The sequence below is a fragment of the Microbulbifer aestuariivivens genome, from assembly GCF_039545115.1.
Lineage (GTDB): Bacteria > Pseudomonadota > Gammaproteobacteria > Pseudomonadales > Cellvibrionaceae > Microbulbifer > Microbulbifer aestuariivivens.
Genome location: NZ_BAABRT010000006.1, coordinates 115,344 through 173,014 on the forward strand (window position 1 = coordinate 115,344; position 57,671 = coordinate 173,014).

At 61.1% G+C, this 57,671-nt stretch carries 47 protein-coding genes (2 of these 47 cut by a window edge); 20 read left to right on the forward strand and 27 right to left on the reverse strand.

Features of this window, described 5'->3' with window-relative positions; genetic code table 11:
- Positions 1 to 1,396, forward strand: the 3' portion of a protein-coding gene (locus ABEA58_RS05285; RefSeq protein ID WP_345549514.1) for an alanine/glycine:cation symporter family protein. It extends 83 nt beyond the left edge of the window; the window shows 1,396 of its 1,479 coding nt (coding positions 84–1,479); its start codon lies off the left edge, out of view; it ends in the stop codon at positions 1,394 to 1,396.
- A gap of 359 nt (positions 1,397 to 1,755) precedes the next feature.
- Here the strand turns inward: ABEA58_RS05285 and ABEA58_RS05290 are convergent, their stop codons facing one another.
- From ABEA58_RS05290 to ABEA58_RS05315, 6 genes are all read right to left on the reverse strand, one after another.
- Positions 1,756 to 2,919, reverse strand: coding sequence for an acyl-CoA dehydrogenase family protein (locus tag ABEA58_RS05290; protein ID WP_345549516.1), 1,164 nt, complete (start codon positions 2,917 to 2,919; stop codon positions 1,756 to 1,758).
- A 3-nt stretch (positions 2,920 to 2,922) separates the two neighbouring features.
- Positions 2,923 to 4,974 (reverse strand): acetyl/propionyl/methylcrotonyl-CoA carboxylase subunit alpha, encoded by a 2,052-nt coding sequence (locus ABEA58_RS05295; protein ID WP_345549517.1) that lies wholly within the window; start codon positions 4,972 to 4,974, stop codon positions 2,923 to 2,925.
- Entirely contained in the window at positions 4,974 to 5,777 is an 804-nt protein-coding gene (locus tag ABEA58_RS05300; protein ID WP_345549519.1) for an enoyl-CoA hydratase/isomerase family protein, read from the reverse strand. Before ABEA58_RS05300 ends, ABEA58_RS05295 begins: the two co-directional genes overlap by 1 nt.
- Before the next feature lie 62 nt (positions 5,778 to 5,839).
- Positions 5,840 to 7,045, reverse strand: a complete 1,206-nt coding sequence (locus tag ABEA58_RS05305; protein WP_345549521.1) for an acyl-CoA dehydrogenase family protein — start codon at positions 7,043 to 7,045, stop codon at positions 5,840 to 5,842.
- Between the two features lie 57 nt (positions 7,046 to 7,102).
- Complete coding sequence (locus ABEA58_RS05310) at positions 7,103 to 8,716, reverse strand: acyl-CoA carboxylase subunit beta (RefSeq protein WP_345549523.1); 1,614 nt, start codon at positions 8,714 to 8,716, stop codon at positions 7,103 to 7,105.
- The gene (locus ABEA58_RS05315) at positions 8,716 to 9,609 is read right to left on the reverse strand and encodes an SDR family oxidoreductase (protein WP_345549525.1); all 894 of its coding nucleotides are present in this window, start codon (positions 9,607 to 9,609) and stop codon (positions 8,716 to 8,718) included. The genes ABEA58_RS05310 and ABEA58_RS05315 overlap by 1 nt, the downstream gene beginning before the upstream one ends.
- Positions 9,610 to 9,755: 146 nt before the next feature.
- Here ABEA58_RS05315 and ABEA58_RS05320 point away from each other — a divergent pair, with 146 nt between their 5' ends.
- Both ABEA58_RS05320 and ABEA58_RS05325 read left to right on the forward strand, forming a co-directional pair.
- Entirely contained in the window at positions 9,756 to 10,469 is a 714-nt protein-coding gene (locus ABEA58_RS05320) for a TetR/AcrR family transcriptional regulator (protein WP_345549527.1), read from the forward strand.
- A gap of 292 nt (positions 10,470 to 10,761) precedes the next feature.
- Positions 10,762 to 13,299, forward strand: a complete 2,538-nt coding sequence (locus tag ABEA58_RS05325) for a M48 family metalloprotease (protein ID WP_345549528.1) — start codon at positions 10,762 to 10,764, stop codon at positions 13,297 to 13,299.
- Between the two features lies 1 nt (position 13,300).
- Here the strand turns inward: ABEA58_RS05325 and yciH are convergent, their stop codons facing one another.
- Positions 13,301 to 13,645, reverse strand: a complete 345-nt coding sequence (gene yciH, locus ABEA58_RS05330) for a stress response translation initiation inhibitor YciH (RefSeq protein WP_345549530.1) — start codon at positions 13,643 to 13,645, stop codon at positions 13,301 to 13,303.
- Positions 13,646 to 13,842: 197 nt separating this feature from the next.
- On the opposite strand from yciH, the gene ABEA58_RS05335 reads away from it, so the two are divergent.
- On the forward strand, positions 13,843 to 14,694 hold the full coding sequence (locus tag ABEA58_RS05335; RefSeq protein WP_345549532.1) for an ion transporter: 852 nt from the start codon (positions 13,843 to 13,845) through the stop codon (positions 14,692 to 14,694).
- Between the two features lie 33 nt (positions 14,695 to 14,727).
- On the opposite strand, the gene ABEA58_RS05340 is transcribed toward ABEA58_RS05335, so the two are convergent.
- Positions 14,728 to 15,192 carry a PaaI family thioesterase gene (locus ABEA58_RS05340; RefSeq protein WP_345549534.1) on the reverse strand — a complete coding sequence of 155 codons (465 nt, stop codon included), beginning with the start codon at positions 15,190 to 15,192 and terminating at the stop codon, positions 14,728 to 14,730.
- 97 nt (positions 15,193 to 15,289) lie between these two features.
- Between ABEA58_RS05340 and ABEA58_RS05345 the strand changes: the two genes are divergently transcribed.
- From ABEA58_RS05345 to ABEA58_RS05360, 4 genes are all read left to right on the forward strand, one after another.
- Entirely contained in the window at positions 15,290 to 16,435 is a 1,146-nt protein-coding gene (locus tag ABEA58_RS05345; RefSeq protein ID WP_345549536.1) for a serine hydrolase domain-containing protein, read from the forward strand.
- Positions 16,436 to 16,663, forward strand: a complete 228-nt coding sequence (locus ABEA58_RS05350) for a SlyX family protein (protein WP_345549538.1) — start codon at positions 16,436 to 16,438, stop codon at positions 16,661 to 16,663.
- A 667-nt stretch (positions 16,664 to 17,330) separates the two neighbouring features.
- On the forward strand, positions 17,331 to 17,981 hold the full coding sequence (locus tag ABEA58_RS05355; RefSeq protein WP_345549540.1) for a YiaD family glycine zipper/OmpA-like lipoprotein: 651 nt from the start codon (positions 17,331 to 17,333) through the stop codon (positions 17,979 to 17,981).
- 354 nt (positions 17,982 to 18,335) lie between these two features.
- Positions 18,336 to 18,758, forward strand: coding sequence for a hypothetical protein (locus ABEA58_RS05360; protein WP_345549542.1), 423 nt, complete (start codon positions 18,336 to 18,338; stop codon positions 18,756 to 18,758).
- A 172-nt stretch (positions 18,759 to 18,930) separates the two neighbouring features.
- Here ABEA58_RS05360 and ABEA58_RS05365 read toward each other — a convergent pair whose 3' ends face one another.
- Positions 18,931 to 19,113: a hypothetical protein gene (locus tag ABEA58_RS05365; RefSeq protein ID WP_345549543.1), complete on the reverse strand. Its 183-nt coding sequence runs from the start codon at positions 19,111 to 19,113 to the stop codon at positions 18,931 to 18,933.
- Between the two features lie 29 nt (positions 19,114 to 19,142).
- On the opposite strand from ABEA58_RS05365, the gene ABEA58_RS05370 reads away from it, so the two are divergent.
- From ABEA58_RS05370 to ABEA58_RS05380, 3 genes are all read left to right on the forward strand, one after another.
- Positions 19,143 to 19,589: a hypothetical protein gene (locus tag ABEA58_RS05370; RefSeq protein WP_345549545.1), complete on the forward strand. Its 447-nt coding sequence runs from the start codon at positions 19,143 to 19,145 to the stop codon at positions 19,587 to 19,589.
- A 97-nt stretch (positions 19,590 to 19,686) separates the two neighbouring features.
- Complete coding sequence (locus ABEA58_RS05375; RefSeq protein ID WP_345549547.1) at positions 19,687 to 20,055, forward strand: SpoIIAA family protein; 369 nt, start codon at positions 19,687 to 19,689, stop codon at positions 20,053 to 20,055.
- A gap of 37 nt (positions 20,056 to 20,092) precedes the next feature.
- Entirely contained in the window at positions 20,093 to 20,953 is an 861-nt protein-coding gene (locus tag ABEA58_RS05380; RefSeq protein WP_345549549.1) for a class I SAM-dependent methyltransferase, read from the forward strand.
- A gap of 140 nt (positions 20,954 to 21,093) precedes the next feature.
- On the opposite strand, the gene ABEA58_RS05385 is transcribed toward ABEA58_RS05380, so the two are convergent.
- From ABEA58_RS05385 to ABEA58_RS05400, 4 genes are all read right to left on the reverse strand, one after another.
- Positions 21,094 to 22,479 carry an L-serine ammonia-lyase gene (locus tag ABEA58_RS05385; protein ID WP_345549551.1) on the reverse strand — a complete coding sequence of 462 codons (1,386 nt, stop codon included), beginning with the start codon at positions 22,477 to 22,479 and terminating at the stop codon, positions 21,094 to 21,096.
- A gap of 237 nt (positions 22,480 to 22,716) precedes the next feature.
- Positions 22,717 to 23,694 (reverse strand): tRNA 5-methoxyuridine(34)/uridine 5-oxyacetic acid(34) synthase CmoB, encoded by a 978-nt coding sequence (gene cmoB / locus ABEA58_RS05390; RefSeq protein ID WP_345549553.1) that lies wholly within the window; start codon positions 23,692 to 23,694, stop codon positions 22,717 to 22,719.
- A 32-nt stretch (positions 23,695 to 23,726) separates the two neighbouring features.
- Positions 23,727 to 24,470: a carboxy-S-adenosyl-L-methionine synthase CmoA gene (gene cmoA / locus ABEA58_RS05395; protein WP_345549555.1), complete on the reverse strand. Its 744-nt coding sequence runs from the start codon at positions 24,468 to 24,470 to the stop codon at positions 23,727 to 23,729.
- 22 nt (positions 24,471 to 24,492) lie between these two features.
- Entirely contained in the window at positions 24,493 to 27,405 is a 2,913-nt protein-coding gene (locus ABEA58_RS05400; RefSeq protein WP_345549556.1) for an insulinase family protein, read from the reverse strand.
- A gap of 225 nt (positions 27,406 to 27,630) precedes the next feature.
- On the opposite strand from ABEA58_RS05400, the gene ABEA58_RS05405 reads away from it, so the two are divergent.
- Entirely contained in the window at positions 27,631 to 28,344 is a 714-nt protein-coding gene (locus ABEA58_RS05405; protein ID WP_345549557.1) for a DUF599 domain-containing protein, read from the forward strand.
- 150 nt (positions 28,345 to 28,494) lie between these two features.
- Positions 28,495 to 29,271, forward strand: coding sequence for a methyltransferase (locus tag ABEA58_RS05410; protein WP_345549559.1), 777 nt, complete (start codon positions 28,495 to 28,497; stop codon positions 29,269 to 29,271).
- 105 nt (positions 29,272 to 29,376) lie between these two features.
- Here the strand turns inward: ABEA58_RS05410 and ABEA58_RS05415 are convergent, their stop codons facing one another.
- On the reverse strand, positions 29,377 to 29,907 hold the full coding sequence (locus ABEA58_RS05415; protein ID WP_345549561.1) for a J domain-containing protein: 531 nt from the start codon (positions 29,905 to 29,907) through the stop codon (positions 29,377 to 29,379).
- Positions 29,908 to 30,238: 331 nt separating this feature from the next.
- Between ABEA58_RS05415 and ABEA58_RS05420 the strand changes: the two genes are divergently transcribed.
- Both ABEA58_RS05420 and msrA read left to right on the forward strand, forming a co-directional pair.
- Complete coding sequence (locus ABEA58_RS05420) at positions 30,239 to 30,868, forward strand: class I SAM-dependent methyltransferase (RefSeq protein ID WP_345549563.1); 630 nt, start codon at positions 30,239 to 30,241, stop codon at positions 30,866 to 30,868.
- Positions 30,869 to 30,871: 3 nt separating this feature from the next.
- Complete coding sequence (gene msrA, locus ABEA58_RS05425; RefSeq protein WP_345549564.1) at positions 30,872 to 31,504, forward strand: peptide-methionine (S)-S-oxide reductase MsrA; 633 nt, start codon at positions 30,872 to 30,874, stop codon at positions 31,502 to 31,504.
- A 237-nt stretch (positions 31,505 to 31,741) separates the two neighbouring features.
- Here msrA and ABEA58_RS05430 read toward each other — a convergent pair whose 3' ends face one another.
- From ABEA58_RS05430 to ABEA58_RS05440, 3 genes are all read right to left on the reverse strand, one after another.
- Positions 31,742 to 33,484, reverse strand: a complete 1,743-nt coding sequence (locus tag ABEA58_RS05430) for an alpha/beta fold hydrolase (protein ID WP_345549566.1) — start codon at positions 33,482 to 33,484, stop codon at positions 31,742 to 31,744.
- Between the two features lie 35 nt (positions 33,485 to 33,519).
- Complete coding sequence (locus ABEA58_RS05435) at positions 33,520 to 34,140, reverse strand: trimeric intracellular cation channel family protein (RefSeq protein ID WP_345549568.1); 621 nt, start codon at positions 34,138 to 34,140, stop codon at positions 33,520 to 33,522.
- Positions 34,141 to 34,244: 104 nt separating this feature from the next.
- On the reverse strand, positions 34,245 to 35,429 hold the full coding sequence (locus ABEA58_RS05440; RefSeq protein WP_345549570.1) for an acyl-CoA dehydrogenase: 1,185 nt from the start codon (positions 35,427 to 35,429) through the stop codon (positions 34,245 to 34,247).
- 331 nt (positions 35,430 to 35,760) lie between these two features.
- On the opposite strand from ABEA58_RS05440, the gene ABEA58_RS05445 reads away from it, so the two are divergent.
- Genes ABEA58_RS05445 through ABEA58_RS05455 form a run of 3 tightly spaced genes read left to right on the forward strand, consistent with a single transcriptional unit; the run spans position 35,761 to position 41,647 of the window.
- Entirely contained in the window at positions 35,761 to 37,203 is a 1,443-nt protein-coding gene (locus tag ABEA58_RS05445) for an efflux transporter outer membrane subunit (RefSeq protein ID WP_345549571.1), read from the forward strand.
- A complete protein-coding gene (locus tag ABEA58_RS05450) occupies positions 37,203 to 38,504 on the forward strand; it encodes an efflux RND transporter periplasmic adaptor subunit (protein ID WP_345549573.1) in 1,302 nt (433 codons plus the stop codon). Before ABEA58_RS05445 ends, ABEA58_RS05450 begins: the two co-directional genes overlap by 1 nt.
- Positions 38,501 to 41,647: an efflux RND transporter permease subunit gene (locus ABEA58_RS05455; RefSeq protein ID WP_345549574.1), complete on the forward strand. Its 3,147-nt coding sequence runs from the start codon at positions 38,501 to 38,503 to the stop codon at positions 41,645 to 41,647. Before ABEA58_RS05450 ends, ABEA58_RS05455 begins: the two co-directional genes overlap by 4 nt.
- 13 nt (positions 41,648 to 41,660) lie before the next feature.
- Here the strand turns inward: ABEA58_RS05455 and ABEA58_RS05460 are convergent, their stop codons facing one another.
- The 4 genes from ABEA58_RS05460 to phhA form a co-directional block, all read right to left on the reverse strand.
- Positions 41,661 to 42,830, reverse strand: coding sequence for a cation:proton antiporter domain-containing protein (locus ABEA58_RS05460; protein ID WP_345549577.1), 1,170 nt, complete (start codon positions 42,828 to 42,830; stop codon positions 41,661 to 41,663).
- A gap of 148 nt (positions 42,831 to 42,978) precedes the next feature.
- Positions 42,979 to 44,634, reverse strand: coding sequence for an aminotransferase class V-fold PLP-dependent enzyme (locus ABEA58_RS05465; RefSeq protein WP_345549579.1), 1,656 nt, complete (start codon positions 44,632 to 44,634; stop codon positions 42,979 to 42,981).
- 375 nt (positions 44,635 to 45,009) lie between these two features.
- Positions 45,010 to 45,504, reverse strand: a complete 495-nt coding sequence (locus ABEA58_RS05470; protein WP_345549581.1) for an Lrp/AsnC family transcriptional regulator — start codon at positions 45,502 to 45,504, stop codon at positions 45,010 to 45,012.
- A 493-nt stretch (positions 45,505 to 45,997) separates the two neighbouring features.
- On the reverse strand, positions 45,998 to 46,882 hold the full coding sequence (gene phhA, locus ABEA58_RS05475) for a phenylalanine 4-monooxygenase (protein WP_345549583.1): 885 nt from the start codon (positions 46,880 to 46,882) through the stop codon (positions 45,998 to 46,000).
- A gap of 186 nt (positions 46,883 to 47,068) precedes the next feature.
- Here phhA and ABEA58_RS05480 point away from each other — a divergent pair, with 186 nt between their 5' ends.
- A complete protein-coding gene (locus ABEA58_RS05480; RefSeq protein WP_345549585.1) occupies positions 47,069 to 48,724 on the forward strand; it encodes a TyrR/PhhR family helix-turn-helix DNA-binding protein in 1,656 nt (551 codons plus the stop codon).
- A gap of 53 nt (positions 48,725 to 48,777) precedes the next feature.
- On the opposite strand, the gene ABEA58_RS05485 is transcribed toward ABEA58_RS05480, so the two are convergent.
- Entirely contained in the window at positions 48,778 to 49,113 is a 336-nt protein-coding gene (locus ABEA58_RS05485; protein WP_345549587.1) for an Mpo1-like protein, read from the reverse strand.
- Between the two features lie 255 nt (positions 49,114 to 49,368).
- Between ABEA58_RS05485 and ABEA58_RS05490 the strand changes: the two genes are divergently transcribed.
- Positions 49,369 to 50,592, forward strand: a complete 1,224-nt coding sequence (locus tag ABEA58_RS05490; protein WP_345549589.1) for a CaiB/BaiF CoA transferase family protein — start codon at positions 49,369 to 49,371, stop codon at positions 50,590 to 50,592.
- Positions 50,593 to 50,763: 171 nt separating this feature from the next.
- On the opposite strand, the gene asnS is transcribed toward ABEA58_RS05490, so the two are convergent.
- The 5 genes from asnS to metH all read right to left on the reverse strand — a co-directional run.
- Complete coding sequence (asnS, locus tag ABEA58_RS05495) at positions 50,764 to 52,164, reverse strand: asparagine--tRNA ligase (protein WP_345549591.1); 1,401 nt, start codon at positions 52,162 to 52,164, stop codon at positions 50,764 to 50,766.
- Between the two features lie 337 nt (positions 52,165 to 52,501).
- The gene (locus ABEA58_RS05500) at positions 52,502 to 53,059 is read right to left on the reverse strand and encodes a DUF934 domain-containing protein (RefSeq protein ID WP_345549593.1); all 558 of its coding nucleotides are present in this window, start codon (positions 53,057 to 53,059) and stop codon (positions 52,502 to 52,504) included.
- On the reverse strand, positions 53,043 to 54,704 hold the full coding sequence (locus tag ABEA58_RS05505) for a nitrite/sulfite reductase (RefSeq protein ID WP_345549595.1): 1,662 nt from the start codon (positions 54,702 to 54,704) through the stop codon (positions 53,043 to 53,045). The genes ABEA58_RS05500 and ABEA58_RS05505 overlap by 17 nt, the downstream gene beginning before the upstream one ends.
- Positions 54,705 to 55,251: 547 nt before the next feature.
- On the reverse strand, positions 55,252 to 55,539 hold the full coding sequence (locus ABEA58_RS05510; protein ID WP_345549596.1) for a DUF2970 domain-containing protein: 288 nt from the start codon (positions 55,537 to 55,539) through the stop codon (positions 55,252 to 55,254).
- 127 nt (positions 55,540 to 55,666) lie between these two features.
- Positions 55,667 to 57,671, reverse strand: partial view of a methionine synthase gene (gene metH, locus ABEA58_RS05515; RefSeq protein ID WP_345549598.1) — the 3' portion only. 1,691 nt of this gene lie beyond the right edge of the window; only the last 2,005 of its 3,696 coding nucleotides appear in the window; its start codon lies off the right edge, out of view — the gene reads right to left on this strand; it ends in the stop codon at positions 55,667 to 55,669.

Consider the following 57,671-nt stretch of genomic DNA (forward strand, 5'->3'; position numbering starts at 1 on the left):
GTTGGGCATCCTGATTACCGCTCTGCTGCCAGCCGGTATCTATTTCACCTGGCACAGCCGCTTTATCCAGTTCCGGGGCTTCGGGCATATGCTGTGGGTGATGCGCCACAGTTTCCGCCACGAACACAGCGGCTCCGTCTCCTCCTTTGAAGCCTTTGCCACCAGTGCCGCCGCACGGGTGGGTACGGGAAATATCGCCGGTGTCGCGGTGGCAATTACCGTCGGTGGTCCGGGCGCGGTTTTCTGGATGTGGATGGTCGGGCTGCTTGGCATGGCCACCAGCTTTGTCGAGAACACCCTCGCCCAAGTCTACAAGGAGCGCGGCGACGAGCAGGGTACTTTTCGTGGCGGCCCCGCCTATTACATCGAGAAGGGGCTGGGCAGGGGCTGGCGCTGGCTGTCCATTCTCTTCTCAATCTTCCTGATTTTGAGCTTTGGCTTTTTCTTTAATGCCGTACAGGCCAATGCGATGGCGGCCGCTGTCAGTGGTGCCTGGGGTGTGAATCCGTTACTGGTCGGTGCCTGTGTCGCGCTGCTGGCGGGCGCCATTGTTTTTGGCGGCATTCACAGTATCGGTCGCTTTGCCAGTATCGTCGTGCCCTTTATGGCGATGGCCTACCTCGCCATCGCCATTGTCGTGATTGTGATGAATCTGGGTGAATTGCCACGGGTATTGGGACAGATTATCGGCAATGCCTTTGGATTGGAGGAGGCTGGCGCAGGTGCGCTCGGCGCTGTGATCGCCAACGGTATCAAGCGGGGGCTTTTTTCCAATGAGGCGGGCATGGGCTCCTCCCCCAACGTGGCGGCGGCGGCGGATGTGAAGCACCCGGCGGTGCAGGGTTATGTGCAGATGGCCTCGGTGTTTCTCGATACCCTGATGATCTGCACGGCCACCGCTGCCATCATTCTGCTCGCGGATGTGCACATGCTGGGGAGCATGGAGGGGATTACCCTGACCCAGGATGCGCTTGCCAGTGAGGTGGGTGCCTGGGGCGGCAGCTTTGTGGCGATTGCGCTGATCTTCTTTGCGTTTACCTCGATTATTGCCAATTACTACTACGCCGAAACCAATATTTTCTACCTGTGGCACAGCCGCACCTCGATTTTTATCTATCGGGCGCTGTATATCCTGTTCATCCTGTTTGGTGCCTGGGTCGCTTACAGCGGCAGCTCAGACAATTTCGCCCTGCTGTGGAACATGGCGGATATGTCCATGGGCTTTATGGCGACTGTCAACTTAATTGCCATTCTGCTGCTCTCCGGCGTGGCTTTTCGGGTGATGGCGGATTACGAATCGCAGCGAGCGAGGGGGGTGGTGGAACCGGTCTTTGATGCGCGCAAACACGATATTCCAGGGGTTGAGCACGATATCTGGGATGGCGATCGCAAGTAGCTTCAAATTCAACGGTACCCGGGGACTAGCTATCCGGGGAAAAGGAGCTCGGTGAAAGGGTACTCGGGAAAAGCTACTCGGGAAAAATGTAATCGGAAAAAATGTAATCGGGAAAAGGTTACTCGCCTAAAGGCTACCCGGTAAAAGTCACCCGAATATCACGGTATCCGGACTTAAACAGGTCGGGGGGTGAAAGGGACTGGAATTGAAACGAACGGGAGTTGAAAGGGGCGGGACATGAAAGGGGCGCGGATAAAAAATGCCGCAAATCAAATGCAGGGTTGCCTCAAAAGCAGGGCGGGGATCAGAGGCGCGCAGGCGCACTGGGGTGCAGACAAATCCGACACCCGCCTCCCAGGTCATATACCCATCTGGCGCGACGCCAGGTCTCTGAGGATTTCCTCTGAGCCGCCTCCAATCGCATTAACCCGCACCTCGCGGTAGATCCGCTCTACACGGCTTCCGCGAAAATAGCTGGCTCCCCCGATCACCTGCATGGCTTCGCGTGCGCAGAATTCCAGTGTCTCGGTCGCCTGAACCTTGAGAAGCGCCACATCGGCGATTTTCAATTGGCCTTGCTGTTCCGCCCAGGCGCACATGTCCATATAGGCCTGGGTCGCGTTAATACGCTGTAGCATCTGTGCAAACTTATGACGGATGACCTGGTGATTGGCCAGGCGCTTGCCGAAGGTCTGTCTCTCCTGTGCCCACTCGATCGCCTCCTGCAGGCAAACACGGCTGTATTCAATACAGGAAGCGGTAATTCCCAGGCGCTCCTGATTGAAGTTGTGCACGATGGGGAGAAAACCCTGATTTTCTGCACCGATCAGGTTGGCTGCGGGTACACGTACATCGTCGAAGAAGATACTGGCCGTATCAGAGCACCACCAACCCTGTTTTTTATCGAGGTGGGTGCGACTCACTCCCGCTGCGTCCGCCGGGATCAGAAGCAGGGAAATACCCCCAAACCCCTCTCCGCCAGTGCGAACCGCGGTGGTGAACCAGTTTGCCCGCATGCCGCCGGTGATAAATGTCTTCTCACCGTTGACGATGAATTCGTCACCGACTTTTCTGGCACTGCAGCTCAGGTTGGCCACATCGGAGCCACCGCCGGGTTCTGTCACCGCCAGTGAGATATGTTTCTCGCCGCGCAATACCGGCGGGATCACCGCGGCTTTGAGCTGGGCCGAGCCGTAATGTACCAGTGGGGGCAGGGCGATGCCGTGAACCAGCAGGCTCGCGTAGAGACCGCCGGCACCACAGCGCGCCAACTCCTCGGCGGCGACAATAATATGGAAGATATCCGCCGGTACACCGCCATATTCCTCCGGGAACCCCAGCTGCAGCAGGCCTATGTCCGCCGCCCGGGACCAAAGCGCGTCTGGCAGCGCTCCGGCCTCATCCCAATCATCAACATGAGGCATGATTTCGCGGGAGACAAAGCGGCGGAGCTGGCTCCGCCACTGCTGGTGTTCCTCGGTGAAAAATGGATTTGGCGAGCGCGTGCTGTCGATATCAAACACGGCCTAGGCCTCGGCGCTTTGCTCGGCGTCTGCGGTATCAGGCTCGATCTCGACCAATAGCTGGCCACCGCGCACCTGATCCCCCGGGCTGGTGCCAAGGCTCACCACGGTACCATCACAGGCCGCTTTGAGCGGATGTTCCATTTTCATGGCCTCCATCACTGCCAGCACCTGGCCTGCGGACACCTTGTCGCCTGCTTTGACGTTCACTTCGGTTACGCAGCCGTCCATCGGCGCCATAACATGGCCGGATCCGGCCGCGCTGTTTTTCTGGCTGGGCGCGTGGGTGATATCGGAAAACACCCACTGTCTGCCGTTATCCAGCAGGTAGAGGGTCTGTTGGTCACGCAGATACCCATAAGGCTTGCGCTGGCCGTCCAGGGTGACTTCACAGTGCTGAAGCTGGCTATCTGAATCAGCGTGATTTACCGAGACCGTCAAATGGCTTTCATCGCAACCGAAACGGTAGCTGCCGCCTTGCTGGGGTGACAGCTGACAGTCGAAAGTATCCTCGCCATTTTGCAGGCGGTAGCGCAGCGGTGTGGCGTCGCTGGCGCTGCGCCAGTTGCTGCGGCCCGCGCTGCGGTCCTGAGTGCGCACACGGCTCTCATGGAGCAGTACGGTGGCGGCGGCGAGGATCTCAGCTGAGGGCGCTGGGTTATCCAGAGACAGGCTGCTGTTGTCGAGGAAATCCGTGGTCACTTCCCCGGCGGCAAATGCCGGGTTCGCGGTGAGATCACAGAGGAAGGCAAAGTTATTGGTCGGGCCCGCAAAACTTGGGTTTTGCAGCGCGGTGAGAAGCCGCAGCCGGGCCTGCTCGCGATTCTCCCCCCAGGTGATCAACTTGCCCAGCATGGGATCATAGTAAGGGGTGATTTCCTGACCGCTGCGGATACCGGCATCCACGCGAACACCCTCGCCGGTAGGCGCTTGCCAGTAGAGAATACGTCCGCTCTGCGGCAGGAAGCCCTGGGCAGGGTCTTCCGCGTACAGACGCGCTTCGATGGAGTGCCCGCCTGTGCGCAGGCGTTCATCGATGATTTCCTGGGTGACTGGCAATGCTTCGCCGCCGGCAACGGCCAGCTGCCAGGCAACAAGGTCAAAGCCTGTCACCATTTCCGTTACCGGGTGCTCCACCTGCAGGCGGGTGTTCATCTCCAGGAAGTAGAAGTTGTTGTCGCGATCCAACAGGAACTCCACAGTGCCGGCGCCAACGTATTGGCAGGCGCGAACGATCGCTGTGGCCGCGGCACCCAGGCGGGCGCGAAGCTCTGGGTTCACCGCCGGTGACGGGCACTCTTCGATGATTTTCTGGTGCCGGCGTTGCAGGGAGCAATCCCTTTCGCCCAGATGCACCGCATTGCCGTGGGTATCGGCAAACACCTGCACTTCGATATGGCGACCACCGAAAATGGCTTTTTCCAGAATCAGTTCATCGCTGCCAAATGCCGCCTGCGCTTCAGTACGGGCGGACTGCAGCTGGCGGGGCAGGTTTTCGGCACTCTCGGCCAGACGCATACCACGGCCGCCGCCGCCATCTGCGGCCTTGACCATCACCGGGAAACCGATGTCACGGGCAGCGGCAAGCAGGGATTCATCGGTTTGACTGCCACTGTAGCCGGGGATACCCGACACTCCGGCTGCTTCCGCGACTTCCTTGGCCCGGCGCTTGTTGCCCATGAGCTCAATGCTCTCGGGAGTGGGGCCGATAAATTTGATCCCGCGCTCGCTACAGGCGTTGGCGAATTCACCATTTTCGGACAGGAATCCGTAGCCCGGGTGAACCAGGTCGGCGCCGCTGCGCTCGGCAGCCTCGATCAGTTTATCGATGACCAGATAGGATTCGGCTGGTGTTCGCCCGCCAATGCCAACTGCGGTATCCGCCAGTGCCACGTGGGGTGCGTCTTTATCAGCATCGCTGTAGATGGCGATGGTGCGGTAGCCCAGACTGCGAGCCGTACGGATAATCCGCACAGCAATTTCGCCGCGGTTGGCAATTAACACAGAAGGGCGTGTGCCGCTGATATTTTCCTGCTGGGTATTTTGCTTTTGCATTATTCCTGGGCCCAATACGGTTTGCGTTTTTCGATGAATGCCATCGCTCCCTCTTTGGCTTCTTCGCTCAATACTGCGGCGGAGAAGTCCTCAGCTGCCTCATCCAGAAGCGCGCCGAGCTCTTCGTCAGAAATTTCTCCCGAGCGGCGTACCAGTGTCTTGGTGGTGGCGAGTGCTCCGGGGGCACTGCGACGGATATTGTCGAGGATGCCATCGACACCGCGGCCAAGCTCCTCCGCACTCACTGCCAGTTGATGCACCAGGCCGATATGCTGAGCCTCTGCCGCATCGAGGATTTCACCTGCCAGAGCGAGGCGCCGGGTTTGTCCGGGGCCGATGCGGCTGTTGAGGAATGGTGCGATTTGTGCCGGGATGAGGCCGAGCCGGGTCTCCGGAAGCGAAAAGCGAGAACCCGGTGCGGCAATGGTGAAGTCACTGGCACACACAAGGCCGACGCCTCCACCCATGACGACACCTTCCACGGCGCAGATGATGACGAGGCGGCTGCGCTTCAGTGCCTGCAGCAGCCCGCCGTAGCGCCGGCTCAGTTCCGTAAAGGCGCGCTGGTTTCCGTCACTGTATGCCTGTTGCGCTTCGAGCATATCTGCGAGGTCGCCTCCCGCACAGAAATTGCCGCCAGCGCCGCGGATCACCAGCGCACGCAGCTGGGGGTTGTCCTCGGCTTCTCCCAATTTACGCTCAAGCTCATCAAGCGTGGCGCTGTTGAGGGCATTGCGCTGTTGCGGACGGTTTAAGGTCACGGTCAGGGCGCAGCCTGTCTGCTCTGTAATAAGCCCCTGCATGGCAGCTTTCTCCCGGCTGTTTGTAGGTTGTTGGTTAGCGTCGGTGATTACCTAAAGTGTCATCACTCGCCGACGGTGCTTGCCTCTTTGGCCGGCTTGTTCGCTGTATCCGTTTTTTTGCGGCTGGGCAGAATACCCATCAGCTTGCAGATGATACCCAGCATCACTTCGTCGGCGCCGCCGCCAATGGGTGTCAGACGGCAGTCACGGTAATAGCGGTTGATCAGGGTTTCTTCGATATAACCCATACCACCCCAGAACTGCAGGCACTTGTCGGGAATGCTGCGGCAGAGGCGGCCGGCCTTGAGCTTGGCCATGGAGGCGAGGGTGGTCACATCCTGTCCGGCGATATAGGCTTCGATCGCGCGCCAGGTCAGGGCGCGGAAGCACTCTACCTCGGTCTGCATTTCAGCCAGTGAATGGTGAATAGTCTGGTTGTCCAGCAGTGACGCGCCGAAAGCTTGGCGATCACGCACATAGTCGATGGTTTGACTGATGCAGTTTTCCAGGCCGCGAATGGTCAGTGCGGCACCAGCCAGGCGCTCTTCCTGGAATTGCAGCATTTGCAGCAGGAAACCGCTGCCCTCATCACCGATAAGGTTGCGCTTCGGCACACGCACGTCCTCGAACGCCACAGGCGCGGTCTCCGAGGAGCGCATGCCCATTTTATGCAGGCGTTTGCCGACGCTGACTCCGGGGGTGTCGGCGGGAATCACTATCAGGGATTTGTTCTGGTGTGGTTTGCCATCGCTGGTATTGACCAGTGTGCAGAAGAAGTCGGCGGAAGGTGCATTGGTAATCCACATTTTCTCGCCGTTGATGATGTAATCATCGCCGTCGCTGCGGGCGCGGGTTTTGATCGCGGCCACGTCCGATCCGGCGCCCGGCTCTGATACGGCGATGGAGGCTACCTTTTCACCGCTGATCGCCGGCGTCAGGAATTCTTCTTTCAGTTCGTCGCTGGCGAAGTTGGCCAGAGCTGGTGTTGCCATCGAGGTCTGAACGGCAATGGACAGTGGCACACCACCACAGTCAGCAGCGCCCAGCTCTTCCAGGAACACGGCTTCGTAACTGAAGTCCAGTCCGAGCCCGCCCCAGGCTTCCGGCTTGCTGATGCCCAGCAGGCCCAGCTTGCCCAGTTCGCGGAACAGTTCGTGGGTGGGAAAGCCGCCGGCCTTCTCCCATTCGTCCACGCGGGGGTTGATCTCCTGTTGCACAAAGCTGCGTACGGTGCGCTGTAATTGACGGTGTTCGTCGGTCAGGATCATGGTGTCTCTCCGAGTCCTTGGTATTTTTATTTGGGGCAGGGCAAACCCGCCCAGAAATTAAAAGCGCGCGACACCAAAGGTGTTGGACGCGCCGGGTTTGATCTCTGCTTCGCGGCAGGTTTCCAGCAGGAAGCCCAGCAAGCGCCTGGTGTCGCGGGGGTCGATAATGCCATCGTCCCAGAGGCGCGCACTGCAGGAAATTGCATCGGAACCGGCATCGAGGAACGCCGCGGTATCTGTTTCGATCTTGTCCAGCACTCCTGTGTCCACGCTGCCACCGCGCTCCATTTTCTGCTCAGTGACAATGCGCATTACTTTGCCGGCCTGCGCGGCACCCATGACCGCGGTGCGAGAATTTGGCCAGGCGAAAATAAATCGTGGGTCGAAGCCCCGGCCGCACATGGCATAGTTACCCGCTCCGTAGGAGCCGCCCACCACGATACTGATTTTCGGCACCCGGGTATTGGCTACCGCCTGAATCATTTTGGAACCGTGCTTGATGATGCCCTGCTGCTCCACCGCGGTACCGACCATGAATCCGGTGGTGTTGTGGAGGAACAAAAGTGGAATCCCGCTCTGGTCGCACAGCTGGATAAACTGGGCGGCTTTGTTGGCACCGTGGGGGGTAATTGGGCCGTTATTGCCAATAACGCCGACACTGTGTCCCTCAATGCGGATGTGGGTGCACACGGTCTGGTTATCGAATTCCGTTTTGAAATCCAGCAGAGCAGAGTCATCGGCAATGCGCGCAATTATCTCGCGGACGTCATAGGGCTTGCGGCTGTCGGCGGGAATAATGCCCAATAAGTCATCAATCGGGTATTGGGGCTCACGCCATTCCTTTTGCGCAGACTGCGCTTTAGGTTCTGGGTGGGGCAGGGTGGCAACAATTTCCCGAGCGATGCGGATGCCGTCGGCATCGTCTTCCGCCAGGTAATCGCCGCTGCCGGCTTCGTGACAGTGCATCTCGGCACCACCGAGGGTTTCCTCATCGGCGATCTCGCCGGTTGCGGCTTTAAGCAGGGGGGGGCCTGCCAGGTACATGCCGGTCTGGCCACGGATCATCACAACATAGTCAGACAGTCCCGGCTGGTAAGCGCCGCCCGCTGTGGCACCACCGTGTACCACGGTGACCTGCGGGATACCCGCAGCGGACATACGGGCCTGATTGGCAAAGCCGCGGCCACCGGGGGCAAAGGTCTCGGTAGCGTAGATCAGGTTGGCGCCGCCACTCTGGGCCAGAGTGACCACCGGCAGGTGGTTTTCCAGTGCAACCTGCTGCATACGCAGGGCTTTGTCCATGCCCGCCGGGGAAATGGTGCCGCCTTTGACCGCGTAATTGTCTACGCGCACCACGCAGCGTCGGCCGCTGACATAACCAATACCGCAGATGGCGCCGCCACCGGCTCCGGTACCATCGGTATCGTCGTAAAGCTTGTAGCCGGCCATGGGGCACAGCTCGACAAAAGGCGTGCCCGGGTCAAGTAACAGGTTGAGCCTCTCTCTGGGCAGCAGCCAGCCGCGGTCGTGGTAACGCTTGGCCCGGGCCTCTGCGGCCTCCTGTGGCAGGCGCTCGACGCTGCGGAATTGCTCGATAGCGGTTTCCATTGCATCGCGGTTGCGAGCAAAGTCCTCGGACCCTGTAGCGATTAATGATTTGAACGGTTGCATTAGAGTTTCCCCTCGGCTTCCAGATCCTCGACCACTTGAGGTCTGCGGCTGCGGTGAAAGCCGTTGTAGGCCTTACGATTTTTTGCGTTGGATGGACGCCACATTGGCGAGTGATGTTTGAGGCTGCTGCCGCCATCGATATGCAGCACATGGCCGGTGATATAGCGGGCAGCATCGGAAAGCAGGAAGCAGACACTGGCGCTGACCTCCGCCTCCTCGCCCAGGCGGTCGAGGGGGATATTCTCGCGGAAAGTCGGCAGAAATTGCCTTAGGAGTTCCGGGTCGTAGGTGTCAAAGCCACTGGAGAGGATGTACCCGGGGGCAACGGCATTGACCCGTACGCTGCTGGATGCCCACTCCACGGCTGCCGTCAGTGTCATGTTTTCCATACCGGCGCGGGCGGCACCGGAGTGGCCCATCATCGGCATGCCGCCGACGTTGTCGGCAGTGATGTTGACGATGCTGCCGCCGTGCTCGGACATGCTCTGGTTGTACACCTCCCTGGATACCAGGAAACCTCCCACCAGGTTGCTGCGCACAACCGCCTCAAAGCCTTTCTTTTTGATCTGCGATAGCAGCGCCGGAAACTGTCCGCCGGCATTATTCACCAGTCCGTGAATCTGGCCCCGTGCCTCGACGATCTGTTGGATGGTGCTGGTAACGGCATCCTCGTCCCGAATATCGACAGAGTAGTAACTGCAGCTACCGCCATCGGAAAGGATTTCATCGGCAACGGCCGCCAGCTTTTCTTCGGTGCGGCCCAACAGCACCACGTGTCCGGCGAGGCTGGCAATCTCGTGGGAGATGCAGCGACCGATGCCGCTACCGCCGCCGGTTACAATGATCGTCTGCCCACTGAAACTTTCGGGGTGTAACTGGCTCTGGTAGGGCATACATGTTCTCCTTTATGTCCACTGCTGTACTTGCATGGCCGCCCGTGTGGGCTGACAATGCAAGAAACTACCAAGCACTTGCTTGGTTGGCAATCACGGTTCGCACAGTTGGTAGAATTGGGCGCCAAAAAATGAGGAAAGTGAAAGTGGCCACGACTGCTGACAGGTCTTCACGCAAAAACTCCGCTGCCGCAGTGGGGGATGCCACCGGGGTGGAATCCAATGATTCGCCTGGGGCAGACAGCCCGGAGGCCTCCTCTGTTACCGATCCGGTCGCAGCACTGGTTGCCGATGGTCAACTTTCCGACCCGCAATCGACGCGGGCGAGGCTATTGGGCTGTGCGGCCAGGCTTTTTGAGGAGAAGGGATTTGCGCGGACAACGGTGCGGGATATCGCCGCGGAGGTGGGAATCCTCTCCGGCAGTATTTTTCATCACTTCTCCAGCAAAGAGGAGATTCTTCGCTGTGCGATGGAGGAGGTCACTCTGCATGCGCGGACGTTGATGATGGCTGAGGTCGCTGCGCGCGACACGCCAAGAGAGCAGCTGCGCGCCTGTATTCGCTGTGAACTCGAGGCGGTGCATGGTCTCTCGGTGCCGGGCTTCTCAATTCTGGTGATGGAGTGGCGCAGCCTGTCCCCCGACAGTCAGGCCAAGATTTTGGCGCTTCGTTATAGTTACGAGCAAATCTGGCGACAGGTCTTCAAAGCGCTGAACGGCCCCCTGGAGGATCCGGCTCTGTGCCGGCGCCTTATCCGCGGAACCATTGCGCATACCCATAACTGGTTCAAACCGGAGGGGCGGTCTCTCTCGCTTGAAGAGCTTACCGAGAGCATTCTGCAAGTCTTCGCTCCCGCTTAGTGAAGTTATCTCTCAAATTCCTTTACCCATTGCGATATTTATTTCGATATCCATCGATGAAGTGCCATTGACGCATAAATAGTAAATATTGGCGTCAGGTTATACCTCTATAGCCTATTATTGTGGCGTGCGTCACAAAAATATTGTTAACCTTCTCACCCTTCAGGTTGAGAAGTAGATTTCTCTTTTCAGTCGGCACTTTTCAGTGTTCTCAGCCTTCCTTATTTCGAATCTTCTGTCTAATTTAGCGCCATGTGAGTCAGTACCGTGGCCCAGGGGGCTGGAGTTATTAATGATTGGCAAGGAACTCTTCCAGATCGTATCCACTGGAACAACACTTCACGAAAAGCCGGCGGCGGAAGTTGTCGCCACGGCGGCCAAATTACTCAAAGTGCCCACTTCCCAGGCCCAGAGGTTACTGCTCAAAGGCTGGGTCATTAAGGACCAGTTGAGTCGCGCCAAGGTGGTGGAGTACCGCGCGCGCCTGGAGCAAATTGGTCTGAAAATCGCGGTTTATCCGGCGGGTAAGTTCGACAATCGCGCGCTGTTGGCAAGACTGAACGCTACAGGGCGGAAGTCTCCCCGGGGCAATGCTGGGCCGGCTGGGGAGTCCACCACGGAGGGCGCGGTAAAGCTGGCGCAGACCGTAAAGCTCGATCCACATTCCAATCTTCCCGGTGGGCAACAACAGCGGTCCACTAGTGAGCGCCAGGCACTTGAACAACTCCAGGCGCTGTTTGCGGATACTGAGCTGCCGGGTCAGTCCTTCGCGAGCAGTCTGAGAATTTTACCGGGCGCGATGGCCGCAGCCATTGTCCCCGGAGCCTTCCTGCTGCTCGCAATCTTGCTGTTTTCCTTGGTAATCAACATAGCCTGGGAGCTGTCAGCATCCCTGCTTGCATCGGGCGCTATTGCCGCTGGCAGCATTGGCGCTGCCGCTGTTGCGCTGTTGGCGATCGCGCTCGTTGCGGGGTTGACTGTCGTGCCTTTCTTCCGGGTAAAAAACTGTGTAAGCAGTGCCTCGGGGCAATCTACTGCCGAAGAAGCGAGGCGGCCGTTGAACAGGCAGGATGCACCACAACTTTTCCTGTTACTTGAGGCTCTGTCGAGCCGCGCATGTTTGCCAGAGGTGGATCGTATCCTGGTGAGCCGGGGGGCTGGTATCACCGGCTCGGCAGTTCTGGGCGATGTGTGGCGGCAGCGGACCACCTTGCTTGTCGGCCTCTCCGCGGTCAGGGCCTGCAGCGGTCGGGAGTTGATAGCGTTACTGGCGCGGGCGATGAGTTTTTATTCAGGCCGTGGCTGGGGGTTGGTCAGCTACTTGGTATTCGGCACAGCCCAGCGGCTGCGGGCACTGGAAAGTACTTTTGAGGGCGGCCGGGTACTGGATGTGGCCGATCGCTCGAGCCCGGTATTTGCCGGGCTGGATAAGCTCCTGGGCCACGGCGCCAAACCTCTGGCGGCGATGGTGAGCCGCATGCTGACACTTCACCGGCGCCTAGCAGCAGGTGCTGCTGATCTGTTGCAGAAACGTGCAGACCGCCAGATGGCGATCATCATCGGCAGCGATGGGTTTTCGCAATTCACCGAAAAGTGGTGGCAATTGGATCACTCGGCGCAGATTGCGGCCGAAGCCAACCGTGGGGCCTGCCTCGTGAACCAGCGCCTTGCCGATTTCCCTGCCGGTGTGGCGTGGCTTATGGGGCACCTCGACGCGCAAACCCGCGAGAGCCTTGAGCTGGCCATGACACACCGGGCTGACCCCTGGGCGCTATCCGCGCCGGCGGATATTAACCGAATCGCCGAAGTGGAATTCCTTTCTGTTAAACCCATGATGCGGGGTAATTTCTCCACTGAAAAACTCTTTCGCAACCTGTCCGCGCTCAGTGCCGAGCTGAGTAGTGGCGAGGGATTGGGTGCGCAGCCGGTGGGGCACCGGCAGTTGCTGGCCGCAACCCGAGAGATGGAGGAGGCCATGCCGGTTCTGCGGGAATACTTCAACCGCATCGTGCCATTGCGCATGCTTTCGATGGGGTCGCCGGTGAGTGGGTCGCTGGCGGCGCTGGACCTGCAGGGTTGCATTGACTGGCTGCGCGGGGAACTGCTGGAGCTGGGGGAAACTCAGGCTCGGCTTGCTGAGCTGGAAAACCGGGCTGCCAGGATGCAGTTGGGCAGAATGCTGCTCAAGGCCAAGTTGCCCGTGGATGCACAGGAATATCTTCTGAGCGGGGCTACCGTTTCCGCCGCAGATAAGACTCTACGGGATAACGAGGCGCGCCTCGACAACCTTCAGCAGCAGGTGCGCGCAGTTCACTCAGTATTCGCGCTGAGAATTAAGGCTGCTTGTAAATCAATGCCGCGGGATATGGCCACTGTGGTCAACAGGCACATAAAGACCTTGGGGGAGTTTGAGACTCTGGCTTCGCGTCTGGAGAACATCGATTCCTACGTGGCGCTTCTGGCGCAGGCTCGGCAGCGTCTGCCGGGTATCAGTCGCGCCGCGCACCCGGTAGCCGAGCGCTTAGTGGATCTGGCCCGGGGGGAGTGGATGGGGTTACTTGCAGACCTGAACCGGTGCCCGCGACTGGCGCAGGGAGGGGTGATCAATCAGCTGCAGAAGCGGGTAGGGTCTATTGCCGAGGGCAAACTGCCACGTGCTGCTAAAGCGCAGGAGGTGATGCTGAGGCAGTTGCAGACCCAGCTGAAGGTGGCCTCCGCAGAGTTTCTTGCGCAGTACCGGGTGGTGCTGGCGAAGGTGCTCGGGCCATGTCTGGAGGTTGAGAGGGCGAGGGGAGTTCGCCCGCTGAGGCTACTGGCTGTTTCGGCGTGACTCAGCCTCCGGCCAGCTTCACCTTCATCCCTTTGCCTTCAAGCAGGGCCTGAATTTCGCTGCGCTTGTCGCCCTGAATCTCGATGATTCCGTCTTTGAGTGTGCCGCCGCATCCACAGCGTTTCTTCAGTTCCGCCAGTAACAGTTTGAGTTCTGTGTCACTTCCGGGCAGCCCGCGCACACAGGTTACCCCTTTGCCCTTGCGGCCTTTGGTTTCCCGCTGGATGCGCACCACGCCGTCGCCCTTGTGTACGCGCTCGGGTGCCGGCTCGTCCTTGATCCTGCCGCGATCGGTGGAATAGACGAGTCGGTTATCGCGGTTTTTTCCTCTGCCTTCTTTACTCATGACTCATGACTCATGCTACTCATGGGCGTTTCTGGTATCGGTTGGTTACCCGGCTGTTGCAGTCTTCGCTGAGGGGTGGCGGATCTTAATGCCTGAGTCAGGGGCCTGTCGAGCCGCTGCTTTGCGGCGGCGCGTTAAGTCGGGTTTCTGGTAGAGGGTCGAACGGGGCGCTATAGTGCGTTTTTCCAGGAGGGACTATGGCATTAACCGGCAAGCGCAAATGGCTCAATGAAGTAATCTTCGGCACCGACACTCCGGCCGGCAAGAATTTCGATGTCATCCTGATCTGGGCCATCCTGATCAGTGTTTCACTGGTACTGCTGGCTTCGGTGGAGAGTATCGAGGCCCGTTTTGGCACCGAGCTGATTGTCCTCGAGTGGGTATTTACCGCTCTTTTTACCATTGAATACATACTGCGCATCTATTGTGCGGTAGACCGTCGGCGCTACCTGTTCAGCTTCTACGGTGTTGTGGATCTCCTCGCCATTCTGCCGAGCTATCTGGGATTGTTGTTCACCGGTGCCGGCTACCTGCTGGTTATCCGGCTGCTGCGGGTCTTGCGCATCTTCCGGGTGCTGAAGCTGGTGCGCTACCTGCGCGACGCCAATTTATTGATGCGTGCCCTCTGGCAGTCGCGGCGCAAGATTCTGGTCTTTTATTCGGGCATGCTCGTGATTGCCACGCTGTTTGGCGCGCTGATGTTCGCGGTTGAAGGGCCAGCCAATGGCTTTACCAGTATTCCCAAGAGCATCTACTGGTCCATCGTTACGGTCACCACCGTGGGCTATGGGGATATCAGCCCGCACACCCCTCTGGGGCAGGCCATCGCTTCGCTGACCATGCTGATCGGCTACTCCATTATTGCTGTTCCCACCGGAATCGTTACCGCCGAGCTGGCCTCGGAGCTGGGTCGCGAGCGCAGCCTCAGCCGCTGCGACAATTGCAGCCGCGCCGGGCATGATGCCGACGCCGAGTACTGCAAGTTCTGCGGGTACAAGCTAGGCGAGGTGGAAGACCTCAAAAAGGAGGAGTGGGGCGGCACGGGGTAGGCCGGGGAGCTGGGCCGCGAGGGAACAGCGTCCCTACCAGTTATCCGGTACGCGGACAGCCACCACATTCGCCGTCGCGCAGAGGCGCCCGGCGCTCTTGAGTTCGCAGCTCAGAACCGTTTTGCGCTCTGTGCGCTCGAGGATTTTTGCGGTCAGTTCAACTGGCTCGTCTATCTCCGCCGGGGCCCGGTACTGCACCTCCAGCTTGCCGGTTGCATACCAGATTTTGTTGCCAGTCCCCGTATCACGGCCCGCCTGCCGGTATCCATCCGCAATGGCGGTGCATATGGTGTGGCAGTCGATGACCGTGGCGATGATGCCACCGTTGAGGTAGCGGGTGGGTCCAGCACAGTGATGGGGTAAGGGCGTGAATTCGCAGACGGACTCGTTCTCGCCGCGCCAGTAACTTTTGATCTGCAATCCATGGTCATTCTGCGGGCCACAGCCGAAGCAGTGGTTGTCGGGGATCTGGTCCTGAATGGCTGCGCCGTCACGCATGGGCTGTCTCCTTATGGTACCGGCATGATGCTAACCATTTGCGCTGGGGTAGGGAAGAAATTACCCTTGCGCCTCATTTTTTCGGTGGGTCTGACTGATGGAAGTCTCTGGTTACTGTGCGCCCGGCTTTGAGTCCCTGTTCGGGGTCTTTGCTGATAATTTTCGTGAGCGGGGCGATACCGGCGCCGCACTGGCGGTGCAGCAACATGGCGAGACCATTGTCTCCCTCTGGGGTGGCAGCGCCAACCGGGAAGGCGATGTGGCATTCAGCGAAGACACCATCGCCAATGTCTTCTCCTCCTCCAAGGGCGTCCTCGCGACGCTGGCGCTGCAGCAGGTTGCGGCGGGAAAGCTCGAGCTGGATCGTCCGGTCGCGGACTACTGGCCGGAGTTTGGCCAGCGGGGCAAGGAGCGGGTGACCCTGCGCCAGCTTCTCAGTCACCGCTCCGGCGTGGTGGCTTTTCAGGACAAGGTGGCCGATGACCTGATCTATGACTGGGACGCAGCCTGTGCCCAGGTCGCTGCCAGTGCGCCTTGGTGGGAGCCCGGTAGCCGGCAGGGATACGCCCCTTTTCTGTATGGCTGGACTGTCGGTGGGCTGCTGGAGCGTGCCACTGCCACCCCACTGGCACAGCTGTATCGGCAGGGACTGGCTGAACCGCTGGAGTTGCATGGCGGCTTTGGTGCGTTCGGGCATCGTTCTGCTCAAGTGGCCGATGTTGGCCCGCTGAAAAAACCTCTGCCAGAGCTGCGGGAAAATGCCATCAGCCGGGCGATCAAGGCAGACCGGACCAGCGCCGTGGCCATGGCGTTTTCCAACCCGGTCAGTCTTGTGATGGGGACCAATAGTCACGCCTGGCGCGAAGCGATGATTCCCGCCGCCAATGGCCACTTCAGCGCCCTTGACCTCGCTGTCCTCTATGGGGAGCTGGCCCGCGAAGACGCCACCCTGTTGCCGAGAGAGCTGATTCGCGAGGCGGGCAGTGAGCAGAGTAGTGGCCAGGATGCGGTGTTGCAGGCGGAGGTGAGCTTCGGCTGCGGATTTATCCGCAGTGGTAGCGCCGCAGATCTCCGTTTTGGCGGTCCGCAGGGGTTTGGTCACCCTGGTGCCGGTGGCAGCGTGGGGTTCGCCGACCCCGAGCGGGAACTGGGTTTTGGTTATGTCAGTACGCGGCTGGGCCAGAGCCTGTTTATGGATGGGCGCGCGGTGAGCCTGTTGCAACAACTTTACGGGATGCTTTGAATGCGCTCAGAAATCGACGACCTGAAGCAGAGGGTCGAGGAACTCGAAACCCGTCTTGCCTTTCAGGAAGACACCCTGGCCCAGCTCAACGACGTTATTGCCCGGCAGGATGGCAGTATCCGGCTGCTTCTGGAGCGCCTCAGAGACCTGGGTGACAAATACCAGGACCTGTCCTTTGAGGTGCAGGGGGGCAGAAAACCTGGCGAGGAAAAGCCGCCCCACTATTGAGCCCGCAGTTCCTGTGAGACTTCCAGGCCCCCGCAGGTACTCACAGGCTTCTCTCCCCCCCTCCCCGCATAGTCGATATTTTGTACGCCAGTGCATTAATTGCCTGACGTTATTGTCCATCTGTCAGTTAAGTACAAATCCTTCTAAAAATTTTGATTCTTCTTCTGAAGTCAAGAGTTGACAAAATCTTTTCCACATGAGTTGTGCCCATGTCTGCGACGAGCTGTGCATGTCTTTGTAATTGGTACTGCGCGCTCCGAAATTGACGTAACTAACTGTTTTAAAAGGATAAAATCCATGCGGTTAAAAAGTGTGCAAAGTGCTGGGGGCAAGGAATAGTGCCGCTTGGCGAGATTTTTTACCCCTTCATACACAAAGTTATCCACAGAAGCTGTGGAAGAAGAGTGGTGGGTACTCCTCAGGGCTCAGTCCGGCTTTTGGGAGGCACCGATGAATAAAAGAAAGTGATTTTGTGCCAGGTGGCGCTGGACGCCATGTTGGTTTCGCCCTAGGCTTCGAGGCCTCAAAAGGAGACTGCGGTTCAGCTTCGAGTCAGTTGCAACCGGGATACTCCCCCGAATGTTCGGGATAAAGCATCTTTCACAAAAGATATAACATCTTCCGCAAAATAAGACCGTTCATCCCAAAAGCGTTAGGAGAACATGTGATGAAAAAATGGGTAGCGATTCTCGCACTGGGCTCACTGGCTGGTTGTACCACCCTCGATCCCTACACTGGCGAGAGCAAAACCAGTAATGTGGCAAAAGGCGCCGGTGCGGGCGCGATTGCCGGTGCCATTATTGGCGCGGCTACCGCCAGCGACAAAGACCGCAGGAAGGGTGCCATTACCGGCGCCGTTGGCGGCGCGGCGATCGGCGGTGGTGTCGGCTATTACATGGACCGCCAGGAAATGCTTCTGCGTCAACGCCTGGAGGGTACCGGGGTGCGGGTTCAGCGCGAGGGTGACAACATCCGCTTGATCATGCCTGGCAACATTACTTTCGCCACTAATCGCGCCGATATCCGTACCGGTTTCTACGACACCCTGGATTCGGTGGTGATCGTGCTGAAGGAGTTTGATCAGACGGCGATCCGCGTCAGCGGGCATACCGACAGCACTGGATCCGATGTCTATAACCAGACCCTGAGTGAGCGTCGGGCCAACTCCGTGGCCGATTTCTTCACCGGTCGTGGTGTCGCCAGCGGTCGAGTGCAGGCCGTTGGTTACGGTGAGCGCTACCCCCTGGCCAGCAACGACAGCGAAGCGGGTCGCCAGGCCAACCGTCGCGTCGAACTGGAGTTGCTGCCGCTCAAGTAATATGAGACAAACAGGCAGGGCGTAAAGCGCTGCAATTTTCGTTATTGATGACGACTCATTGGATAACGAGCAAAAAGGGGCGCTATGGCGCCCCTTTTTTCTGACGGCTTTATGGTGCCATGCCTGGCGAATCAAGTTCTGTACCCGTTTATAGACAGGGAGCTGGCCAGGAGCCGGGAAGTAATTCCGAAGGGAAAGTAATGGGAAGTAATGGGAAGTAATGGAAAGGGACGAGGGCTCTCGGTGATGATTTTTAAAACTACTCAAAGGCTGCGCTCTGTCCTGGCTGCAATGCTGTTGCTATGGCTCTGGCACTCCCCGGCTTTGGCTGAAGAAGGGGCGGCGGCTTCCAGAATGACCAGCTCCGAAATTGCCGGTCTCGACAGTGGCGCATCCTCCCAGGGGGCGGCCATCACTGCTACCCACAGCCTGACCAGCCTGTTTGAACAGGCAGTCCTGGTGGCGCAGGTACAGGTTTCAGGGATTCACCGGGATATTGATAACGCACTCTCCGAACCGGGCATGGTGGCCGTGAGTGGTTACGTCTATTCGGCTGTGTCGCGGCGGATGTGGAAAGGGGAAGCCGGCAAACTGTTGGCGTTTCGCCTGGGGCTGGATGCCTGTCTGGAAAAACTCAAGCAAGGTGAACGCTATATTATTTTCGCCACACCCGACAGCTACGGTCGGCTGCAGCTGAATAGCTGTGAGGCCGCCATCCCCGATGTGGACGCAGCAGCCCTGTTGGCCCAATTGGATCGTATTGCAAAGCAGGGGTGATTCAGAGGGAGTAAGTTGGCAGGTGTCAGTTGGCAGGTGTCAGTCGGCAGAAGTGAGCCGGCAGGGCAGCGCCACGGATGAGCCGCCAGGAAACCGCCAATAAAAATAGTACTCGTCCCGGTAAAGTGGGCGCGACCCGCCTTAAAACCTATCCTGATAATAAATAAAACATTTACAGCAATCTCGCCTTGCCACTGGAACATAGTTTCTTGAAGAACGCAGATGCCGGGTTATTCTTATCGATATTGGCGTGAACTTCTTCTGCCCTGCAAGGCATTGAGGTCGTTTTCGCGCCATCGGTCTGGAACCGGCTGATCGGCAGCCGCCACATCTCGGTCTCCAGTGTCGCGATCACGCAACTGCCAGGGGTCACAAGGTGGGTTTATGAAGAAACTACTGCTTCCACTGATTATTCTGCTGCTCATAATCGGCTATTTCATGTCGCGCGATGACAGGGACGCCTCACGGGATGCCATTGATTCAATGGAATCGCCATCCAGCGAATCCATGCCGGGTGACGGCACCGGTAGCCCCGGGGATACAGCTGTGCCTCAGGAGTCAGACGTACCGGATGTTATTCAGCCGGGGGACAGCGACACCGCCCCCAAAGAAAAGAGCCTTGAGCAGGAAGCCAAGGATGTGATTGACCGGGCCGCAGACAAAACCGGGGACGCCATCAAGGACGCGGGTGACGCCACCAAGCGGGCTGCCGATGATGTGGCCGAAGAGCTGAAGAAGGCCGGTGAAAAGACCGAGGACGCCGCCGAAGAGGTCATCGACAAGATTCGCGGGCATGAAGACAAGTCCGACACCGAATCACAGGAAAACTGATTCCACAGGTGTTTCCAGTTTTCTTCCGCTTGTCTTTCAACGGTAAGTCCTTTGCCGCTGCCGCGCTCCAGTCTCGGCAGCGGCTATTCTTTTATTTATGATTCAACATCGATGGCACCAGGATCAAAAGATTCTTGAAATAGAACCCGAGGGCCCACTGCAGGAGTCCGACTTTCGCAATCTGGCCTCTCAGGTGGACCCGGTTTTGCGCCAGCGGGAACTGCTGGCTGGCCTGCTGATCAATGGTAGCCACTTTGCCGGCTGGGAGGACTTCGGGGCCCTCGTGGCCCACCTGCGCTTTATCCGCGACCATCACCGCCATATCCACAAAGTGGCCCTTCTTTCCGACAAACCCCTGTTGCGGGTGATGCCCGCGATCGTCAGCCATCTTGTCAGCGCCGAGGCCAGGCCCTTTTCACTGCATGAAAAGGCGGAGGCACTGGAGTGGCTCAACGCTGCGGGTTAGCATCGCTTTCCCTGATTGCCTGCTGAGAGCCCACTTTGTGAGTGAATTACTGGCCGTATCCGCCGAGAGTGAAAGCTGGGTGGAGAGTGCGCAAAGCCTCGCCGCGGAGTTGTCCCTGCCGTTTATCGGCGCTGTACCTGCGACCGATGTCGATACCTACCGCCAGGTTCTGGAGGTGGGTGAAACCCTCCAGCTCCGCGCCACCGGCCGCAAGGCCGCCGGGCCGGTGTGGGTGGATTTTGTCGGCGGCGCCGTGGCGCACCGGCGCAAATTTGGCGGTGGCAAGGGGCAGCAGATCGCCAAGGCGGTGGGCATTCGCAGCGGGCTTTATCCGCAGGTGGTGGACGCCACCGCCGGGCTCGGCCGCGATGCGTTTGTGCTGGCGACGCTCGGCTGCGAAGTGACGATGCTGGAGCGGAATCCGGTGGTTCGTGTGCTGTTAATGGATGGATTGCGCCGCCTGCGCAGGGCCGCCGAGTCCGATCCGGAGCTGGCGGCCATCGCCGCGCGGCTGACCCTGCTGGATTCCGCATTACCCGCCGCGCAGTGGCTGGCGGCGCAGCCGCCGCAATCCGTTCCCGTGGTATACCTCGATCCGATGTTTCCGCAGCGGGAAAAAAGCGCCAAGGTGAAAAAGGAGATGGCGGCCTTTCATCAGCTGGTGGGGGCCGATGAGGATGCCGACGCTTTGTATGAGCCGGCCTATGCGGCCTGCTATTTCCGTACCGTGGTCAAGCGGCCTCGCACGGCGCCCTTTCTGGCCGGGCGGCAACCGTCCCTGTCGCTGCAGGGCAAATCCGGCCGCTTTGATGTGTATACCCGCCATGGAATGAACCGGGATGCGCTATCCGGGCGCTTAAATCCCGCCGACAAGCTGAACCCGGCCGAGCCGGAATAGGATTGCTCGGTTGTGGGCGCCGTGTGGTTAAACGCGCAGCCCGATTTAAAACGCAGTCCGCTTAAAACCACGGCTTATTTCATGGCTTATTCCATGGCACAGCGTTTTTAAAGCCCGCGAAGGTTTGTCCACTCTGGCCCTCAGCAGTTGACCGCGTTCACCGCGAGCCCGCCGAGGGAGGTCTCCTTGTATTTGCTCTGCATATCGATGCCGGTCTGGCGCATGGTCTCGATGACGCTGTCCAGTGGCACGATATGGGCGCCGTCACCGCGCAGGGCAAGGCGGGCGCCATTGATGGCCTTTACCGCACCCATGGTGTTGCGCTCGATACAGGGCACCTGCACCAGCCCGCCAATCGGGTCGCAGGTGAGCCCCAGGTTGTGCTCCATGCCGATTTCCGCGGCGTTCTCTATCTGCTGGTTGCTGGCCCCCTTCACCGCCGCGAGTCCGGCTGCGGCCATGGAGCAGGCCACGCCGATCTCTCCCTGACAGCCCACTTCCGCCGCTGAAATCGAGGCGTTGCGTTTGAACAGCATGCCGATGGCGCCGGCGGTGAGCAGGAATTTCACCACCTGCTCGCGCAGGTCGCCGTGTTTGGCCGGGTCGTGGACAAAGTTGACGTAGTAGGCGATGACGGCGGGAATGACACCGGCGGCGCCATTGGTTGGCGCGGTGACGATGCGCCCCCGCGCCGCGTTCTCTTCGTTGACCGCCAGCGCGTAGAGGCTGACCCAGTCGAGTATTGCGAGGCCCTTGCAGCGCTCCTCGGGAGTTTGCTTACTGAGCTCGCGATACAGTTCCGCCGCGCGCCGGCGGACTTTCAAACCGCCGGGCAGCAGTCCGTGCTGGTGGCAGCCGCGGTCGATAGAGGCCTCCATCACCTGCCAGATATTCCACAGTTCCGTCTTGATTTCCTCCTCGCTGCGGAACGCCTTTTCATTGGCCATTGCCAGCTCGGCAATAGACCAGCCGTGCTGGTGGCAGCGCTCCATCAGCTGTTTGCCACTGGCGAATTCAAACGGCAGGACCGTGGCAATCTGGTCTTTGTGCAGAAAGTCCTCATCGGAGAGCACGAAGCCGCCGCCAATGGAGAAGTAGCTGCGCTCGAACAACAATTCACTGCCGGTGAAAGCCCCGCAGGTCATGCCATTGGCGTGCTGGGGCAGGAACTCATCGCAGTGGAAAATCAGGTCGCGGTCGCGCACGAACTCGATTTCATGTTCGCCGCCGAGTTTCAGGCGCTGGTCCCGTTCAATCGTGCGCTGCTTGTCATCGATGCTGTCCACATCGATGGTGTCGGGCGCCTCGCCGAGCAGCCCCATCAGCACCGCCATGTCGGTGCCGTGGCCGATGCCGGTGAGGGCGAGGGAGCCGTACAGCTGCACCTCGACTCTGGTCACTCTGCCGAGGTGGGTCTGGCGTCGTAAATCCTGTACAAACTGGTGCGCCGCGACCATCGGTCCCACGGTGTGGGAGCTGGATGGGCCGACCCCGATTTTGAACAGCTCGAAAACACTGATGCTCATAGACCTGTGGGCTCCGCTGGCCGGGAAGCTGGGCGATCACTGCTGCGGGATCATTCGCGGTGCAAAGGTTGCAGTGCCGGCGAAGGCCCAAAGTCAGCCGCTAAATCAGGCCCGCACCGCGCACTTGGCGTGTCTACGCGAAGTCCCTGAGAAAGCCCGACCGCTATACACAGAGTATTCTAGAGTCAGCACCTGTGACGGAGTGGGTGAATTCGGTTTCGTTCGGCAGGCAAGTTGTCAGAGCGCATTGGCCACCAGAACCGCCCGTTTGGGCGCCGGATGCCCCTCCGCCGTTTTGGTCTGATCCTGTGGGTCGAGGAAGTCGGCCAGGGATTCATAGCGCATCCAGTCGGTGCGTCTTTGTTCTTCAAGGCTGGTAGTGTCCAGATCCACTGTGCGGGGGTTGGCAAAGCCACATTTTCTCAGCCAGCTCTCCAGCGTGGCGCAGCTGGGCAGGAACCAGACATTGCGCATCTTGGCGTAACGGCCCTCCGGCACCAGGCAGTCGCCCAGTTCGCCATCGATGACTAGTGTCTCCAGTATCAACTGGCCCCCCGGGCGCAGGGTTTCGCGCAGTTCCCGCAGGTGGTCCATGGGCGAGCGGCGGTGGTACAGCACGCCCATCGACAAGGTGGTGTCGAAGGCGCGCAGGTTCGGCGGCAGTGCCTCGATGCCCAGTGGCAACAGGTCGGCGCGGCGGTCCTCGCCGAGATATTTTTTCATGGCATAGAACTGGGCGACATACTTTGCCGAGGGATCAATTCCAATCACCTGGCGCGCGCCGGCGCCGAGCAGGCGCCAGCAGTGGTAGCCGTTGCCACAGCCCACATCCAGCACCAAGCGGTTTTCCAGCGGCTCCAGGTGGGGCGCGATACGGTCCCATTTCCAGTCCGAACGCCATTCGGTATCGATGTGCAGGTCGAACAGCTGCCAAGGCCCTTTGCGCCACGGGTGCAGTGCGCGCAGGGCACTTTCCAGGCTCGCCCGCTGCTCCGCGGAGAGGTCGCCAGCGCTACCGGCGCTGACCGCGCTTGCCAGCTCCACGCTGGAAGGCGTGACCGCCGGCAGGGCTTCCAGGGCGGCGCGCCAGTCCGGCAGGTCGCCCCAGCGGTGGGGGCTGAGCCCGGCGGCAATCTGGTCCGGCAGTGTCGCCAGCCAGCCCCGCAGTGCGGGAATATGCTGGAGCGCGGCGTAGAGGCGGCGGTAATCGATCATCAGGGGGGAATTCCGGCTGTGGTGCCTGCGCTTCAGTCCGCTGCGCGGGACTTGATGGCGATCATGGAGGCGAAATTAAAACACTGGAACCAGACGTCGACACTATGGAAGCCGACGCCCTTGAGGCGTTCGCGGTGGCGGTCCAGGGTTTCCGGGATCAGCACATTTTCCAGCGCCGTGCGCTTCTGGGCGATTTCCAGTTCGCTGTAACCGTTGGCGCGCTTGAACGAGTGGTGCAGGTCGATCATCAGCTGTTCGTGATCGGGATCGCTGAAGGCGACTTTTTCCGAAAGGATCAGCACGCCGCCCGGGCGCAGGCCGTCGTGGATTTTACGCAGAATACTCTGGCGCTCCTCGACCGGGATAAACTGCAGGGTGAAATTCAGCACCACCACCGAGGCATCCTCGATGGCGACATCCTGCAGGTTGCCGCAGATCAGGCTCACCGGGATCTGGCCGCTGTCGGCGGCCAGCACGGCGCGGGCGCGCTCGGTCATGGCCGCGGAATTGTCCACGGCGATGATCTCACTGTCGGCGGCGGGTATGCGGTGGCGCATGGCGAGGGTGGCGGCGCAGAGTGAACTGCCCAGGTCGTAGCAGCGGCTGCCGGCCTGGGCATAGCGCTCCGCGAGGGTGCCGATCATGGCGACGATGGTGGTGTAGCCCGGCACCGAGCGCTGGATCATATCCGGGAATACTTCCACCACCGATTGATCGAAGCGAAACCCGGCCACGTCCCCCAGCGGGTTGGCATAAATGTTGTCGTGTTCACTCATGCGTCAGTCAACCCAGCAGCCCTTACAGCCGCTCTTCCTCAAGGCCCAGCTCCAGCCCCGCTTCACGCCCCTGGCTGCCGGTCACCACGGCGGTGCTGGCCAGCTCCGGCTTCAGGTAAGTACTGCCAACCCGCTGCAGGTCTTCCAGGGTGACCTCGGTGACGCGGCGGCGGAACTCCTGCCGTATCTCGTGGGTGCGTCCGTAAAGCTCCGAATGGAAGGCCTTCTTGGCCTCGCCCGCGGGTGAGCCGGGCTTATCGAGCCCGCCGACGACGCCGAGGATGGATTCCTCCACCTGGGATTCCTGGTGTTTGCCGTCCTGCAGCCATTCCAGCGACGCATCGAAGTCCTTGAGGGTATCCGCCATGCGGGGATCGCGATAGGAATAGAAGCGGAACACGCCGATGTTGCTGTCGTGGCTGGCGCCGCCGCCATAGGCGCCGCCCTGTTCGCGAATCGTGCGGTGCAGGAAACCGTTGCGCAGGAAGCCGCCCAGCACTGCCAGCGGCGCCGCGTCCTCGTGCGCCATGGGGACTGTCGCATAGGCCTTGGCGCAGAAGTTGACCTGGCTGTTGGCGAGCCACAGCTGCTGTATGCGGTGCGGGTCAAAAGGCGCGCTGGACAGGCTTGTCTGTGCCTCTGCGCCATTGACCAGAGGCATCAGCGCGTTGCTGAACTGCGACAGCTTGTCATCCTCGCCGATCAGCAGGAAGCGCCGCTCGGCGCTGCGGATCTTGTTGTGGATGGCCTGCAGTTGCCGGGCCAGTTTTTCCAGGGTGTGTTCGCTGTCAAATCCGCGCGTCATCGCTTTCAGCTGCCGCAGCCCAAGCAGGCCCCCGGTGGCATGGCTTTCGAACGCGGCGCGGTTGTAGCCGGCACTGGCGGCGGCCATGGCGAGGGCGTGGCCGTTGCCCACCACCCCCTGCTCGCGGCGGGCGAGGGTCTGCAGCAGCAGCTCCTTGATGCGCGGCAGTTCGTCAAAGCGGACTTCTTCAATGGTGGCCACCATCAGTTCGGTGAGCGCGGCCTGGTTGGCTGCCAGAGCCTTGCCGGATAAAACGAAGTGGCCGTTCAGGTTGTGCAGGTCGTCGATGGCCGTGCGGCTGCTGCTGAAACCGTGCAGGGAACCGGCGACCCGGGTCTGCCACTGCTGCACCTCGAGGTAGTTGCGTTCGCCGAGGCCGACTTCGCTCAGTATCTGGCAATAGTAGGGCAGCAGCTGCTTCTCTTCCTCGGTGAGGTCAGGGAGGGCGCAAACCAGTTGCTGATAGACCAGGCCATTGGTGCCGGCGGCATAGCGGGTCAGCTTCTGTGGGCCCAGTGCAACGGTTTCCCCTTCGACCTTGGGCATTTCCGCCGGGATATCCTCGACGCCGACTTTGGGCAGGATGGAGGGGTCGTCTTCCCGCTGCTGGCGCTCCAGCAGCGCTTTCGCGGTTTCGACGATCTGCTGTTTTTCTTCCTCGCTGAGGCGGGATTTGATTTCCGCCAGGCGCGCTTTTTCAGCCGCCGAACGGCGATCGGCGAGTTCATCATCGGGTGACAGCACCAGGCGCACCCGGTGCGGGTTTTGCAGCAGCAGCTTGCGGGCGGTATCGGCGATAAAGCGCGGGTCTTTGATCTGCTCGCGCAGCTTCTCCAGGGTGGCATCGATATTCAACAGGCCAATGGCATCGCCGCGGTGGGTGGCGCCGGTCAGAGCCGTGAGAATCAGCTGCAGGCCAAAGGGGTAGCCGTCGCCGGTGATCTCGCGCTGTTGCAGTTCCAGCTGATGCAGACTGGCGGCCACCTGCTCGTAGGGGATACCGTTTTTCGCCACGTCTTCGAGCACCGCGATCACCTGCTGTTCGAATTCGTCGGCGCGCTCGCGCTCGCTGCCCTCGATTCCGCACACGAATACCAGTTCGCGCTGGGAATCATCCAGGCCAACAAGAGGCGAGGGGGCGGTGCCAAGGTCGGTGGTTTCCAGCAACTTCATCAGCGGCGAAGCGCTGTTGTCGAGGAGCACACCCGCCAGCAGGTGGGCGGTGAGGGCCTCTTCGAGATCGGTGACATCCCCGAGCAGCCATGCCAGCACAATGTGGGTTTTTTCCTTCAGCCCCTCTTCGCTGCTGAGCGGGTAGTGCTCCTCCACCGCCAGGGGGGCCTGGTAGCGCTTCTCGCGGCCCACGGCGATGATCTTGTCGAGTGGCTCGAACTTGTGCAGCGCCTGTTCCTCGAATACCGCCTGATGCTGCGCCGCCGGAATATCCCCATAGGTCATGAAAATGGCATTACTGGGGTGGTAATGGGTGCGGTAGAAATTCAGCAGCTGTTCGTAGGTGAGGTCGGGAATATCCGCCGGCTCCCCGCCGGAGTTGTAGTGGTAGGTGGTGGTGGGGAACAGATATTTGCTCAGGGTCTGCCAGAGCTGTGAGCCGACGGAGCTCATGGCGCCCTTCATTTCGTTGTACACAACGCCCTTGTACACCAGTTCGCTGTCGGGGTTTTCGCTCTCAGCGAACTCGAGGCGATGGCCTTCCTGGGCGAAGTCGAGCGGGTCGAGCTTGGCGAAGAAGACCGCGTCCAGGTAGACATCCAGCAGGTTGGCGAAATCTTTGCGGTTCTGGCTGGCAAAGGGATAGGCGGTCCAGTCGGAACTGGTGAAGGCGTTCATGAAGGTGTTGAGGGAGCGCCGGATCATCATAAAGAACGGATCGCGCACCGGGTATTTGTCACTGCCACACAGTGCGGTGTGTTCAAGAATATGCGCGACGCCGGTGGAATCGTGGGGCACCGTGCGCAGCGCGACCAGGAATACGTTCTCCGGGTTGTCGGCGGCAATATGGAGGTGCTGGGCGCCGGTCTTGCGGTGGCGATACTCCAATACCTCCACGCCGAGGGATTCGATTTCAGCGCTGGTGACCAGTTCGAAGGCGGGGTGTTCGTTGCTCAAAAGACAGCTCCGTGTGACTTTTTTGCCGGGCGACGCTGATCCAATGGTCGCGGCGCCCGGTCGGGTGCGTTATTCGGTGCCGGGGTTAACATCAAGAGGCCCGTTGCAGGGGCGCTATTCTACCGTTGGCAGACGGCGCAAAAACAGTATTGACAAGGGGACTGTCGCGGCGAAAACTGCGTCGCGACCCGGCAGGGTAAATGTAGACGAACACGGAGAGAGCGGTTGACCTGGTTGGATATCGCCAGCCTAGCTGGTTTTTTTGTTACCTGGGCGGGGTATACGATCTTTGCGCGCAGCCGCGCCAAGGTGGCCTGGTGTCTCGCTTCTTCGCTGCAATGGTATCGGGTGGAGTGGATGCTGCGCATGCTGGATCGTGAGATGCGCATGCCGGATACCGCCATTATCGGCAATCTTGAGCGCGTCATCGGCTTCTTCGCCTCCACCAGTATCCTGATCCTGGCGGGTCTTATCACCGCGCTGACCGCCAACACCACGGCGATCGAGGTGCTGAGTTCCGTGCCTTTTGCTGAGCCGACCTCGGTGTTGCAGTTCGAGCTCAAAGTGCTCCTGCTGATCTTAATTTTTATTTTCGCCTTTTTTAATTTCACCTGGTCGCTGCGTCAGTACTCTTTCGCCAACGTGCTGATTGGTGCGGCCCCGGCCCCGAATTCGGCCGAAATGACCGCGGAAGAACGCCGCCGTTTTGCCATCAGCACGGCCAAAGTCATCGACCAGGCGGGCCATAGCTACAACTATGGCCTGCGCTCTTATTATTTCGCCATGGCGGTCATGGGCTGGTTTATTCACCCGCTGCTCTTTATGGCCGGTTACGTGACGGTGGTTATCGTGCTTTACATGCGCGAGTTCCGCTCCCGCACCCTGCAGTCGATTCTGGCGGCGGAGGGCAAGAGCCTGAACCCGCCGCGGAACAATTAGCATGGGTGTCTGGCAGATAGCCGATCTCTTGGCGCAAGCCCCGCACGCGGGCAGGGTACTGCCGCAGGGGGAGCAAATTCGCTTCACGCAGCGCGGTGGTGCGGCAGGGGAAAGATTGCGCAATACCGATTTGCGGGGATGTGAACACTGATGCAGGACCGCAATTTCGATGACCTGGCGCACCGTTTTCGCAACCGCATCTACGGCGGTCTCAAGGGCGAAGTGCGCCTCGCGGTGCTCAACCGGGATCTGGCGCCGCTCTTGAACCGGAGCGCGCCGCATCTGCGGGTGTTGGACGCGGGCGGCGGCCAGGGGCAGTTTGCTCTGGATCTGGCGGCGGCCGGGCACAGCGTCACCATCGCCGATATCTCCGCCGATATGCTTGAGCAGGCGCGGCTTCAGGCCTGTGAGCGCGGTCTGCAGGGCAGGGTGGCGCTGGTGCACAGCCCTTTGCAGGCGCTGCAGGAGAACCCGGATCACCGGGGCTACGACCTTGTACTGTGTCACGCGGTGCTGGAGTGGCTGGGGGAGCCGCAGGCGGCCATCGGCGCCCTGCGCCAGCTGTTGAAACCGGGCGGGCATCTATCGCTGACCTTCTACAACCGCCGGGCGCTGGAATTTCGTCTGCTGCAAAGGGGCAGTTTTCGCCAGTTGGACAGGAATGTGGAATCCGGCCACTGGGGCGGCCACCCGGGCAGTCTGACGCCGCAGAATCCGCTGCAACTGGAGTGGGTGGAGGATTGGCTGGGGCAGCATGGCTTTGAGATTGTCGGCCACAGCGGTATCCGCTGCTTCCACGACTACATGACGCCGGTTATCCGCGACAAGCTGCCGGCCAGCGCCATTGTGGACAAAGAGCTGGCCTACAGCCGCGTCGATCCCTACCGCCAGCTGGCCCGCTACCAGCATCTGCTGTGCCGCTGCTGAGTCTCGCAGCCGCTTTTTAACCGCAGTTTTTCCGCAGCGGTGCCGCAATCAGTGGCTCTTCAATCAGCTAACTCTTCAGTGCGCGGCTTTTTAATCAGCGGTTTTTCAACTGCGGTGCTTTAACAGGAACGCTTTGGCGCTGTTAATGCGCGCCGCGAGATAATCGCTGCCGCCGCGATCCGGGTGGAGTTTCTGGATCAGCCGGCGGTGGGCGGCGACGATTTCCTCGCGACTGGCACTTTCCTCGATATCGAGGATCCTGAAGGCTTCCGCCGCTGTCATCGGCTGTTCCTGATGCTCGGCGCCGTTGTCGCCGGCGCGCCCGTTACCGCTATTCTGCTGCTGTTTTTGCTGCTGCCGCGCCTTCGCCTGCTGTGCGATCAGTGGCGCCAGCCAGGGCAGATGCCGGGCCAGCCAGCGCACAGTGGTGCCGAGCAGCGGCAGCACCATGGCCACGGCGGCGCCCACCCAGTGCAGCCGACCAGTGATGGCCAGAAGCGCGGCGATCAGCGCAACGGCAATCAGGGACCACTGTAACAGCAGCTTGCGCCTTTGCTGTGGTCGGGCTGCCTCGAATTTGCGCCAGGCAACCAGGGCGCAAATACCGAGGACGATCAGCAGGATAATTCTGGCCACGGGGTGAATTTCTCTCTTTGTGCAGCGGCACATTAGGTTATCAGATGTCGATGCGGAAACCGACGGCAATTCTGTCTGTCTCTCTGTCATGTCGGCAAAAAGCTGGTCAAGTGGAATGCTGGATCGAAGCGTTTTTGGCCAATGCCGTTTCGGCAATTGCCGTGAAGGACCAGCCCAAGGCCGCTCTGTTTATGGGCCGCGCGGGGAATATTGAATTTGAATCTCGCCACTCAGGGTAGGGCTGCGGCTGGAAAACCTCCCTATAGGCTATACACTTGCGCTCCGTGGAACCCAATTGAAACCAAATGCATTGAGGGGACGTAACAAAAAAATGTCGAGTGAAAACCACACGCGCGAGCTGTTTGGTTTGGTGGTGCGCCAGAATGCCCACCCGGATATGCGGCGGTTGAGACGGGAAGCTGGGGACCCAAGCCTGCATGGCAACAAATTCTGGAAAAGTTCCTGCCTGACCATGGACTACCTGAAACGGCATCCGCTCGAGCGCGGTGCCCGGGTACTCGATCTGGGTTGCGGCTGGGGGCTGGGGGGAATCTTCTGTGCAAAACAGTTTGCGGCCAGAGTCACCGGTCTCGATGCCGACCCCAGTGTGTTTCCTTTTCTCGACTACCATGCCCAGCTCAATGAGGTGTCGGTGGATACCTGGCGCTGCCGCTACGAGCGGGTCACCACCGCTGATCTGTCCCGTTTTGACGCGGTGATCGGTACCGATATTTGCTTCTGGGATAAGCTGGAACCGGCACTCTACAATTTGACCCGTCGCGCGCTGAAAGCGGGTGTCTCTCGTGTAGTGCTGGCCGATCCCGGCCGATCGCCTTTCCGCCGTCTGGCGGAGCGCGCCGAGGAAAAGCTGGGAGCGGAATACCGGGAGTGGGAGGTGCGCCGGCCCATGAAGGCCAGTGGATGTCTGATGATTGCCGGTGACACCGGCGCTAGAGGTTAACTAATGCAGCAATACGACAAGTTCAAGATGCCCTGTGCGGACCAGATCCTGCCCGGCCGCCCGGAGCCGATGGAGATTAGCAACCAGCACTATGTCAACGGCAACCCGTTGAAGGCGCCTTTTCCCGAGGGGATGAAGCAGGCGGTTTTCGGTATGGGCTGTTTCTGGGGCGCGGAGCGCCTGTTCTGGGAAATGGAGGGTGTCTACGCCACCGCCACCGGTTATTCCGATGGCTGTACCGAGAACCCCAATTACGATGAGGTTTGCAGCGGCCGCACCGGCCACGCCGAGGTGGTGCTGGTGGTCTACGACCCGGCTAAAGTCAGTTACCAAGATCTGCTGCAGGCCTTCTGGGAAAATCACGATCCCACCCAGGGTATGCGCCAGGGCAACGATCTGGGTACCCAGTATCGCTCCTGCATTTTCTGCTTTGACGAGGCGCAGCTTGAGCAGGCCAAAAACAGCAAGGAGGCGTTCCAGCAGTCGCTGACGGAGAAAGGTCTCGGTGAGATCACCACCGAAATCGCCATGGCCAACCCGTTCTACTACGCCGAAGATTATCACCAGCAGTATCTGGCCAAAAACCCGGGCGGTTACTGCGGCCTGGCCGGCACCGGCGCCTGTCTGATCCGCTAAATAAGCTGCGCCACTGGCAGTTTAGGAGGCGTGTGGGCGTTCTTGGGCGCGCATTACTGATTCAGCAAACGGTCTCATTAAAAAAAGCGCACACCCCTTGGGGCTGTGCGCTTTTTTTGTGCCTGTACCATCCGGCGGCGTCTGCACGATGAAATGTGCCCGCGGCGGTTAGGGTGGGCATCGGCGGCGCCACAGGGTATCGATAGCGCGGTGCTGTTAGAAATCTCTATCAGAGAGTCAGATACCGCCGAGAGGCAGCCATGTTGCAGCCGGAGTTTCTGTGAATGCCTCGGGGGGATTGCCGCTGTAGTCCTCAGATGAGTCGGCTGTGGAATACCGCTCAGTTGCCTGTTCGGGAGTCTCTTGGGGAGCTTGTTGAGGTGTCGCGGGCAGGGCACTGTCCTCATTGCTGTCGGATTCCCCTTGGCGCTGTGCGGGAACCTGCTGGGCCTTGATTTCATCTGCGCGGCACTGTTGAACCCCCTCGGTCGCGTCGGCATCGGGCGCGTCGAGAAAACGCGCGGCGGCGTACTCGGCGCAGTTACTGGCGGAGATCACATCGTGTGCCAGCTTGGGGAACAGCAGCCACTGGTGATTGGGCAGGGCCTTTCGCGCCCGCTCGGCGTCCTTGGCATTCAGTACCGGGTCCAGTGCGCCGTGCAGGATCAGGGCTGGCGCCGGCGCCGAGATGGGTTCTGCCTCAAGGCGGCCGGCGGGGGGAATGGCCCAGATGCGGCACTGCAGCTGCATCACCTCCAGGTCCTTGCGCACGGCACTGCCGAGGATGCCGGTTTCCTCCGCCTGCAGGCGCGCTTCGTGGAAGTCGACAAACGGCGCCTCTTCGTAGCAGAAATGGCTGATGCCGGCAGCATCGCCAAAATACGGGTCGAGGATGATGGCCATAAAACTGCTTACGGCCTCGCGGGCGGGAGCCGGGTCGCCTTTTTCCAGGCCCTCGATTACCGCCGGCAGTTCGGGGTAAAAGCCCTCGTCATAGAGGGCCTGAAACAACACGCGCAACAGCCGCTGGCCGGTCATCACAAAAGGAAATTCGGCATCGGCGAAGGGGTGCTCGATGGATACGGTCACCGGTGTCTGGTCCAGTTGCGCCACTAAATTTTCCAGGCGCTGGCGCAGATTGGGGTAGCGGCTGGCGCAGTGCTTTTCCTTGCTGCAGAAGTTGATCCCGCGCTTGTAGGCGGCGAGGGAGTCGCCGGCGAGCTGCTGGATATAGGGGATATCCGGGAAGACGGCGCTGTTCAGAACCAGCGCGTGCACGGACTCGGGAAAATCCCGCGCCAGGGTCAGGGCGTAGCGGGAGGCGTAGGAGACCCCATACAGGTTGAGCTTTTCCAGGCCCAGCGCCTTGCGCAGGGCCTCCACATCCCGGGCCACGGCACTGCTGTTGTACTGGGCCAGGTCGGCCTCTGAGCTCAGGCGGCTGTAGCAGCGCTCGAGACTGAAGGTGAAAACCCGGGCTTCCTCGTCCGCGGTCAGCGGTCTCTGGTAGGCGGCCGAAGCATCCTCGATAAACTCCGCGCAGGACAGCCGCGGCTCCGCCATACCGGTGCCGCGGGGGTCGATCACGATCAGGTCGCGACCGTTTTCCACCGTCATGGTGGCGTAATTGATCCACAGCCACTCGCTGGCGTTCTCAGGCTCCAGTCCCATGCTGGCGCCCGGCCCGCCGGCGCCGAGGTGCAGGAGAGGGAATTTATCCGGGTTCTTCTCATTGGCGATAAAGCGCACCACAGGAAAGCGGATTTTGCGCCCCTCGGGGTCCGCGTGGTTCTCCGGCACTTCCATCATGAAGCACTGGGTCACCGGCCAGCTGTTGTCCACCTCAAACCAGCAGGGTCGGGCCTCCAGGCTTGCCGCTTCCTCCCCACTTTTCCCCACTGTTGAATCACCGCGCTGGCAGGCGGCCAGCGGCAGCAGCAGTGATAGCAGAAGGACTTTCCAAGCAAGGGAATCATTCACAGCGTTATTCCATATCCGGCGCCGGGCGCCTTGTGTTAACCGTGTTTGCCAAACCGGGCGATGGGTGCGGAGAGGTTCCAGCGCAATGCGGCGAGGCGGATCGACAGGGTGACGAGGATCGCGATGGCCGCGACCAGCTCGCCGGGCAGGGTGCCACTGGCATCCAGCAGTACCAGTACCGCCGCGCCACTGAGGGCGGCGGTGGCATAGATCTCGCGGCGCAGCAGGAGGGGGATGTCTCCGGCCAGCAGGTCGCGGATCAGGCCGCCAAAAGTACCGGTCATCACCCCCATGACAATAGCGATGGTGGGGGAGTGGCCCAGGGCCAGCACCTTCTGGGTGCCAATCACCACAAACACCGCCAGCCCCATGGCATCGGCGGTCATCAGCAGGCGCATGGGCACCTGAAGGTAGCGAATCAGGTAAAAGCTGACCACGCCGGTGATGCTTGCCAGCCAGAGATAGTGGCTGTCGTGCAGCCAGAAAACCGGCACGTTGAGAATCATGTCCCGCAGGGTGCCGCCGCCGGTGGCGGTGACGCAGGCCAGCACCACCGCACCGAACAGGTCCATCTGCTTATGGCCTGCGGCGAGAACACCGGTAAAGGCGAAAACTGCGATACCGATCAGGTCGCACCAGAAGAGCAGCTGTTCCATAGGGCGTCACGGCATCTCGGGTCAGGGAAGACGGGGTTGAGACGCTGATGGTAGAGGGAGAACCGACGCCTGTCACCACTAGTGGTGCAGGCGCCGCAGGGGCGTTAGAAGAAAGCCTGCAGGCCGGTCTGGGCGCGGCCGAGGATCAGGGCATGCACGTCGTGGGTGCCCTCATAAGTGTTGACTGCTTCCAGGTTCATCACGTGGCGAATCACATGGAACTCGTCGGCGATGCCGTTGCCGCCGTGCATGTCGCGGGCCACCCGGGCAATGTCCAGAGACTTGCCGCAGTTGTTGCGCTTCACAAGCGAGATCATGGTGGGGTCGAAGTCTTTCGCCTCATCCATGATGCGGCCAACGCGCAGGGAGGCCTGCAGGCCGAGGGTGATTTCCGTCTGCATATCGGCCAGCTTCTTCTGGAACAGCTGCGTCTGCGCCAGCGGGCGCTCGAACTGTTTGCGGTCCAGGCCATACTGGCGGGCCGCGTGCCAGCAGAATTCTGCGGCGCCGATCGCACCCCAGGAAATGCCGTAGCGGGCGCGGTTCAGGCAGCCGAACGGGCCGCGCAGGCCACCGATATGCGGGAATTTGTTTTCTTCCGGCACGAACACATTGTCCATGACGATTTCGCCGGTGATGGAGGCGCGCAGGGAGAACTTGCCTTCGATCTTGGGTGCGCTCAGCCCCTCCATGCCCTTGTCGAGGATGAAGCCGCGAATGATGCCCTCGTCATCCTTGGCCCAGACGACGAATACGTCGGCGATGGGGCTGTTGGTGATCCACATCTTGGAGCCGGTGAGGCGGTAGCCGCCATCGACCTTCTTGGCGCGGGTCTTCATGCCGCCGGGATCGGAACCGGCATCCGGCTCGGTCAGGCCGAAACAGCCGACCCATTCACCGGTGGCCAGTTTCGGCAGGTATTTCTCTTTCTGCGCCTCGCTGCCGTAGGCGGAGATGGGGTGCATCACCAGGCTCGACTGGACGCTCATGGCGGAGCGGTAGCCGGAGTCCACACGCTCCACTTCGCGGGCCACCAGGCCATAGGAGACATAGTTGAGGCCGGCGCAACCGTAGCCCTCAATGGTTGAACCCAGCAGGCCCAGCGCACCCATCTCGCTCATGATTTCACGGTCGAAGATTTCGTGCCGGTTCGCTTCCAGAACGCGCGGCATCAGCTGTGACTGACAGTATTCGCGCGCGGTGTCGCGGACCATGCGCTCTTCGTCGGTGAGCTGCTGGTCCAGCAGCAGGATATCGTCCCAGTGGGCTAGGGGTTGGTGCTTGCTCATTATTCGTCTCGTCTACCTTTGCTTCAGTGGCAGCCGGGTCTAGCACCCGGGATTTGCATGGTAATCCGTTGCTTCGCGAAGCCACAGGGCTGGCCTGATTGGCAGGGTGCGGGGCAACGTGGCGGATGAGTGATCGCTCTGAATTTGTGATCACTATTTTCCGGCGGTGGCTATGATACCCAAGTCAGCACGGAAGGGCACTCCCCTTTTGGCGCTAAGCGACCTTCTCTGCTGACTATAAACGGGCGTTTATTTTCCTGAGGCGTCCAGCTGCTGCCCGATACTTGAAAAGCGTTTTTAGCCCATTGAGTCAATCAGCCAGGTGGTGTTTTTGTCTGCTTTGCGCATTCTGCTCATTGTTCTGCCGTTACTGTCGGCCTGTGCGGTGCCGCTGCCCGCCGGTTTGCCGCAGGCAGCGCTGGGCCTGCCGGAAAGGTTTGGCGAATCGGGGACTGCGACTCCAGATCAGCGCTGGTGGCACAGCTTCCGCGATCGGCAAATGGACCTGCTGGTGCAGCTGGCTTTGCGCGACAGCCCGGACCTGCGCGCGGCACTGTGGCGGCTGGAGCAGGCAGCCGCAGTGGCCCGCGGCGCCAGATCCGGCTTCTGGCCGCAGCTGAGCGGGGCACTGGAGCACAGTGATCAGCGCCGCTCCGAGCGCAGCGATTTCGATTTCTCCGGCGGCGAAAACGAGGGCGGCAGCTGGAACGGGCGGCTGGCGGCCACTTATGAAATCGACCTGTGGGGCCGTGTCAGGGCGGGGGCCAGTGCCGCGGAGGCGGCGCGTCTCGCCAGCGAAGAGGCCCTGCAGGTGGCCGCGCTCAGCCTGGCCTCGGAAGTTGCCAGCACCTGGCTGCAACTGCGCGAGCAGTGGGGGCAGCGGGATCTTCTGCAGCAGCAGCTGGATATCAACCGCACCACGCTGCGGGTCCTGGAGCTGCGTTTTGGCGGCGGTATCAGCGCTGCGGCGGATGTTTTGCAGCAGCGCCAGCTGGTGGAACAGTCCCAGCAGGAACTGGCCGCTACCGCCTTCAACATCCGGGCACTCAAAGTCCAGTTGGCCACGCTATGCGGGACCACCGCCGGCGAGCTGGAAGCGCAGCTGGCCCCCAAAACCGGTTTGCCGCCGCTGCCCGCTCTACCGGATACCGGGGTGCCCGCCAATCTCTTGCTGCGGCGGCCGGACGTGCTGGAAGCCCAGCGCAACCTGCTGCAGGGCTACTATCTTGCCGAACAGGCCTGGGCGGAGCGGCTGCCGGTCATCAGCCTTTCCGGCCTCTACAGTGGCGGCGGCCCCTCCATCAGCGATATCACCCGGGACTGGCTGCTGACCCTGGCGGCCGCCGCCGAGGGGGTGATTTTCGATGGCGGCCGGCTGTCCGCGGACAAACAGCGCCAGCAGGCGCTGGAGCAGGAGCGCTGGGCGCAGTTGCGCAGCGTGGTGCTGGCCGCCCTGTCGGAGGTGGAGCAGGCTCTGATACAGGAGCAGGCAGTGCGGCAGCGGCTGCAATTCCTGCGGGAGCGCGCGCGGATCTCCGACCTTTTGGTGGTGCGCCAGCGGCGCGCATACAGCCGCGGTGCGGTGGATTTCCTCAATGTGCTGACCGCCACCAACGAGCAGCAGAGCCTGGAGCGACAAATGCTGAGCGCCCAGCGCGAGCTGATTGAAAACCGGGTTTTGCTCTACCGGGCCCTCTCCGGTGGCGTCCCCGGCGAGGACCTGCCGCAGGCGCAACCCGTGGAGCTTAAGCGCTACCGGCAGGAGGGCGGCTGATGTCCAACTGGCGCAAGCGCATCAGCCGTTTCAACTGGAATTTTGTGCTGCCCATCGGCCTGCTGGTGGCGGCGGCTTTTATCGCCAGCTGGCTGCTGCGGGAAAAGCCCAGCATGTCTCGCACCGCAGGCCCGCCTCCCGCGCCTTTAGTTGAGGTGGCTACCGCCGAGCGCGGCCAGTACCCGGTGACCGTGGAGGCGCTCGGGCTTGTGCGCGCGCGGGAAACCGTCGATCTGGAGCCGCAGGTGCAGGGCAGTGTGGAGTGGCTCGACTATGAGCTGGATCAGGGCTCGACGGTGCCCGCCGGGCGTCTGCTGGCAAAAATCGACCCCGAGCCCTACCAGCTGGCCCTGCGCACCGCCGGCAGCACTCTGGCGGAACGGCGCGCGGAACTGCAGCAGGAACTGGGGCAGCAACAGGTGGCGGAGGAGGAATACGAACTGCTCGGCCGCTCGCTGCCGGATGCGGACAGGGCGCTGGTATTGCGCGAACCGCAGTTGGCCATGGCCCAGGCGCGGGTGGCTGCCGCCGAGGTGGCGGTGAGCCTGGCAGAGCGGGATCTACGCCTGACGGAAATCCGCTCGCCCCTGAATGCGCTGCTGGTGAGTCGCAGTGTGGATATCGGTGACCGGGTCGGCCCGGGTTCGGTGCTCTATCGGCTGGCGGGAACGGACGTATTCCAGATCGCGGTGGAAATCCCCGCGGTACAGTTGTCGCGCCTGCGCCGCGAGGGGGCCGAGGTGCGGATTCACGGCAGCCAGTGGCCCGAGGGCCGTTATCGTCGCGGCCGCCTGATACGGCTGATTCCGGTATTGGAAGAGCAGGGGCGGCTGGCGCGGGTGCTGGTGGAGCTTGAGGACCCGCTTGCCCTGGAGCTGGTGTCCGAACCCCGGCTGCTGCTGAACGACCTCGCCAGAGTGGTTATCGTCAGCCCACCCGAACGCGATCGTGTGCGGATTCCCCTCACCGCGCTGCAGGACGGTGGGCGGGTATGGATTGTGCGCGACGGGCGCATCGAAGTGCGGCCGGTCGAGCTGGCCTATCTCAGTGGCGATTACGCGGTGCTGGAGGCGGGGCTGAATGGCGGCGAGGCGCTGGTCACCACCCGTCTCAACACCGTCACCGACGGCATGCGGGTACGCCAGCGCGAGGCACCTGAGGGAGGAGGCGAGGGTGGAAAAGGCGGTGACAGCGCTAAAGACTCTGAGGCTGCAGCCGCTAAAGAAGGTAAACACACCGGGGAAATAAACAAGGGCGAAACCAAAGGCACCACACCCCCACCGGCGGGAGTGCGGCAATGAGCGGCAGCGAGCGCCAAAGGCCACAGGCCCGCGAGCCCGTGAAGCTGCACGGCGGAGCCATCGCCTGGATGGCGCACAACCACGTCACCGCCAATCTGCTGATGCTGGTGCTGATTCTCGGCGGGCTGGTGTCCGCCAGTCAGGTGAAGAAAGAGGTCTTCCCTGACTTCAGTCTCGATATGGTCACCGTGCAGGTTTCCTATCCCGGTGCCAGCCCCGAGGAGGTGGAGCGCGGCGTGCTGGTGGCAATCGAGCAGGCGGTGCAGGGCATCGCCGGCATCAGTGAGATGCGCGGCACGGCCAGCGAGGGAGCCGCCACCCTGACCCTGGAACTGGATGAGGACGTCGATGGCGGCAAGGTCTATCAGGATATTCAGCAGGCCATCGACCGTATCAGCACTTTTCCCGACGACATCGAGCGGCCGCAGGTGAGCCTCGCCGACCACCAGCGGGATGTACTCGACCTGGTGGTGCACGGCGATGTGGACCCGCAGGCGCTGCGCGCAATCACCATGCAACTCTACGAGCAGCTGCAGGCCCACCCCGAAATTACCGCGCTGGAAAGCTACGGCGTGCGCGATTTTGAAGTGGCGGTGGAAATGAGCCGCGAGAACCTGCGCCGCTATGGCTTGTCGCTGCCGCAGGTGGCGCAACTGATTCGCGACTCCGCCGTGGACGTGCCGGCCGGCGCGGTAAAAACCGAAGCCGGTGAGGTGCTGGTGCGGGTCACAGAGCGCCGTGACTGGGCCAAGGAGTTCGGCGAGCTGGTAGTGGTGCAGGCGGAAGGGGGCGGCACCGTGCGGCTGGGGGATATCGCCGGGGTTCGCGACGCCCTGGTAGATGAACCGCGCAATATGCAGTTCAACGGCCAGCCGGCGATGGGCATCGATGTTTTTCGCGTGGGGCGGCAGACGCCCATGAGCGTCAGCGAGGCGACCCGGGAAGTGCTGGCGGAGGTGCGGCCCACACTGCCGGACGGAGTGGAGATCAGTATCCGCGATGACGACTCGGAGATTTTCCGCGAGCGGCTTTCGCTGCTTTTGAAGAACGGCTTTATCGGCCTGCTTCTTGTGTTTGTGCTGCTGGGGGCCTTTCTGGAATTGCGGCTGGCATTCTGGGTCACCCTCGGTATTCCCACCAGTTTTCTCGGCGCGCTGCTGTTTCTGCCGGCGATGGATGTTTCCATCAATATGGTGAGTATGTTCGCCTTTATTATCGCGCTGGGAATCGTGGTGGATGATGCGATCATCGCAGGAGAAAATATCTATGAATGGCGGCGGCTCGGTTACAGCAATCTGGAAGCCGCCATTGCCGGCGCGCGCCAGGTGGCGGTGCCGCTTACCTTTGCCATCCTGACCAATATCGTCGCCTTTATTCCGCTGATGTATCTGCCCGGGTTTATGGGCAAGATCTTCGGCATTATTCCCCTGGTGGTGGGGTCGGTGTTTGTGATTTCCTGGGTGGAGGCACTGTTTATCCTGCCCGCGCATCTCGCGTATTCGCGCCGCCATTATCGCAGTCCCCGCACCCGCAGATTGGCCGCCAGGCAGAAAATCCTCGCCCGCGGCCTGGATCGTTTTGTCGAGCGGCGCTTCAAACCATTTCTGGACCTGTGTATCCGCCACCGTTACACCACTATCGCGCTGGCACTGGCGGTGCTGATGGTGGTCAGCGGCTATGCCGCCAGCGGTCGCATGGGTTTTACCCTGTTGCCGCGAGTGGAGCGGGACTCCGGTCGGGTGCAGGTTAATTTTCCCGCGGGCACCGCTGAGCAGCAGCTGGAGCGTGCCCGCACGCAGATTACCGGCGCCGCCGAGCGGGTGCTTGAGCAGTTGGGGGGCGGGAATGTTCTGCTCGGGGTGCGCGGCCTGATTCGCGATAACACGGTACAGGTGGATGTCTATCTGGTGCCGAGCGACCAGCGCACCTTTACCACCGGGGAATTTGTCCGCGCCTGGCGCAGTGAAGTGGGCTCGTTGCCCGGTGCCCTCAGCTCCACTTTCGCCGCCGACCGTGGCGGCCCGGGGGCGGGGCCGGCACTCACGGTTGAGTTGCGCCACACCGATACCCGAACGCTGGAAGAGGTTGCCGAGCGGCTGGCCGCCGCGCTGGAGGGGTTCCCCAGTGTGAGCGATATCGACCCCGGTATCTCCCTGGGCAAGCAGCAGCTGGATCTCACCCTCACCGACACCGCCGAGAGCCTCGGCCTGACCGCCGAGGAAATTGGCCGGCAGCTGCGCGCCTCGATATACGGCGCCGAGGCCCTGCGGCAGCAGCGCGGACGGGACGAGGTTAACGTCATGGTGCGCCTGCCGGAAGCCCAGCGCGGCTCCCGCGATGATATCTCCAGCATCATGATCCAGGCGCCGGGAAATATCTGGCTGCCACTACCGGATCTGGTGGTGATTGAGCCGGGCCGGGCCTATGCGGGTATCAGCCGCCGCGAAGGACGGCGGGTGATGACAGTCACCGCCAATGTCGAGCCGGCGGACCAGGCGGCGCTGGTGATCAATGAACTGGAGCGGAGCATCGTGCCGCAACTAAAAGCGGAGTACGCTGGGCTGAGTATTTCCTATGAAGGGCGACAGGCGGAGGAACGGCAGGGGCTGGCGGCACTGGGGCTGACGTTTGGCCTGACCATGGCGGTGCTGTATCTCTTGCTGGCGATTCCGCTCAAAAGCTACATACAGCCGCTGACGGTAATGGTGGCCATCCCCTTTGGCATCATCGGCGCGGTGCTGGGGCACCTGATCATGGGTTACGGGCTGAGCATGGTCAGCCTGTTGGGCATAGTGGCTCTGGCCGGTGTGGTGATCAACGATACCCTGGTGATGATCGAGTATGGCAATCGCCTGCGGGAGCAGGGGGTGGAAGTGACCGAGGCGATCAAACAGGCGGCGGCGCGGCGCTTCCGGCCGATTATTCTCACTACCGTAACCACCTTCTGCGGGCTGATGCCGATGATCTTCGAAACCTCGGTACAGGCGCGGTTTCTGATTCCCATGGCCATTTCCCTCGGCTACGGCATTCTCGCCGCGACCACCATCTCCCTGCTGCTGGTTCCCTGCCTGTACCTGATGTTCGCCCGCGATATTCCGCTGTTCTTCGGTCTTCGCGGCCGCGCCGCTCTCGCCGAGAGTTAAAGCCCCTGCAGTATCAGTCCCGCCGCAATGCGTCCTTGATGGCGATGGGGTTGGGGAAATTCATCACCACGATATAGGACGACACCAGGAAGGTGAGGATCGCTGTTGCTTGAATCAGGTGCGAGGCGCCGCTGCCGATCAGCTGCTGGCTGGTGGCGAGGAAGGCGATCAGCAGGGAGAACTCGCTGATCTGGCCGAGCCGGAAACCGAGGTCCCAGGAAAGGACTTTCTGCTCACTCTGGTTGCCGAGCAGCAGGCGGAACACCAGCGGCTTGATTGTCAGCACGGCCGCGGCGGTGACCAGTGCCGGCACAGCGATTTCCGGCAGCATCGACAGCTTGAACTGGGCGCCGATACTGAAAAAGAACAGGATCAGGAAAAAGTCCCGCAGGGGCTTCAGGCTGAGGGCGATGTACTGGGAAATGGGGCTGGTGGCCAGCGAGATCCCGGCGATGAAAGCGCCGATTTCCCGCGACAGGCCGAAAATTTCCGCCAGTTCCGCCAGGCCCAGACACCAGCCGAGCGCCAGCAGAAAGACATATTCGTGGAAGCGGTCGAAGCGGCTGAACAGGGGCAGCAGGATATATTTCACCGCAAGCCAGGCCACCAGCACCAGCATCGGCAGGGCGGCGAAGGAGAGTCCCAGCTGGGCGAAATTCACCTGGCCGCTGCTGCCGCTCAGCAGGATCATCAGGCAGGCGATGGCGACAAAATCCTGAAACAGCAACAGCCCCACCATCAGTTCACCGAGGTGCTTGTGATGCAGCACCGTCGTGGGGAGCAGCTTGATGCCGATGATGGTGCTGGAGAACATCATCGCCATTCCGATCACCAGGGATTCGACCGTGGTAAAGCCGAACAGCTGACCCAGACTGTAACCGAGGCCGAGAAAAATCGCGCAGCTGACAATGCCGACAAAAGTGGCTTTGCGGATGACCGACATCAGCGCCTGCGGCTGCATATCCAGCCCCAGCAGGAACAGCAGGAAGATAATGCCCACCGTGGACATATCGGCGAGCAGCTGCACATTGTTCACCACCCCGAACACCGACGGGCCGAGCAGCACACCGAGGGCAATATAGGCCACCAGCAGCGGCTGCCGCCCGTAGAGCGCCAGCGTGGCCAGAAGCGCCGCGCCGCTGAAAATCAGGAAGAAAGATTGAAAGAGGGAGGTTTCCGCCACTGCACGTCCTTGTTTTGCGTTCTGCGTTTTACGGCTTTGTTGCATTATCCATAGTTGCTGCCGCGGCTGAAACTATTACCGCAGTCGCGGCAGTCCTAATGGCTGCGCTGCTGAATATCCCATATCCACCGCGACTGCCGCGGGATCATCAGAGGTTAAACCAGCGCAGGTCCTCCGCCCGGGGGGACAGAATCGGTTGCGCACAGACCACACCCTTTGGCGCGGCGAGAATGTCTCTGGCTTCTTGCAGGAAGTTTGCCAGAGGCGCATCGACCCGCTGTGGCGCCGGCGCCGGGTCGTCTTCCACCGAGAGGTGCAGCGGTGCCTGCCCCCGCTGGCCCTGATAGCGCCAGACCCCCGCCTCCGCGTCGTACTGGTAATAGGGCAGCAGCCGATAGCCACTGTCGGCGATCAGGGCAATGGCCTCGATGAGATAGTCCACCGTCTCGATGTCGAGGAAATAATTGAAGTTCAGACGCACCCAGCCCGGCTTGAGCAGGCTTTCGCCCTCGGCAACCACCTGCTCGAGCGCCTCACTCTGCGCCGCTGTCAGGTGCAGGAGGGCGTGGCCATAGGGGCCGGCACAGGAGCAGCCGCCGCGCACCTGGATACCGAACAGGTCATTGAGCAGCGCCACCACAAATCCGTGGTGCAGGGGCTTGCCTTCACGGAGAATATGCAGGGAGACAATGCTGACCCGCTCGGCCTCTGTGCCGCCAAGGATGTCGATATTGGGGTTGTCTCGCCAGTGCCGGAAAGCCCGCTCCAGCCAGGTGGCCTCGCGCCGCTCTATCTCTTCGGCTCCCACCAGGTCTTTGAGCTGGAACACCAGCCCCGCGCGCACAGACTCCACGATCGCCGGTGTCCCGGCTTCTTCGCGGCGCTCTCCCGGCGGCAGGTAGGTGTGCTTTTCCGGCCCGACCCAGGACACGGTGCCGCCGCCGGGTACCGCCGGCTGGTTCGCGGGCAGCAGCTTGCGGTCGACCACCAGCAATCCGGGGGTGCCCGGCCCGCCGACAAACTTGTGCGGCGAGATAAACAGCGCATCGATACGGGTGTCGCCGCCGTTGCCGGTGGCATTGATCGGCACGTAGGGGCCGGCGGCCGCGTAATCCCAGAAAGACAGGGCACCGTGACGGTGCAGCAGCGCAGTCACCGCGGCTACGTCGGTGCGAATGCCGGTGACGTTGGATGCGGCGGAAAAACTGCCGATTTTCAGGGGCCGCTCGCGGTATCGAATCAGTGCGTTCTCCAGCGCCTGCAGATCCACACCGCCCGCGGGGCTCTGCGGAATGGTCACCACTTGCGCGAGGGATTCGCGCCAGGGCAGGTCATTGGAGTGATGTTCGTAGGGGCCGATAAAAACCACCGGGCGCAGGTGCTCGGGCAGTTCCGGCGTGTCGCTGTCATCGGTTGCCCTGGGAGGTTTGCGCAGCCCCAGACTGTCCACCAGTCGATTGATGGCGGCTGTGGCCCCCGAGCCGCAGAAAATCACCGCATGCCCGTCGTCCGCATGCACAGAGCGGCGCACCGCATTGCGGGCCTGCTCGCGAAAGGCGCTGGTCTGGCGCCCAGTGGCGGAGGTCTCGGTATGGGTGTTGGCGTACCAGGGCAGTACCTGATTGCGAATGGTGTCCTCGATAAACTGCAACCCGCGACCGGAAGCGGTGTAATCCGCGTAGATAAGAGGGCGGGTTCCAAAAGGCGTGGTCAGGGGCATGCGCTCGCCGATGACGGCATCTCGAATGCGGGCCAGAAGAGCGTCACAGTTGTCCATGGTTACCTCAAGCTGGACTGGGGTCATTGATCCTCCGGCGTGCGACATGGCCTGGGGCCCTGCTGGTCACGGATTAGAGGAGCAGGCAGTTGTCGCGGTTTATGTTCAGCGTCACTGCAAATGTGCTGAATGTGCCGGATATTTTTACTCGCGTCCGCGCTTGGATTTTCCCAGGCGCAGAGCGCTGTTTCTGTTTATGGTTTTTGTTTTGTTGCGGTCATGATTGTTGGTCTATTGCCGGGCTCAGTTAGCGCTATATCTCCTGATATTCATTTCTTCTCTCACACCGCTCATATCTTCCCGCACACCGCACACCGCACACCGCACACCGCACACCGCACACCGCACACCGCACACCGCACACCGCACACCGCACACCGCACACCGCATTTCAGCCCTGTTTTAGGTTTTCTTATTTTTTTCCTTGTCTCCCGGCGGGATTGGCAGCTCGGTGGTGCTTTTGATCTGCTCCATGGCGAAATTGGATACGATATCGCTGATGCCAATCTGACGGATCAGCTCTTTGTAGAAGCGGTCATAGGCCGAAATATCGCTCACCACAATGCGCAACAGGTAATCGTAATCTCCGGCCATGCGGTAGCAGTCGACAACTTCCGGCAGGCTGGCGATATGCGCCGCAAAGCTGTCGGCCCATTCGGCGGTGTGCTGGTCGGTTTTGACCTGCGCGAAGACCGAGACCGGCAGCCCCAGAATTTCCGCGTTCAGTAGCGCCACCTTGCGGCGAATGATGCCGCTTTTCTCCAGCTTCTGTACCCGCCGCCAGCAGGGAGTCTTGGTCAGACCCACGCGCTCGGCCAGTTCCTCGATAGAGAGGCTAACATCTGCTTGCAATATGGCAAGGAGTTGTCTGTCAATCGCATCAAGTGAGGAAATCATTCTAATAAGTCTCGATAAATGCGGAGATCAAGTCTCCTGATGATATTTTTACGATCGCCTTTGGTAAAAAATACCTGGGCAGATTTCATACTGGGCGCTCCAAACCGGTTACCGGAGATCGGTTGACTCAGGCGCCAGTAGATGCCGTAACGATAGTCTTCAAAATGCCGGGATGGTAGTTGAATTTTCCGCCGCCTTGGCTAGCTCATTGCGGCCCGGATCGGGTGAGCATTGGTGGTGTTGGAACGGGTTGGGGTGGGCCGAAATCGGGCTGGAGAGCAGCTGGAGAGCAGCTGGAGAGCAGCTGGAGGGGAGCCGGAGAGTAGGCGGAGAGTAGGCGGAGAGTAGGCGGAGAGTAGGCGGAGAGTAGGCGGAGAGTAGGCGGAGAGTAGGCGGAGAGGAGCTAGAGAGGAGCCGGAGAGCAGCCGGGTGGCAAGCCTGGGAGAACTCTGCTGGGGGCTCCGGCGGGAGTATCCCTCAGGCGGGGCTATTCCTAGGCGGTGTCCTTTGGCGGAAAGCGGGGCGGGAACAGGCCCAGGGCGATGGCCTGCTGGACCTGGGCCATCAGGTCTATCTCGGTGAGTGTCTGCAGCTGCTGCAGGTCGTCCAGCACATAGTAAATCGGTTGCACAATATCGATGCGGTACGGGGTGCGCAGGGCATCCAGTACATGGAATTGCAGCCGCTGTGGCTCGTCGCCCAGTGCGGTGAGGGTTTCCTTTGGCGAAGACAGAATGCCGCCACCGTAGATGCGCAGCCCCTGCGCAGTGTGGACAAGGCCAAATTCCACCGTAAACCAGTACAGGCGGGCGAGATAGGCGCGCTCTTTGGCAGAGGCGCTGAGACCCAACTGGCCGTAGCGCTGGGTAAAATTTGCGAACGCGGGATTAGTGAGCATCGCGCAGTGGCCGAAAATCTCGTGAAAAATATCCGGCTCGCGCAGGTAGTCGAACTCCTCCGGTGAGCGGATAAAGGTGGCTACCGGAAATTTCCGCTCCGCTAACAGGCCAAAGAAAGTCTCGAAGTCGATCAGGGCTGGAACCCGGGCGACTTCCCAGCCGGTCTCCCGGCGCAACACACTGCTGATCTCATGCAGCTGTGGAATGCGGTCAGTGGGCAGGTCCAGCATTGCCAGCCCCTGCAGGTATTCCTCGCAGGCACGGCCCGGCACGATTTGGCGCTGGCGTTCAATCAGCCGCCGCCAGGTGGAATGCTCCAGCTCGGAGTAATGAATGACCCCCCTCGCATCCGGCTCCCGGGCTTTGTAGTGGCTGCCGGTTGTTTTGTTGCCAGCGGGTTTTTCGTTGCCGCTGCCCCGGTCGCTACTGCCATCGTTTGTCGTTGTTGTTGTTTTGGCTGTGGCCGTAGTGTTTGTCATTGCGCCGCTCCTTTAATCCCACTTCAGACCCGCTTCGCGCGAATTCGGGTGCCCTCAAGCCTGCCGATCCGGTAAACATCATTCATAGGCGCTAACACACCGGTGCGGTAGGGCTGTCTGGCGTGGTCAGTACGGGTAGGGGGGCTGCGGCTACACTTTCTGTAAACAAAAGTTTACGGGTGCGTTGTGAGAGTCGAAATAACCTGTGCCAATCGAGTCGGCATCCTGGAGGAAATTATGGGTATTTTCTTCGAATACCGGGTGAACGTGGTTTCCGGTGAGCTCGGCGGGGACAGTGGCGACAAGGTGTACCTGTGGGTTCCCGGGCTGCTGCAGACCCAGTACCGCGCCATCGAAAAGGCTCTGGGGCGCGTGGCGGGTATCCGGCAGGTCCGGCGGATCGCCCTGATGCCTTCGGAGCGGCGGCACTTTGAACTGGATACCCTGTTACGGCATGTGGCTGAGCCGGTATTGTCGGTGGACAGTGCTGGCCGTGTAGTGGCGGCGAACCTGGCTGCGGCGCGGGCCTTTGCGGTCAGTCTGGAGCATATGGCTGGGCTGCAGTTGCAGCGCTTCCTGCCCGGGCTGCCGCTGCAGGAACTGCTGCGGGACCTGACCGCGCCACGCTACGGCATTCCGGTCACCCTTCGCGGCCGCGCTTTCCAGCTGGAATGGGTACCGATACCCACCCCCATTCCAGAGCGAACGCGCGCGGCAAAAGCAAATGCCAGGCCGCCCTCCAAACCTGTACCCCTGGAAATCGAGGCGGGCGCGCAAACGGTGGCCTCCCTGGCGGGCGCGGTGGTCACCCTCACCAGGGACTCTGGCAATGCTCACAGTGATACCGCTGATGGTAGCCATGGCCGAGGTGGCATTGAGGGTATCGACCCCATCGCGGAGCTGCCGATTCTGTGGGATTTCGGCAGGCGCCGTGAGACCTGCCTGCAGCTGCAGGAAATGTCGGCGCTGCAGACCCCGCTTCTGATCAGCGGCGAGGCCGGAACGGGCAAAACGACTTTTTCCCGGGCGGTGCATCACCTGTCACCGCTGGCGGCCGCTGGGCGCTGTGTACACTGGCGTTGCGCGCCCGGCCGCATTCCCACGGCTGAGAGCCTGCCGCCATGCGGCACTCTGATTCTCGATGATCTGCATGGGCTGAACGAAAGCGATACGACTCAGCTGTTGCGCCTGCTGCAGCTGTATTCAAGGCGATTCTCACCAGAGTTGCGCCTGGTCGGCACCTGCAGGGATGTCCGTGCATTGCCCCCCGGATTGGCGCAGTGCTTTTCCTCGCTCACCTTGCATCTGCCGCCACTGCGCCTGCTGCGGGATGCGCTGCCGCGATTCGCCAATGTTGTGTTGCGGGAAATGGGCTCAGCGCCCGAGGGGCTTTCCAGTCCTTGCCTGAGCCAGCTTATGGGGCATGACTGGCCGGGAAATTTCACGGAGCTGAAGGATCATCTGTCGGCGGCTGTCGGCCGCTGGCGCCGCCGACAAGGGGACGCCAATGCAGAGAACCGGGCACTGTCGAGGGGGGCGGAAAGAGCAGGGGAAAGAACAGGGGAAAGAGTAGGGGAAGCGGGGGAGGAGGAAAACCATGTAAAGCTGCTGCAGCCGCAAGACCTGCCGGGCCTGGCCCCCGTATCCCTCGCTCCCTGGCGGGATTGGGGCTCGGGCATGACCTACCGGGAGATAATGCAGCGGGTGGAGAGGGAGCTTTTGCTGGAACTGCGGCAGAGTTACCCCAGCACCCGGGAGTTGGGGGCGCGCCTGGGGCTTTCCCATACGGCGGTGGCGAACAAGCTGCGCAGTCACGGCCTCGCGGGGAAAACCGGGCAATAGTGTTTTTGCCCGGTTGCGGTTGCCCGGCTGTCGGGACAGCGGTCAGAGCGCTATCAGCGCTCGATGCGCCCGATCAGCATATCCTTGAACATGACGAAATCCCCCCACAGGCTGTAAAAGGGATTTTTGAAGGTGGCGGGCCGGTTGTGTTCGAAAAAGAAGTGCCCGACCCAGGCAAAACCGTATCCGGCCACCGGCACCGCCGCCAGCCACAGCAGGTTGCCGCTGATGATGGCGGTGATCACCAGTGCCAGCACCAGTGCCGTACCAACAAAATGCAGCCGGCGGCAGGTGAGGTTGCTGTGCTCGTTCAGGTAAAAGGGGTAGAACTCACGGAAGGAGGTAAATTGCTTCTTATTCGATTCGCTGGTTTCACTGGTCGCCGTCACTGTGATGCTCCTGTTGTTTTTATTTGTGCTTTTATGTGTGTTGTTATTCGTCTTTATCGGTCTTCTCATCCGGCCCGCTTTCAGTTTACGACCAATGCCAGCCGCCTCCAACCCGGTTGAAGCGGAGCCGCTCGACATGGCGGCACTGCGGTGTTGGCCACAGTGTGTGGTGAAAAGCGTAAAGTGTGAACAGGCGCGGCCCGAATCTGGTAGGCTCCCGTCAAAATGATATAAGCGCCAAACCGAGAGGATTGTATGTCTGGCCCCCTTGCCCATCTGAAAGTACTGGATCTCAGCCGCATTCTCGCTGGCCCCTGGGCGGGGCAGGTGTTTGCCGACTTCGGTGCCGAAGTCATCAAGGTGGAGCGGCCCCTAAAGGGTGACGATACCCGCCATTGGGGCCCCCCCTACCTGAAGGATGCCGAGGGCGCCGATACACCGGATGCGGCCTATTATCTGAGCGCCAACCGGGGCAAGAAGTCGATCACCGTGGACATCACCCAACCGGCGGGGCAGGAGCTGATCCGCTCGCTGGCGCGGGAGTGCGACATTCTGCTGGAAAACTACAAGGTGGGCGGGCTGGCCAAATATGGCCTCGATTACCCGTCCATTAAGGCCATCAACCCGCGCATTATCTACTGCTCTATCACCGGCTTCGGTCAGACTGGCCCCTATCGCAACCGCGCCGGTTACGATGCCATGATCCAGGGCATGGGCGGCCTGATGAGTGTCACCGGGGTGCCGGAGGGCCAGCCCGGGGCGGGGCCGCAGAAAGTCGGTGTGGCGGTGGCGGATCTGATGACCGGCATGTACGCGGTCTCCTCGGTGCTGGCGGCGGTGGTGCATCGTGAACGGACTGGCGTTGGCCAGTCTATCGATCTGGCGCTGCTGGATACCCAGGTGGCCTGGCTCGCCAACCAGGCGCAGAACTATCTGACCTCCGGCAAAAGCCCCCAGCGCCAGGGAACCGGCCACCCCAATATCGTGCCCTATCAGGCGGTGCCCTCGAAAGACGGTTACTTCATGCTGGCGGTGGGGAATGACGAGCAGTTCAAGCGCTTCTGCGCCATCGCCGGTCTCAATGAGTTGCCGCAGGAGCCAGCCTACGCCACCAATTCCGCGCGGGTCATGGCGCGGGAACAGCTGATGCCGCTGATCGAATCCGCCACCCGCCAGCAGGGGTCAGCCTGGTGGCTGGACAAGCTCAGTGACGCGCACGTGCCCTGTGGCCCCATTAACGACCTCGAACAGGTATTCGCGGACCCGCAGGTGCAGGCGCGGGGCATGGTGATCGAGCAGCAACACCCGCTTGCAGGCAAGGTGCGCACCGTGCGCAACCCGGCGCTGTTTTCCGAATCGCCGCTGGAATACGAGCAGGGACCGCCGGTACTGGGTGAACATACCGAGGCGGTCCTGCGGGAAACCCTGGGCAAGTCCGCCGAGGAAATTGCTGCGCTGCGCGACGCCGGCGTCGTCTAACGACAGCCCGTGAGGTCGAATCACATCAACGCTGATGGGGTGAAGGGGCCAACGGCCTGTGGGGGCAGCCTGAGCCTGAGTGGGCTGCACCAAAGAGCCTGGTGCAGACTTAGATAACCAGCCGCAAACCGGCAGCGGCGCCGCAGGGCGGCCCGCTGCCTTGTAGCTGGGTTAGAACGCCACGTTTTTGGGTGTGCGCGGGAAGGGGATTACGTCGCGGATATTGCCCATGCCGGTGACATAGGAAACGATACGGTCGAAGCCGAGGCCAAAGCCGGCATGGGGCACAGTGCCATAACGGCGCAGGTCCCGGTACCAGTCCAGGTGCTCCTTGGGAATACCCATCTCGTCCATGCGCCCGTCCAGCTTGTCCAGTCGCTCTTCCCGCTGGGAACCGCCGATAATCTCACCGATGCCCGGCGCCAGCACGTCCATCGCCGCCACGGTCTTGCCGTCGTCGTTCATGCGCATATAGAAAGCTTTGATGTCCTTGGGATAGTTCATCACGATGACTGGCTTCTTGAAGTGCTTCTCGGCCAGGTAGCGCTCGTGCTCGGAGGCCAGATCGATCCCCCAGGCAACCGGAAACTCGAACTTCTCCTTGCACTTCTCAAGAATCTCGATGGCATCGGAATAGTTGATGCGCGCGAAGTCGTTGTCGATGATGTTCTCGAGGCGGCTGATGGCGTCCTTGTCGATGCGCTGGGCAAAGAAAGCCATATCGTCCGGGCGCTCCGCCAGTACGGCCTTGAACACATACTTGAGCATTTTCTCCGAAAGATCGGCCACATCCGCCAGGTCTGCGAAGGCGATTTCCGGTTCCACCATCCAGAATTCCGCCAGATGCCGGGTTGTGTTGGAATTCTCGGCGCGGAAGGTGGGGCCAAAGGTGTAAACCTTGGACAGCGCCAGGCAGTAACTCTCCACATTCAGCTGGCCGGATACGGTCAGGAAAGTTTCTTCGCCGAAGAAATCGCGGCCGAAGTCGATCCCGCCCTTGTCGGTGCGCGGCAGGTTTTCCAGATCCAGGGTGCTGACCCGGAACATCTCACCGGCGCCCTCGCAGTCCGAGGCGGTGATGATGGGCGTGTGCACGTAGAGGAAACCGTTTTCATGGAAGAAGTGGTGAATCGCCTGGGCAATGCAGTTGCGCACTCGGGCCACCGCGCCACTGACGTTGGTGCGCGGGCGCAGGTGGGCGTGTTCCCGCAGGTGTTCCATGGTGTGGCGCTTGGGGGACATGGGGTAGGTGTCCGGGTCTTCCACCCAGCCCACCACGTGCACCTCTTCGGCCAGCAGTTCGATAGCCTGTCCCTTGCCCTCCGACGCCTTCAGGCTGCCGACGATATCCACCGCACAGCCGGTGGTCAGGCGCAGCACCTCGGTTTCGTAGTTGCCGAGCTTGGACTCCACCACCACCTGGATGGGGTCGAAGCCGCTGCCGTCGTGCACGGCCAGAAAAGACACGCCGGCCTTGGAGTCGCGGCGGGTGCGGATCCAGCCCTGTACGCGGGCTGTGGTGCCCTCGCGGCCGGAGGATTTCAACAGGGAATCTACGGATTCAGCTTGCATGGTTCTCACTTACTGACTTCAGGGCGGTTCGCTTAGTTTATACGCAAGCCGCCCACGGTGAATGACGGCGCGCATCTTGACGTTTTGAACTGCGGAAATCCAGCCCGAGGCCGGGGAGGTCGCGGCTGGAGCTGGGGCAAGGTAGTGCGGACGGAGCGGCAAGGTGAGGGGAAGTGATGGTAGGTGACGAAGGGAGAATAAGAGGGGGAAGTGGAGAGGAGCGGCGAGAGTCAAGAAGGTGAGGAGGGAGCCAGTCGGAAGTGTCTTTATCGGGGTTGTCTCGTCGGTACTGGAAGGAAGGTTGATCCGGCCCCGGGCTGGGGCCGGATCGCCGGCGTCAGGCCAGCGCCCGGCGCCGGAACAGGGGCTCCGGCTGGTCCGTGGCGGCCTGGTAGCTGTCGCTGAAGTCCTGCAGGGACTTGGCCAGCTCTTCCAGCGGCTGGCTGCCCTGGTAGGCAAAGGCATTGAAGCCACAGCGGCGCAGGTAACTGAGCTGGTCCCGCATAAAGTTGCCGACGGCGCGCAGCTCGCCGCTGAAACCAAAGCGCTCGCGCAGCAGGCGGCCGGTGGTAAAACCGCGGCCGTCGCCAAAGGCGGGGAAGTGCACGGCGATCAGTGGCAGCTCTTTGGCAGCTTCGCCAAGCAGTTCGGCGCTTTCATCGCTTTCCAGCCACACACCGATCTCGTCGCGGCGGCTGGCGAGCTCATCGCGCAGTTCCTGCCAGCGCGCCAGCGGCAGGATGATATTGCCACCGGGCAGGGCGGCGGCGGTCAGCTCGGCAGTGGCCTCGTCATTGGGCAGAAGGCGCCATTGATTGAGGGTCACCTCGGCTTCAATGAGCAGCTGTTCGGGGTTTTCCGGCTGCGGTCCCGGGGTCTTAGCTGGCTTTGGCATAGACGGTTTCCTTAAACGGCTGCAGGCCGATACGGTTATAGGTGTCGAGGAACAGCTCGTCGGAGTGGCGCTGCTCCACATAAACGCTGAGGATTTTGCCGATCACCTCGGGGACCTCCTCCCGCGAGAAGCTGGGTCCAAGCACCTTGGCCAGGCTGGCGTTTTCCGAGGAACTGCCGCCTAGCTGGATCTGGTAAAACTCCTCGCCCTTCTTGTCGACCCCGAGAATGCCGATGTGGCCGACATGGTGGTGACCGCAGGCGTTCATGCAGCCGGAGATGTTCAGGTTCAGATCGCCGAGGTCATAGAGGTAATCCATGTCGTCGAAACGGCGCTGGATTGCCTCGGCCACCGGAATGGATTTGGCGTTGGCCAGGGAGCAGTAATCTCCGCCGGGGCAGCAGATCATATCGGTCAGTGTGCCGATATTGGGCGTGGCGAAGCCGTGCTTGCGCGCCGCCTGCCACAGTGCCTTCAGGTCTGACTGCTGCACGTCGGCCAGCACCGCGTTCTGGTCGTGGGTGATGCGCGCCTCGCCAAAGCTGAACTGGTCGGCCAGATCGGCAATGGCTTCCAGCTGGCGGTCGGTGACATCGCCCGGGGGAACCCCGGTGGGTTTGGTGGAGAGCTTCACGGCCCGATACCCCGGCTTGCGGTGCGGGAAGGTGTTGCGCTCCAGCCAGCGGGCGAAGGCCTTGTCGGCGGCTGCCTCGGCATCCAGGGCCGCGTCGCTGGCGGCTCCGTCCAGCTCCCGGTATTGCGGTTCGGTAAAGAAGGATTTGGCCCAGGCCAGAGCTTCAGGAGTCAAGCGGTCGACCCCATCCTTAATCTGCTCCCACTCGCGCTCCACGCGCGCGGCGAACTCTTCCGTCCCCAGGGCTTTGACCAGAATCTTGATCCGCGCCTTGTATTTGTTGTCGCGCCGTCCCAGCTGGTTGTACACGCGCACGATGGCTTCCAGATAGGACAGGAGGTCCTGCTCCGGCAGGAATTCGCGGATCAGCTCGGCGATCACCGGGGTGCGGCCCTGTCCGCCGCCCACATAGACGGCAAAACCGATCTGGCCGTCACGCTCGACAATCTGCACGCCGATATCGTGCACGCGGATCGCGGCGCGATCGGCCTGCGCGCCGTTGACGGCAATCTTGAACTTGCGCGGCAGGAAGGCGAATTCCGGGTGAAAGGTGGACCACTGGCGGATCAGCTCACAGTAGGGGCGCGGGTCGACGATTTCGTCCCGCGCGACACCGGCATAGGGGTCGGAGGTGGTATTGCGGATGCAGTTGCCACTGGTCTGTACCGCGTGCATTTCCACTTCCGCCAGCTCGGCGAGGATGGCGGGCACATCCTCGAGCTGGGGCCAGTTGAACTGCAGGTTCTGGCGGGTGGTGAAGTGGGCGTAGCCCTTGTCGTAGTCGCGGCTGATACGGGCCAGTCGGCGCAGCTGGGCGCTGTTGACCAGGCCGTAGGGGATCGCGACCCGCAGCATGGGGGCAAGGCGCTGAATATAGAGGCCGTTTTGCAGGCGCAGCGGTAGAAATTCCTCCTCGCTCAGTTCGCCAGCCAGATAGCGGGCGGTCTGGTCGCGGAACTGGGCCACACGCTCACTGATAATGGTGTGGTCCCGGTCGTCATATCGATACATAACAGCTTGATTCCATTGCCTTTTTTTGTAGGTCCGCGGGGCGGGCGAAAAGCGCTGCGGATTCTCCAGTGGCGCCTAACATACCAGCGGGCTTATGCATTAAATAACAATATTTTTTGCTAAGTTAGAAACTAATAGTTATATGTTGACTGCGCAGTGGCACCTGTGGCTTGCGGGGGTTGTGGGGATTTGCTCTACTGGATTGACCGTTCGCAAACGGCCAACTACATAACATAAGAATGATCAGCAATCGGAGCACTTCGATGAATGAGAAAGTAGTTGTATCCACAGACAGTGATAACGCGGCAGACGCTGTTGCCGCCGTGGCCCTGGTGGCCATTTTCGTCGCCACCTGCGTTTTCTGGGTCGCCAGCCAGTAACTTACGTCACTCCTTTTTGTGCCCGGAGCCACGCTGTCCCGGGCGGCTCACTTGCCAGCCAGCCTTACTTTCCCTGTTATTAGTCCCCGTTATTAGTTCCCGTTATTAGTTCCCCGGTTTTGCTCCCCGGTTTTGCTCCCCGCGTGCCCTGGCGCTGCCGAGGGGCACTAACCCTGGCCCAACTTCTCAAGCACTATTCGCACCACAACAAGCAGTGTCAGCACGAACACCGCGGTAAAGAGAACCCCCGCCATCACATAGGTTTTGATGCTGCCGCTGGCGAAGTCCCGTTGGCGATTTTTGTCGCTCTGCACCCCGATCGCCGCCGCCAGGGTGCTCAACAGCACCTGGGTAAAGCGCGGACGGCGCTCATTTGGCTGATTGCCCTCTGGCTGTTCGGAGCCAGGCTGTTCTGGGCTTGGCTGTTCTGGGGATAGCTGTTCGGGGTTGTCCATGTTCGCGATCCTTGCGCTCCCGACGGCATCATGCCATCGCGGGTGGTCCTTGCCTTTATCGGGTTGTTGGTCCGTCCCGGCAGCAACTCCGCTGCCCGAAAGGAGCGGAGCTGCTGGAGAGCCCCGCTCAATCCTCCAGGTTCGGGCGCAGCCAGCGGGCCAGCTCGTCGACCTCCATGCCCTTGCGCTGGGCCAGGCTTTCCAGCTGGTCGCGGCCGATTTTGCCCACATTGAAGTACTTGGCCTCGGGGTGGGCAAAGTACCAGCCGCTGACGGAGGCCGCCGGCGTCATGGCGAAGTGGGAGGTCAGCTGCATGCCCGCATTTTCCTCGGCCCCCAGCAGTTTGAACAGCGTGCCCTTCTCCGTGTGGTCGGGGCAGGCGGGGTAGCCGGGGGCAGGGCGGATGCCCTGGTATTTTTCCCGGATCAGCTCGTCGTTGGAAAGCGTTTCGTCGGGCACATAGCCCCAGTAGTCGGTGCGAACCTGCCGGTGCAGATATTCGGCGAAGGACTCCGCCAGCCGGTCGGCCAGCGCCTTCACCATGATGGCACTGTAGTCGTCGTGGGCCGCTTCATAGTGCGCCGCCAGTTCATCCGCGCCGATGCCGGTGGTCACGGCAAAACCGCCCACATAGTCGCCGACACCGGAATCGGCGGGGGCGACAAAGTCCGCCAGCGAGCGGCACTGGCCGTCACCGCCGAGTTTTTGCACCTGCTGGCGCATCTGGTGCAGGCGCGCCAGCTCTTCCTCGCGACTCTCGTCGCTGTAAACGACGATGTCGTCGCCCTCGCTGTTGGCCGGCCACAGGCCGATGACGGCGCGGGCGCGCAGCAGCTTCTTGTCGATGATTTCCTGCAGCATCAGCTGCGCGTTTTTGAACAGGTCGGTGGCCGCTTCGCCAACCACCTCATCGGTGAGGATGGCGGGATACTTGCCGGCCAGATCCCAGGAGATAAAGAAGGGGGTCCAGTCGATGGTGTCCACCAGCTTCTCCAGTGGGAAATCCTCGAGCACAGTGATGCCGGGCCGGCGCGGAATCTGTGGCTGGTAGCTGCCCCAGTCGAAGGCCGGTGCTGCGGCCAGAGCCTCCTCATAGCTCAGCTGCTTGTCGTTGCGCTTGCGGTTGGCGGTGCGGTGGCGGACCTTCTCGTACTCCTCCTGCACGCCGGCAACGAAGGCGGGGCGCTGGGTGTCGGACAGCAGGCTGCTAGCCACGCCCACGGCGCGGGAGGCATCGGGCACATACACCACCTGATTGCGCCGGTACTCCGGGTCGATCTTCACCGCGGTATGCGCTTTGGAGGTGGTGGCGCCGCCGATCAGCAGCGGAATATCGAAGCCCTGGCGCTCCATCTCCGCCGCCACATGGACCATCTCGTCCAGCGACGGGGTGATCAGCCCGGACAGGCCGATAATGTCGCAGTTGCGCTCTCTGGCGGTCTGCAGGATTTTATCCGCGGGCACCATGACCCCCAGATCGATCACCTCGAAGTTGTTACAGGCCAGCACCACGCCGACAATGTTTTTGCCGATGTCATGCACGTCGCCCTTGACGGTCGCCATCAGAATGCGGCCATTGGGCTTGCTGTCGGCGGTTTTGGCGGCCTCGATATAGGGCTGCAGATAGGCCACCGCCTGTTTCATCACGCGGGCGGATTTGACCACCTGCGGCAGGAACATCTTGCCCTCGCCGAACAGGTCGCCGACCACGTTCATGCCGTCCATCAGCGGGCCTTCGATCACGTCGAGCGGACGCGAGGATTCTTGGCGGGCCTGTTCCGTATCCTCTTCGATATAGCTGGTAATGCCCTTGACCAGCGCGTGTTCCAGACGCTTGTTCACCGGCCACTCGCGCCAGCCGAGATCCTCCTTGCGCGCCTGGCCGCCACCGTCGCCGCGATATTTGTCGGCGATTTCCAGCAGCCGCTCGGTGCCGTCCGCGCGTTTGTTCAGGATCACATCCTCAACCCGCTCGCGCAGCTCATCCGGCAGGTCGTCGTACACCGCCAGCTGGCCGGCGTTGACGATACCCATATTCAGGCCGGCCTTGATGGCGTGGTACAGGAATACCGAGTGGATGGCCTCGCGCACCGGGTCGTTGCCGCGGAAGGAGAAAGACACGTTGGAGACG

What these genes read in the sequence shown, in the direction of transcription:
- ABEA58_RS05435 (WP_345549568.1), bottom strand. Translation starts at nt 34,140, where the DNA reads ATGGAACAGCTGCTCTTCTGGTGCGACCTGATCGGTATCGCAGTTTTC.
- ABEA58_RS05340 (WP_345549534.1), bottom strand. Translation starts at nt 15,192, where the DNA reads ATGCGTGACGGCGCAGCCATTCAGGACCAGATCCCCGACAACCACTGC.
- cmoA (WP_345549555.1), bottom strand. Translation starts at nt 24,470, where the DNA reads ATGAGTGAACACGACAACATTTATGCCAACCCGCTGGGGGACGTGGCC.
- ABEA58_RS05375 (WP_345549547.1), top strand. Translation starts at nt 19,687, where the DNA reads ATGATTCAACATCGATGGCACCAGGATCAAAAGATTCTTGAAATAGAA.
- ABEA58_RS05465 (WP_345549579.1), bottom strand. Translation starts at nt 44,634, where the DNA reads ATGACCCCAGTCCAGCTTGAGGTAACCATGGACAACTGTGACGCTCTT.
- yciH (WP_345549530.1), bottom strand. Translation starts at nt 13,645, where the DNA reads ATGAGTAAAGAAGGCAGAGGAAAAAACCGCGATAACCGACTCGTCTAT.
- ABEA58_RS05510 (WP_345549596.1), bottom strand. Translation starts at nt 55,539, where the DNA reads ATGGACAACCCCGAACAGCTATCCCCAGAACAGCCAAGCCCAGAACAG.
- cmoB (WP_345549553.1), bottom strand. Translation starts at nt 23,694, where the DNA reads ATGATCGATTACCGCCGCCTCTACGCCGCGCTCCAGCATATTCCCGCA.
- ABEA58_RS05410 (WP_345549559.1), top strand. Translation starts at nt 28,495, where the DNA reads ATGCAGGACCGCAATTTCGATGACCTGGCGCACCGTTTTCGCAACCGC.
- ABEA58_RS05325 (WP_345549528.1), top strand. Translation starts at nt 10,762, where the DNA reads ATGATTGGCAAGGAACTCTTCCAGATCGTATCCACTGGAACAACACTT.
- ABEA58_RS05355 (WP_345549540.1), top strand. Translation starts at nt 17,331, where the DNA reads ATGAAAAAATGGGTAGCGATTCTCGCACTGGGCTCACTGGCTGGTTGT.
- ABEA58_RS05350 (WP_345549538.1), top strand. Translation starts at nt 16,436, where the DNA reads ATGCGCTCAGAAATCGACGACCTGAAGCAGAGGGTCGAGGAACTCGAA.
- ABEA58_RS05305 (WP_345549521.1), bottom strand. Translation starts at nt 7,045, where the DNA reads ATGATCCTGACCGACGAACACCGTCAATTACAGCGCACCGTACGCAGC.
- ABEA58_RS05420 (WP_345549563.1), top strand. Translation starts at nt 30,239, where the DNA reads ATGTCGAGTGAAAACCACACGCGCGAGCTGTTTGGTTTGGTGGTGCGC.
- ABEA58_RS05490 (WP_345549589.1), top strand. Translation starts at nt 49,369, where the DNA reads ATGTCTGGCCCCCTTGCCCATCTGAAAGTACTGGATCTCAGCCGCATT.
- ABEA58_RS05315 (WP_345549525.1), bottom strand. Translation starts at nt 9,609, where the DNA reads ATGCCCTACCAGAGCCAGTTACACCCCGAAAGTTTCAGTGGGCAGACG.
- ABEA58_RS05450 (WP_345549573.1), top strand. Translation starts at nt 37,203, where the DNA reads ATGTCCAACTGGCGCAAGCGCATCAGCCGTTTCAACTGGAATTTTGTG.
- ABEA58_RS05335 (WP_345549532.1), top strand. Translation starts at nt 13,843, where the DNA reads ATGGCATTAACCGGCAAGCGCAAATGGCTCAATGAAGTAATCTTCGGC.
- phhA (WP_345549583.1), bottom strand. Translation starts at nt 46,882, where the DNA reads ATGACAAACACTACGGCCACAGCCAAAACAACAACAACGACAAACGAT.
- ABEA58_RS05455 (WP_345549574.1), top strand. Translation starts at nt 38,501, where the DNA reads ATGAGCGGCAGCGAGCGCCAAAGGCCACAGGCCCGCGAGCCCGTGAAG.
- ABEA58_RS05360 (WP_345549542.1), top strand. Translation starts at nt 18,336, where the DNA reads ATGACCAGCTCCGAAATTGCCGGTCTCGACAGTGGCGCATCCTCCCAG.
- ABEA58_RS05505 (WP_345549595.1), bottom strand. Translation starts at nt 54,704, where the DNA reads ATGTATCGATATGACGACCGGGACCACACCATTATCAGTGAGCGTGTG.
- ABEA58_RS05385 (WP_345549551.1), bottom strand. Translation starts at nt 22,479, where the DNA reads ATGAGCATCAGTGTTTTCGAGCTGTTCAAAATCGGGGTCGGCCCATCC.
- ABEA58_RS05345 (WP_345549536.1), top strand. Translation starts at nt 15,290, where the DNA reads ATGGAAGTCTCTGGTTACTGTGCGCCCGGCTTTGAGTCCCTGTTCGGG.
- ABEA58_RS05300 (WP_345549519.1), bottom strand. Translation starts at nt 5,777, where the DNA reads ATGCAGGGGCTTATTACAGAGCAGACAGGCTGCGCCCTGACCGTGACC.
- ABEA58_RS05370 (WP_345549545.1), top strand. Translation starts at nt 19,143, where the DNA reads ATGAAGAAACTACTGCTTCCACTGATTATTCTGCTGCTCATAATCGGC.
- ABEA58_RS05440 (WP_345549570.1), bottom strand. Translation starts at nt 35,429, where the DNA reads ATGAGCAAGCACCAACCCCTAGCCCACTGGGACGATATCCTGCTGCTG.
- msrA (WP_345549564.1), top strand. Translation starts at nt 30,872, where the DNA reads ATGCAGCAATACGACAAGTTCAAGATGCCCTGTGCGGACCAGATCCTG.
- ABEA58_RS05500 (WP_345549593.1), bottom strand. Translation starts at nt 53,059, where the DNA reads ATGCCAAAGCCAGCTAAGACCCCGGGACCGCAGCCGGAAAACCCCGAA.
- ABEA58_RS05470 (WP_345549581.1), bottom strand. Translation starts at nt 45,504, where the DNA reads ATGATTTCCTCACTTGATGCGATTGACAGACAACTCCTTGCCATATTG.
- asnS (WP_345549591.1), bottom strand. Translation starts at nt 52,164, where the DNA reads ATGCAAGCTGAATCCGTAGATTCCCTGTTGAAATCCTCCGGCCGCGAG.
- ABEA58_RS05295 (WP_345549517.1), bottom strand. Translation starts at nt 4,974, where the DNA reads ATGCAAAAGCAAAATACCCAGCAGGAAAATATCAGCGGCACACGCCCT.
- ABEA58_RS05310 (WP_345549523.1), bottom strand. Translation starts at nt 8,716, where the DNA reads ATGCAACCGTTCAAATCATTAATCGCTACAGGGTCCGAGGACTTTGCT.